Below are 55562 nucleotides of genomic sequence, written 5' to 3'. Positions count from 1 at the left end.
CCTTGTATCATTCGAAGCTTGCGGGAAATCTTATCATGTAATTCAAACGTGGCTGTTAGTTTAGCCATAGTTAATTACCTCCCTTCTTCGCTTCTTTTTCTAACAGCTCAAGCTTATAACTGATTAACCCATATAAGAGCGCCTTGAATTCTTTCGGAGCCTCATATAGTTCTCTTAATTCTGACGGGGCGTATTTGAGCTCATGCATCGCGTAATAAAGATATACAGCCTCTTTGTCCCCGTCCTTTACTAGTTTTTTGCCGCTTCTTCAAGGTCTTCGAGATCATCATCAAAACCGTTGATTTCAATTGCTTTGTTTAGCCAGTTCGCATACTCACCGCCGACTGAAAGAACACGTTTTGCAACTTCCACCGGATCTTCTGTTTTGTAAGCCTCACGTAGTTCCTTAGCTTTAAAGTTAGGGTAAACAGTCGTTTCAACCGCAATACGCGCATAAAAGCGTTGGCTGTCCAAGTCCTTCACACGACCGCGGCCTTTTACATTCTTGTAAGTCGTATTCTCTTTCTCAAGTTCGTCAATTCGTTCAGTCGTAATTGCTTTGAAAATGAATGGAACAACGTTGCCCTCTTTGTCTACAAATCGTTTAGAAATCGGCACTTTTACTTCTTCCGCTTCAATTGTTTGTCCTGGCATAAAGAATGAAAGATCGTATACTTTTTCGTTTTGTTTTTCGCTCATGTTTATTAGCTCCTCTGAAATTAAAATCAATTTTAGGCCAACAAAAAAAGACAACCACAGAAATGGTTGTCTAGTGTATAATTATTCCTGTACATTTGCACGGCTAACTCAAAGGTGGTCTGCTGGCTAAATCCCCTGGAAAGGGGGTGATGCCTATGTCGACTTTTCAAGCGCTTAGTTTAATGCTTGGAACGGGAATGTTTATTCTCGCCTTGTTGACGTATATAGACAAAAAGAAATAGACCACCCTTTGAGGCCTAGGAAACTTCTAGGGTAGGTCCATATCTAAATACACCTATAGCCAGCGCTCCAATGAGGAGCCAGCATTTGTACAAGCCGGAGTGTTGCAGCACTCCGGTATTTTTTTATTTTATGCATTCTAAAGAAAGAAATACATTGATACCAACATCTAATTGATGTTAGTACTGATACTAACTTTAGTATTGGTACTAACGTTAGTACCAATACTAAAGGTCTTTGTATTATTATTACCACTTAATCACAGCGTTATCAAGTGGTAATGTATTAGATTTTCTAGGATTCCACTAGTTTCCCTAGAATTTTTCAAGAAGGATTGAAATGCATTACATGAAATGTATTACAGTTTATTCTTAAAACGTATCCTTTAACTTTTCAGGAACATCAAAGTCTTCGAAAGTAAATGGTACCTCTTCCTCTAATGCTTCTGAGTCCACATCAAGCCCAGCGATTTTCGCAGAATCAAAGTTCACGTCGTACAAGGTGACTCGTTCAGTACCACGACCTGAAGAGGCGTCATCCAAAACAGCTTGTAAGGTGAAGTAAGGATCGCTTCCCTTTTTGACATAGTCCATCATAATAAGAACAAATTGAGAAGTCACTTTATAAAAAGTGGCTGTCCCTGTTCCATTTGCACCTGTTGTTTTATGCCCCGTCATTCGGCGGCCCATGATATTGACTTCGGATTTGTTTTTCTCCACGTTGGCTTCAAAGGTTTTGATATGGGCCATTTCTTCTCCATCAAGAAACAGCCTGCCCTCTTTACCTGAAATGGTGTTTTGCGCTTTTAATGCCATTCTTATTTCACCTCAACGTTAAAGTAGAATTTTTCAGCTGCATCGACGGGTTGAACAGCGAGATCAATCAGGAAGCCGTCACGATCGTTATTCAGAGCAATAGTAATGTCATTCTCTGAATCAAAATCAGTAATGCCCCCGTTATCTTGAAGAACACTCAAGTATTGAGTAATCAGCGTTTTTACAAACTGCAGTCCGTCATTTGTAGCAGGAACGTCACTACCGCTCGCTTTTCGAGACTTGATCAATGCTTTCAATTGAGAAGTCAGATCATTATTGATTGCATCAAGTACACGGACAATTTTGTTTTTCTGGAACATCTTATTTTTCTCTGCTGTTAGGCTTGTGAGTGAATTAATGTCTTTTTCAACCGATACTGATTTATCACGAGAATCATAAGTAAACAAGAATTCCCCCTTTGACAATCGTTCAACGATTTCGTCGTTGTCAATTCGGTTAAGGACATCTACAGCTCCCTCGTATTCTACAAATGTAAGTGATTGATTAAATGTAGCCCCCGCACTTGCGCCGGCAACCCAAGCCGTAGCTTTTTCAGGAGTGATTTCCGTTCCATCTTCAAGTAGGACACCACCAGTTACATTGATAATACCCTCATGGTCTCCCTTGTAATTTGAAAGAACACCTTGAACTTTTTGCCCTTGGTTGTCTCTCAGCCGTTTGATAAACGCAACAAACGTTGCTTTTAATTGCTCGTTATCCTCTACAGGTAAAGCGATTGTGTCAAAGTATTCCGTTTCAGCTGCTTCCAAGAAAGCTGTATAATCGGCATTTGTCGGTGTTTTGTCTGTCCCGCCTGACAAGCGGATTCCGGAAGTTGCAGGGAGAGCACCGCTAACATCTTCAGGGGCCGTACCGGTTAACGGAATAGTGACTGTTAAATCCCCTTTCCCTGTAAATGTGACATAGTTATTTGGTTTAAGCTCTTCAGCTTTAGAAACTGTTTGTTTATCAACTTCTGACTGATCAAGGTAGGTAGCGACATCAACTTTCGAAGAGTCAATAACGTTCTCCGTGATGCTGATAATGATGTCATTTCCTTTAGTACCGCCATAAAGAGCAGTAGCCTTTACACCTTCGCTAATGTCTGCTGAAGCACGAAGACCTTCCGTCAGACGATAAAGCAGGACTGTATTTGCCTTTTTCATTGCCTCACGTAAAAGCAACAGCGAAGGATCATCAATGTTCAATCCCACTTTTTTATTAAGGTCCTCGATTGAAGAAATAGAAATGAATCTCTTAACCTCTCCCCAGCTGGATGCTATCGGCAGCGCAACTGTTCCGCGTTCTCCGGCAGAAACACGGTTTTCCGCGGTCGTTTTGAAGTTAAAGTAAATACCGGCACGCTCTTTTTCCTTGCCAGGTGTGAAAGTTCCGCCGTTCATCTATTTGACCTCCTTTTGAAGAAACTGAGAAATCAACTTCTTCGCTTCCGATTTTGTAATACTCATTTTATGAACATGAAAAAGAGCACCGTCAAACACCTCGGGTTTTACCCCAAAGAGCTCTCGACTGTGCTCTCGCAAATCCTTAATATAAAAAGCATTTTCCGCTTTCTCTTTTTTAGTGGCCATCATTTCACCCCACTTTTAAATTTAAAACCATCCAATGAACGCTGTTCTTCCCGCTCATACCAATAGCGGCTCGTCCAGTTTAAGACAATGGTCGCGTAATCGTCTGACACCCGTGTTTCTATTCGAGATAGCCGAATAAAATCCCCCGTATCCTCGCCAGATTCCTGCATGAGCGGAATTATGCCCCTATTGCTTCTAAGTGTATCCGCAATTCGTTCCGCTTCGTTATGAGCCTTCTGTGCATTTTCGTGAAAGAGTTTTACGTTTAAAACATAGGCTTTCTGAAACGTGGATACTGTATCCCCCCCATCGACCGTGGAAGCCGGTGGAAAGTAAAGGGACGGAACAGCAAAGTCCTGCGGTATTTCTTCTTCATACACTTGAACAGGATACAGTTTGTATAGATAGCTCATAATTGAACCTACCTCTTGATTCATGGCATCACCGCCTTAAAATTCTTCATCAATCCATTGCTGCAGCTTCCGCTCTAGGCTTCTCTCAAACATCAACTGAAAAATAGCCATGGCGTTATCCCAAAACCCAGAACCGTCTATCCATTGGAACTTCAGCAGCATACCGGAATTTCTTTCGGCAGGGTCATATTCGAAACGGTCACCTTTCCACCGCCCTGGAACCCACCGTCTATCCTGATTTTTAGACGGATCGATCGTAAAGTGCCCGTCATTGACGTATGAGGCGTATTCCAGATTTGTTCCAACATCCAACTTTAAGCTGCCTTTTGTCATCGAAAAGATATTATCCTGATCACCTATCTGAAAGGAATTAAGCAAGCGGCGTGTGTCTACCGTCTTCGTCCTGATAATTTCATCTTGGATAATGTCTAGGAACTCAAAACCCATAGCTTCAAGCCACTCCTCGTACTTCCCTTTCAATCCTCCACGAGAAGCACGGTTTAATGATTGAATGAACTGATCAAGACCTTTTATCTTCACAGATATTCAACCTCCCGTACTGCCGTCACTTCCCAATGATGATTCCTGATTTTGCGGGGCTTCTGTAATTTATAAGCAGTCCCATCCCAAACCGCCCTGTCATTTACTCGAATATCAGCAGTAGCAGGGAAATGCACAAGGAATGATTGATAAATAGCTACATTCGGTTCCTGTTGGATAATGGACTGACTCTTTTCTGTAAAATAACACGGCTGATTTTCTATGTCCGGCTCATCAGGGTACGAAAAAACCGGTTGAACATCTTCAACCGGCACCCCGAATTTTTGCTTTCTATTTTCTTTTTTCTCCTGCAGATGGTAAATGTCACATCTGTGAGTCAGTAAAGATCGATAACTCATATTGATCTCATCCGCACTTTCGCTTCAACCCCTTCTAAATCAGGGTCACCCGGTTTTACATAATCTTTTATTAATGCATACACATCAGGTTTTTGAAGAGAATTGCCATCCCCTAGAGTATAAGAATAATCACCAATTTTTTCAGTTGTATATCCTTTAATAATTGACTCGTCGCCATTTATAAGAGCATAAAACTGAGACAACTTTAATAGGGCCAGTCGAACCGTTTCAGGCAAAGGAATATACTCTGCATCTGAAAAATCATGTCCAACTTTAAGAATGATATCTGCAGTTGCCTCAAGTATATCTTGTTTTAACAACTCGTCAGGTCTGGTCTTTACAGACTCAAAAACCGAATAACTCTTTAATTCATCGGGAGTGATTAACAACATGAGGTCACTCCCCTTTGTTATCTATTTGCTTAAGGATGTAGGCAATTCTTTCATCTGCGTTTTTGAAGTCAGACGGATTGCCACCAAGATTAGAAATAATGGATTCATGCTCTGCTTTATTCATACCTTTCAATTCCGATTCAGTATAATTTATCGGATCAGCCTTTTGATTCTTAAGATCTTTACCCAGCACAAAATATGGATTTTCATTTAAATACTCATAGAGCTTTTTCGATACTGTTTGACTGACACCTGCTCGAAAGGTTATTCCCATAACATTGTACGTTTTGCCTTTAATAAGCTTTGCAGTATACACGCCAGACCACCTACTCCTTCACTTTCACGATCTTGGCTACGGCGTCCTCTTCTTCAAAAACACTATCCAATTTCGCTGTCAAAACAATGATAAACATACGGCGACGAATGTCCTTATCTACTTCAATTCGAATGTTACGAGAGAATCCGAGAATAATATTCTTCGGATGAGTTAGGATGATATCAGAAACATCGGCTGCAGTATCTCCCTCTCCAATCGTATAAGGCTGTAAATTTGCAATACCTTTGACCGGAACACCAAACGCAGAAGAAAGACCACCTTGAACAGCTGCATCCCCTAAGTTCGTTTGACGATCCGCTACACGATCTTTCCATTCAACCTCAATACCAGGCGATGTATAGAAACGGAACTCCTGCGGAATTCGCAAATATTTAGGAGGTACAGCTTTGTATCCTCGTTTAAATGTTTGGCGTGTCAGTTCCTCACCTGCAGCATCGACAATATGAGATGTAGCTTGTTTTCTGATGCCATCTAATTGTGCAAGATATGAGTCGGACGAAGATGTATCCCCATTTACAAGCAACTCTTCAATATCAACCGCAGCACGTTCAGCTATCATTTGCATGATTGTATTTTGAAGGCCATCTTTTTCGATGTTGTTTTCAAGTGTGTCATAAGTGATGTTAACTTCAGCAATAACTTCTTTTGTGCTTAAGTTAACTGTGCTAGTTGATGGAACTGATTTTTGATCTTTAGTTAACGCAACTCCTTCTTGGGCTGCCCTTAAAATACGCTGACCAAAACCGATCTTCTCGATTTTCTGTGTGTCATGGTCCATTTGAATAACACGCGCATCTCTTAAAATAGTTGGCGTATCTTGAACCATTCGAATAAAAGTTGAAGCTTGAGTAGGGTTCATAATCCCGCCGCTCTCTAAAGTAGAAAGCGTCATTTCTGCTTTATTAATAACCTCTTGATTTCTCATTCGTATCCTCCTTATCCATTAAAACAACCCTGACCAGATTGATTTTTGAACTTGTTCAGAACCCGATTCTTCGGTTTGCTTAGATGTTCCACGTTTTTTTTCGATTGCTTCAATTCGATCAACGAGCGGTTGAACAGCTTCTGATATTGCCTTTTTCAACTTCTCGCCCTCTTTTTCAACCTCTTCTTCTGTTTTTTCTTTACCTTTCTTTTTAGGATCTACTTCTTTTTCTATATCTGTCAGCCGCTTCTCAATTGGCTCTAATGCGGCTTGAATTGATTTTGTTACTTCCTCCGAAGTCATTTCTTTTTCCTCCTCTTCTGTCTCAACCTGACTCAGCAAGTTACCGAGAGCAGTATGAGCATTTTTAATTTCTTGTAGGTTTGAAGCGGAAAACTTTCTGCCCGCCTTTTCAACTGGCTCATGGTATGACGGCTGATGCTTTCCCATAAAAAAGTTTTTGAGCAAATTAAAAAGCCCTTTCTCATCTGTTTTCACTTGAGAAACGGGCTTTTCTTCTTGCTTTTCAATTGTCTCGGCGGTACCAGCCATTGAATAACCGGTAATTTCGCCTTTTTTGATTTGCTCCCATACTTCTTCGGAAGCCTTTGTAACGAGGATCCATGAGCCTTTTTTGATGGTTTCTCCATTCATTTCAAAGTCTGCAGGTGCGACATAGGATTCAACCACCTCACCAACACCACCATGAAAATCATGCTGCTTGTCGATTTGACGAGCATCTTTCAGGAATCCATGAGCGGCCTTTTCGATTTCTGTAGCTGTCATGAAATCCCCGTGGGCGTCCACTGTGTCAGGTTCATAAACAATACCGTAAACGAGTTTTTCCTCGCCTGCTTCTTTTGCAAGAACCTTGACCTCCTTTTGAAAGTCAGGCTGTTTATCTGATTTCATAAAAAAGAACTGCTTTTGATTAGCAGCCTTATCCACGTAAGAAACATGTGTGATTTTTGCGTTCACCAATTCTCTTGGCATGTTGTTCACCTCCTTTCAAATATTAAAACGCCACTAAAAATTTAATGGCGTTACAAGTGCTAAATAGGACGTCCCTTTATCAGCCCTCAGCTCACCTAGAGCTCCTAAGCAGGTGTAGAGTTAAATGAAACACACATTTACACTTTTTCCACTTCTTTAAATTTCATTGTTTTTATAAACTGTATCGTGGCTAAAGTATTTAGGAGTCTCAAGACGTCCGCTTTTCCCCAGTGTTGAGGATTATCCCGACCATGAAGTATCCAGTTTCTATTAATCATAGGTTGTCTTTCTTTATCAAAAAAATGAGTTTTGAAAAGCTTGTCCTCAAAAAAATAAAAAATAGAATACGATGCAATTGCTAAGTATTTATCACTCTCATCAATCTTGTCTTTAAATTCACTCATCAATTTCATCCCGACTTTTAAACTCTCCGTTAACTCGCTAATTTCACCTTCAATAATTGTGATGAGTGCAGGGACTGATATCCTAAATCCACCTTTCTTATATAATTCAAACGAATGATCAATAAGTTCCTTCCATCTATCACCTAGACCCTCCAATAAGACTTCTTTTAGCCCATCAAGTTGCTTATAGTTATCTTTTTCATAATATGACACAAAGGTATTATCTAATTCCTCTTGATTGTATTCTAGGAAATCATCATCAAGATAAAAATGTATTGGAATTTCTTCGGTTAAAGTCCATCCATGACGAGAGTTGTGATATGTAATTTTTTCAATTCTTGAATAATCAATTATAATCTTTGGCAATCGCAAGTTGATTTTAGGAAATGTCGGAAACCTCATTGCTCTAACAGAAGATGCAGCAGATGCAGCCTTCATAACTCGTTGAATTCTGGCGGCGGGGTTAGTATGAACCATCTTTGTTAAAGCTTTTTGTTGCGCCATTAGCGACTCAAATCTTTGTCTTGGTAAATTTAATGTTCGGTGGAGAGAATGAATCTGTGAAGACATACTGGTAGCCTTAAGAAGTTCTCTATTTCTCTTCTCCATTTCTTCAAAAACCTTTGCGATCTGACTATAATAATTCAACTGCTTCACCTCCCGTTTTGTAGTAACGAGGTAATTATACTACTTTATTCCATATTTGCTAAGACTTCTCTTCGAATCTCTTCTTTTTCATCTGCTGACAACCCCAAAATCTCGTTATCTATCACAGGCGATAGAACACAATGGCAATTTACCCGCTCCCCTGCCGATAGTTTAGGATCTCGCGGAAACATGCAGGTCTCGCCACTACCTGGTATCTGAAATTCTTCATCTACTCCAATGACTGTGCCGTCTAGGTCGATATGATTCTCGCGTGGGTTGTTTTTCTTTCCTCCGCTGTGCCGCCATTTCTTTTTCTTTACTGCCGGCGATTGCGCATATGATTCATGCTGAGCAGCAGAGGAAGCGGCAAGCACTTCAGTTATGGCTGTTTTGCGAGCCCGTTCCCTATCAAATTGAGGCATGTCTTTGAGAGTCAATTCAATGTCTTGAATGGATGACCCGTTTTCAATAGCAGCCGTCAACACGTTTTCCACAGCTTCATGAGTGTTTAACTTCATGATCTCAGCCAGCTTTTCAGACCAACCTTTGATCCAATCCGCTACCCTGGTTGATAAAGCTTTGAACGGCACTTCCGGATCCAATGAATCCATGATCACTTCGGCTAGTTCTTCAATGGTCTGCTGCAGGAATCCCTCGGTCAGTTCCTGAAATTCCTCCTCGAAATCATCCTCCGCAAAAAGGTTCTGAGTAAAAAACACCAAAAGGGCTTCTAACGTTTCTTTTGAGTCTTTGCTTATAAAACTATTCAGACCATCTACAAACTTTTTACGCTGGCACCTGAGTAATCTAGCGATGCCTTTTTCATATTCCTCCACATACTTGGGTATATTAGATTTGCCAGGAAAGTCAGGTACCATCTCCCCCAATTGCTTATACTGATTTTCCTCGGCTTTTTGAATAAATGCGTTCAGACTGTCCAATAGCTTATCCGTTTTGTTCATCTCTTCAAATCCTCCAGAACATCCCGCATATCTTTTAATAACCCGATCATATCAGGAGTACCATTCTTAGATTTAAACAGCGCAGCCAAAGGATCGGAAGCGGACGACTCGTTAGTTTTATCAAGCGGCCTGTTGTATTCTTCTTCTGGCCATTCTTCAAGTGTCTTACCGAGTACCCTTCCAGCCAAATCACGTAGGTCATTCGGAGAAACTGCACCTGCTGTTATAAACGGTGTTAGAACCTTAGCAATTTCTAAAGGATCTCTAAAGTCTGGCCCTTTCAACATAAGACGAACCTTATGAATTTCAAGGTCATTTAGAAATAAAGCATTTAGTTTACCTGTGATTAATTTTCTTTCTGGCTGAAAGACTTGTTCCTCAGTAATCTTCCTTGCTGTATCTGCAGTCGCTCTGTTGTAATCTTGAGCTTCACCTGTATAAAGTGGAGGCAAACGAAAAGCCGATCTAATTTTGTCTCGGCTCTTTTGGTCATATTCAAGAAACAAGGCATCTTCTTGAAGGATCTCAGCAAGTGATTTAATATCGACTTTCACGGGAGCAATCTCTTCATCACCATGAATGTTTTTCCCCTTCGCTATGCCTTCCGCTTCAAGTAAAAGAAACTTATGTGCGTTCTCCACTCCTTCAAGCCCATTCATGTAATCCTGCAATTGTGTGTATGAATCCTCTGACAACATTCCGTTTTCAATTGTAATGGCAGCGGGAATATGTCTTCCTTGTTTGAAATACATGAAGTTCAGCTCTTCTGCTTTACGAGCTCCATACAGATTAACAATATGGCCAATCCATCGTGGTTTTCCATAAGTACCGCTTCCTATTTTGAAATGCACCACTTCATTAGCTCGTTTCTCGAATGGAGTCTGCTCATCATATTGACCTGTCTCCAGATTTAAAGTACGAGGGTCACCATACTCCTTAAAGTAAACCATACGGCCGTCAATCATCTGAACATACTTACGAAATCGTTTTTCTCTTTTGATTGATTTCATTTGTCCTTGTTCGAAGTATGTAAAATCAACTTCGATTGGTTCAGACAGTTTGCAAACTCGTACATTTTGAACATCCATGTATTCAATGCCGGCTGGCTTATTTTCACCGTTTCGGATAACCTCAATAAATCCATTACCGGTCTTTTCTCGGTCTTCAATAACAAAGCCGAGTAAAGTCTCAGCTGACTCATCAAAGTGAAGATATTTAACGAACTCTTCAAGCTTTGTCCATTCACTTTCAGCTTCTGTTTTTTCATTGTTTGTCACATCTGGAGAATTTACATCAAACGAATACTCAAAATCAAATCCAAAGCCCACAATATTTGTCCTGTAGGCATCAACACATTGCTGTAAGATTGTTGAATACTCAGCAATCATTTTTAATTCCTTTAGGTTATACGGAGGAGGCAAAATATTGCTGTCATAGCTGTCAGCAAATTCATCTTCATAAATTTGTTTCGTTGATTCAGTAGGTGGAGAAGCTTTGATTACTTGCGCTTTAACAGATTGTTTTGACATGCTTTACCTCCTTCCTGGTCTTAATCTTTGCGGTCTCTCTTTAGATTCTTCTTTCAAATCAGTTACCTCATAATCATCGAGAGCGTACCAGATAGCTGATAGTGTATGCGGGTCTATAGTAAACTCGTCTTCTATGATGTTCCCCAGCTTATCAGTAGCATAAGTGAGCGGCTTAAGCTCATAAATCGTGTTCTCGCAACGATCAGAGCAAATGATCTTCCTGAATCGTTTGACCTTCTTTGTGTATTGGAGGCGTGAACCCTGATACTTACGGGCACCCACCATATTGAAACCGTGTTGCTGAAAATATCGGATTGTCTTAGGCTCCGCAGAATCCGCTTTGATTAATTCCTTAGTCTCTGCAAATTCCTTGAGTTCTTCGGCCGTCTTATCGTCCGTTAGTCCATTTTTGTAATACTCCCAGTAGATATAGAGATATTTCTTTTCATGATCCACAGCAACCCTAACAACAGCGTTATACGACTCCACAAAACCAAAGTCCATGCCAACTCGTCTAAGCGGGCGGTTAATATCTGTGATAGCCTTCAAAACCTCTTCATGAGGCCATTCTTCAAACTGCGGTAGTACCCGAATTCCATTCACGCCAAAATGACCTTTCCGAGCAATTCGGTAAAGGTCAGGGTCATATTCCTTCAATTCTTCAAGTTGCTGGACATAGCTTTCTGGCAGAAAAAGATTATCATCTGCCGTTGAGTGATGATAATAGGTGTCGTTGCTAACAATTATCCGCTTTTCATAAAGTTCCTTATCATCCAGTACAAATCGCTTCTCTCGATCGTCTTTAAAGAAATGTTTAAAAGTCCAATTGTCCTCTCCAACTGGATTTGTTGATAATATCATGTGAAGCGGCAAAGTCGGGTGACGAAGACGTCCTAGAAGCTCCTTGAATCCCTCATACTTCACTTCAGAACATTCCTCAATCCAAATGAGCGAAATATTATTGATTGATTTCAGTTTGGCTGGCTTATCCATCCCTTTAAAGATGATTCTGCTGCCATTTGAAAAACGAATCTGCATTGGAGATGATACGCACCTAACAATTTGACCTAATTTCAGATCACTTACAAGTTCATCAAAAAGAGAAAATGTTGAATCCCTATGTGTGTCGTACACCTCTCTGATAACAAGTGCAGTCCGTTTTTCTTTAAGCAATTTCAGAATAATCTTGAGTGCCACATGATAACTTTTGGATGATCCATAACCACCTACTAAGAACTGAAACTTTTGATTCCAGTCAAAGAGAAATTCTTTAAAATGAGGATTTACTTGTTTAATCACTGTCATCACCTTTGTTCACAATGGTGATTTCAAAAGGTTTATCTTCTTCTGTAAGTTCTTCGATTTCTAATTTTTTCTTGTTGATATTTAAACGCATATGCTCCAATTTAAGGCGTCGTTCGTCTTCTACATGAGCTAACTCATCAAACTGTTTTATAAGGTTCCTGAGCTCCGCCATTGCCCGTGATTGAGCATTTAAGAACGTTGCATGACGATCCCAAGAAAATTGGAATTCGTATTCTTCCTCTTCGACTTCGTTTGTCTCAGATAAAACCGATTTTTTCTTTTTCAGTTCCTTAATCATTTCTTCCTTATCAGAAACAAACATGAGTTTTTGGGCCCTTATTATTGCAGCATATTGGATTTGTATTTGGTCCCATATCATATCGACAGGTGAGCATTCCTGAATCTCTTCCATGATGGAGAGAGTTTCTTCTGGCAAGAATTTCGAGAAGAATCCATGAGTCATAGCGTTTTGATTTCTCTGTGGTGCGCCGCCCTTATTCCCTAAAGCATTTTTGTTACCGAGTGGTGCACCTACTTTTTTTGTGTGCACACTTTTCCTGGGAGGTGCACCCTTTTTTCTTTGCCAACCATGCCGCTGTTTCCACGATTTGATTGTGTTAACAGACACCCCGTATCTCTCAGCAAGGTCCTTGTATTTCATACCTTTGAGGTAGTCTTTATGCGCTTGAATGTGCTTTTCAGCCATCTACATCCACCGCCGCCTCCTTTGAATTGAGTTGTTTTGGAAAAGATATTCTATCTAAAAACTGACACCAAGTTATTAATCCAGCAAAAAATTTTCTATCCTATGATTTGAAACAGTCTATTGAAAACATAAAAAACGCCTTCCCGATTAGAAAGACGTAATCAACAAAATGTTTAATAGGATAGTGTTTATCTTTTGTCAGCCGGATGATTAGAATTTTTAAAAGTTCCACTTTTCGCTATCTTATCCAACTTCTCTAATTGTTCAAGTACCTCTCCTAACCCTTCTACTTGTTCACTAATTTTATTCACATCATACTCACCGGTAAAAATGTTATCTAATTGTTGATCTAATGTTTGCATATTATATTTTTCTATCTCTTGTTGGTACTGTTGTTCTAACAGATCCTTCTCATGATTTAATCTTAATTCCTGTTCTCTCAGCTTGCCATCGTACTCAAGTTTGATTTTCTCTTTTTCATTTTCAAATAATTTTTCTTGATTTTCTAATTGTTGCCTAGCCCTTGCTTTCTCACTTCTACTCGTCAACCAATAACTTAGTACAGCAATTATACTACCTCCAATCAATTCTGGTATGTAATTAATAATTGCTTCTTTCATAATATTCCCCCTTTTGAAATCATTATAATACAACAATAAAACAATTTTTACATATTTTTATATACTCACTTAAATTCATGCCCCATTGTCTTAATCATATCTGCAGGGAATAAAAAATGTACCCTAAAGAGGGCACTAAAGTTCTTCTTTTATCATTTTGTCTAAAAAACTTCCTTGGAAATAGTTTAAGTTTGCTGAATAGTATTTAAAGCTTGAAACAACAATTAAAACAATGACAAGCTGTATACCTAACATAACTTCAATTCTAAGTGGAAATGATGATAGACCATATTTCCATAATCCGGCAATTATTGTAAATAAAGCAGCTAAAAAATGACTTACAAAAACAGTTCCTAATGCATGGATTGTAGATAATAGATATCTATACCGCTCAACAATATAATTTCTTTTTTCTTCATCGATTCCCAGTAAATTTTTATGCCATATAAACTCAAAATAAAAATAATCTTCCTTATTATTTTCATTCCAATTATTTGGATAGGGAAAGTTACAAACCCTCTCAATCGCATTATCAAAAATCCGATTTTTATTAAATATCCAATTTGCTACGAAATATAAATGATGAATTATGTAACCGATTACTACCCCAAATACTCCTAGAGAAATAAAAACCCCCACTAATTTTCCGATATCTGAAAATTTTATATGAGCTGTTAGATAATCTAATTCAGTTAAAACAAAAAATGCACCTATCCAAAATAATAACATCCATCCAGGTATGCCCCACCTTATTAAATATTTAGTTTCAAAACTCATGTTTTCATCTCATCTCCAAACTATTATCGGTGAAAAACAGATCACATTGGAAACTTTATGGGAATTAATCGTATAAAAAGCTCTCTTATAGGACGGCTAATTATTTTCTGCTCTTTATATAATCTTCTTTACTGATACCTAAAAGCTCCGCAGAATGCTCATCTGCTGACTGTTGTAAATGATGCATTTGATATTTAACGAATTCTTCTTCAGTAAACACCTTTTTATCGATGAGAATATCAATTAGAGCTTCTATTGTGCATTGACGGTTTACCGATCCGCCTGCCAATTGTTCTAACAAATGTTGTTGATTGACATTAATTGTTCTTGTCATGCTTTCACCTCCTACCTTAATATCGGCAAGAAATTTTTGACAAAGAACCTTTTGCAGAATTTGTCGAACGAAACTGTTGAATAAAACCCACTATTGGTCGGGGATATTAATTTTCACGGAATACTGCTGCTGTTTTATCACCCGATTTACTATGTAAGACCTCCCGATCGAGTTAACCCCCTGCTTATCGTTCGGAGGTTTTATTCGTTGTATAGAATTGGTGGTGACGCAGGAATAATTCACCGCGCCGACCTGCCTCCCATTTTACACCACAGATTTTTTCAGATTCAACAAACGCTCAAAGTGGCAATCTTGGCATAATTGGCTGATCAACTCGTCTTTCATTTTGCGTACAGTTTCCCGTGAAATACCAAGATGAAGACCAATAGCACGGTAACTCATCCCCTCCATCATGCAATCATAAATGACTTTATGCTGCTCTCCTTGTATCTTTTCGGCACCTAGCTCCACTGCATATACCCGTTCCTCATAATACTTAAGACGTTTGAAAAGACGTTCCTCTCTCATATCCATTTGCCTTAGCTCAGCCTGACTCTTCCCAGGACTTCCTTTTGGCATAGCAGCTTCTAATCCATATTGAGCAACACACCAATTTTTCATTGGAATTACTGAACCATAGAGTACCCTCTGCAAACGACGAACCTCTTTCACCATCCAGTGATAGCTATTGATTAGATTTTCAATATCTTTTCGATTCATGATTGTGTCCTCCTTTTTCAAATAAAAAACAGACACCAAACCAACAGCGTAAGTGCTGTAGTTCAGTGTCCGCAGGCTCTCCGTCTTGGACTTAGTTATCTTTAACTTTTAGTAAAATTGGCTCGTTATACAAATCTTCTAGTTTTTTCATCTTAGTTTTTTTGCACATTTTAGGATCGCTATCATCCCCCAATAAAATGATTTCCTTGTTTATTGGATATAAGATAAACCATTTCTTATTATTTTCATCTCTTATATACACAGTTTTTTTAGTAGTCCAATTAATCAATCTTAATACAGGAATAGATATGAAAGGAATTGCCGAACAAAGGACAAAAAACATAATTATTACTGCAATTAACATTCCCAAATCTTTAAACTGAGGGAATGCTATCAGCAAATAAAATTGAATATAAAAAGTGAATAAAGAAGTTAAATATATAGTCACAATTATAATTTTAAATAGTTTTTTTGATTTCAATTTAAAAAACCAACGATTTGGATTTTGAATTTCATTAACAATTACAAGAAATAGGAATATTCCTCCCAATATTATTTGTGAACAGATAGACACCACTTCGTTATAATCCCATTTTAGTTTGTCTCTTAGAGTCTCTGATATTGAATAAAAAATACACATCCAAGCTAAAGCATACAGTAAATACTTACAAAACTTCACAAAAAACAATCTTTCTTTGGAGAATAGCTTCTGTTCAAATATGTTCGAAGATAATAAAGTAATTGGTTGGAATACTTTAAAAATGTTTATTACTAAGAACACTATTGAAATAACAACAGTGGGTATCCCAAAAGAACTCAATAATTTGTTAAGACTTTCTCCCAAATTCATCAATAGTCACCTTCTTCTTCTTAATCTTCCTTAATTTTAGCAACCTGTAAATTCTTCTTCAATGCATCCAATAAAACGCATTGGGTAACAGAGTTGATTATTAAATCAACTCTTATTTCACAAATAGTTAACATTTATTTACAAGGAAAAACTTAACTAATGGTGAACTATTCTAATGCAATACAAAAAAATTAAAGGAGTGTTTCAGAATGAAATTAAGAAAATCTGTAGCATCCCTGCTTGCGGTCTCTGCTTTATCCTTCTCTATTGGTGGTATAGCATCTGCTCAAGAACCAGTTCAATCTAATCACCCCCTGCATTTGAATTCATTATCAGAAGATGCCCCTTTTAAAACGATGGCTAGAAGCGTAACTATTAACGTAGGCAAATCTTATCCAATTGATGATAATGCTTCTTGGGCTGTCGTTGTTAAAGGGTCTCAGTATGTCGAAGTATCTGGTCGTGAAATTATAGGTTTGAAAGACTCAGGTAGTAATAAAGCAGAAGTTTGGATGTATAAATCAAACGGTGCTTTATTAGGAGCCCTTTATGTTACAGTTAGAAAATAGGATCTAAGAGCCTCTTTATAGAGGCTTTTATTTATATTCAATTATAAAAACATACAGAGTTCTAATAATCCCAACTTCTAACCGGTTAACTGTTCACTTACAACCAGTTTCATGCTTATTTATGTTAATAGTAATGTTTCCTTAATTTATCCCCTCACCTTAAACCCTATCTCATGATCAACCCGCGCAAAGTTGCCCTTTACAGTTTGAATAACAGTTTTACCGTGCTCCGGAGCATCTAAGACATGGGCTGTACCTTGATTCCCATCTAAAACAATGATCTGAACCTTCCCTGGATCAATTTTCTGCTGAATAGTGAAGTCTTTTTTGATGTTTATTTCTCTTGGATTGTACACTCAAAGCGCCCCCTATGTTATGATAGAAGTACCAGTTCATATCAAGAACACTGAGGCTAAGCGCTTCGGTGTTTTTTAATTTAGACAGAAACCTCTTTTATCATGACTTCCACTCTCGGCTCTTCGCTATAAAACTTGCTAACTTTCAGGTCCACTACTTGGCTATCATCTTTGTAAATAAGATGATTCAGGGCATCTTTTACACCCTTTACATAGTTATCAATATCAGGCTTTGTAGTAGGCCTCAAAAGACCATTTTCAGCTTTCTCTTTCTTCTTTAATGAGTTTGAAACTGACTTAGGCATTGGTCTATACACTTTGACATCCATTGCAACAGGACCAGTAATAATTGTTTCTGGGCGATGCCGAGATGCAACCAATGCCACATACTGTTTGAAATACTTTGATTTTGCTGGATCTCGCATATGTACCTTCCCATTTCGTATTGATCCACGCGGCCGTCCTTGTGCGACTGGCTCACCATAAACAGTGAACTTAATGCAATCCAACTTTTCTTTACCTCCCGTCAAGCTGTTCCCATAGCTGAATTTCTTTTTCTATTCTCGGTGCAGAGAGTAAAATTAACAGCAGAGACACGACTGCTTTAAGCACTCAGCATCCGCTCCATTTGCTTTATTTTTTCCTCAAGTAAACGGATTGTTGGTGTAAGATCTTTACCTTTAGTTGGATTTGAAGGTCCAAATATATAAAGTCCACCAGTTGCTTTTACATTCATTTTCTCCTTCATTCCCAATCACCTAACCTATGGTTTAATTGCATTCGATCGCCTTTAATAATCACTATGTAATCACGACACATCTGGTGAATCCGTGAACCAAGAGCCTCGTCTATATCCAAAATATCATCGACTGTTAACTCCGAAGAAATCAGCAAAGGCTTATGATTCAAGTATCGATAATTAATGACCGACTGGATTTGTTCAACCTGCCAATCGGTTGCTCTTGGTTGACCGTTTATTGGTTTAAATAAGTCATCAAGAAATAGAACTTCGACCTTTCTCATGGCATCAAGTTTTGCTTCTAAGTTGTCAAAGTTAGCTTTTAAATCACCCATGCCCTCTACGTAAGGGAAATACATGCAGTGTACTGATTTTTTCTTGATCAGATTATTCATAATCGCCGTGAGTAAATGAGTTTTACCGCTGCCTGGCTGTCCAAGTAATGCGATACTGTTTTGCCTCTCTCCTTTGATCTTTTGAAAATCTTTATAATATTCTACTGCACACTCATAAGCGTCCTTGATCATGTCTGGCTTACCGCCAGTGATGAAGTTACCAAAGAGAAGCTTTTCAAACTCTTCTGTAATGCCACTAGCTGCCATGAGTCTGGCAATTTTCTTTCGTCTTACACATTCACACTGTTTTGAATAAGTATCTTTCCATTCGCTAGCTTTATCCGGCGTGCAAACCTTCCCCAAAAGAAAATCATCTTCCGATACCATATCTTCTGGAACCATAAGATCTAACTGTTCATCTAAATGCCAAGGAGTGTCCTTATGGACTCGATAAACGACAATTCCACGATCTTTACAATAAGGACAATCAAAATCAGCCTTTTCTTCGGATGCGGCCTGTTTTGTTCCCAAAAAGCGGGCTGACTTTTCCCGAAGTTCCTGCATGATCGTTTGAAATGCGGTGTCTATACTGACTGCTTTGTTTATAGCCATATTGTTTCTCCTTTCTCTTTTGAGTGAATGGATTTGATAAGATGGCTTGAACGTATGACAAACTAGCTGCTTTCCCTTTTAATTGAAACGCTGTCTTGATAGCCCCCATCACTTTTTCTTCACCATAATCGTCGACCATGTATCCAATTCGCTGTGCCTCCATCGGGCCGACTGACCGAGCAACTTTGTTTTCATATAGCTCAAAGGCATTTTTCATTTTGTCATCAACCTCCTTATGTTCGATCTCAGCTGGTTCGAGAGCTTTTTTCTTCATGTAATTTCCTAGCTGTATGTAGTCTGCATAATGAAGTATAGTGACGATGAATCCTCTTTTTTGCGGAAGACGGTGCAATTTGATATATCCCTGTTTCTCCATTCGGTCTAGTGAGTATTTGATCTGTGCAGCTGACCAGTTAAAATCTTTTGCAAGTTCCACAACTTTGATAATGGTCTGCCCAAGTTCTAGCTCTTGATTTGGCCTGTATTCAGCTCTTTTGAACAAGTGGTCATAAATTTTTTCATCCCTAAACTCTTTGAATGGTAGTCGGGGTATGACCACATACCCCATTGCTTTTATGTCCAAGTCACTCACCTACTTCCTTTCACAGAGTGCAGTTTTGTTACGATGCCGACCTCAATCGAACGGAAGTTCATCTTCTTTTATATCTACAGGCTTGCCGTCAAAAGGATCGGCTTCTTGCGCGATTGGTTTTTCTGTTTCTTCTTTGTTTGAAGGCTCGGAATCGATAATTTCTGAACTATCCGCTTCATTGGTAATGTCAATCCGTTCCCTTGTTTCATCTTCCTCAATAACTGCTTTTTGCAGTTCCACAGAAAGAATCCCCCACTTACTCAAAACTGCTTTCAATACAGTTTTAAGAGCCATTGCATCCCAATCATTTTTCCATCCAAAATCAGACTTACTAAACTTTTTTTTGTGCTTTTCTACTTGTGCCTTTGTCCAGTACACTGTTTTTCGGAAGCCATTTATCAACTCAAAATAAGCTGCATAACCAATTACCGCGTCTGATTCTCGTTTTTCAAAATCAATCTCGATCTCCTCAGTCAGCGGATTCCACTTCTGCAATTCGCCTTCATGAATCGGTATGCAATTGATGGACTTATATTGGCCTGTTCGCAAAGCAAGTTGTATATATCCTTTGTATCCTAGCTGGAATTGAGCCTTTCCTCCATAAGGTACAATCCAGGCATACCCTAAGTTTTTATCTATAGGTAGGTCGAGTGTAGCTGCCACCATTGCAGATGAAATAACGCTCATAGGATCTGTTTTCTGTAACATCTGCTCGCTGTTGTAAAGGCTTAAGATAGAGGCAGTAAACTGTGTAGCCCTCTTCCCTAACACTTCTTCAAATCGCTTAATAACAGATGGTGAGGAAAGTAGCCCTTTCATGGTTGCTCCTTGAGGTTGCATAGGTGCGCTTTTTTGTTTCTTTTGGATGTTGTTCTTAATTGATTGATTAGTAGCCATAATCAGCTAACCTCCTTGATTCCAAAACGTCTGAAATGAGTTTCCTTTTTGACCTTTTCGTAAATATCCGGAAACTGCTCTTTCAGCTTTTTCGTGTCAACTCGATTTGAGATAACAGGCTTCCAGCAAGCTTGGTAGTTTCCGATAAACCCATACTCTGCATCCTTCATTTCATGTTTGATCTGGTTTTCTAATTCTTTTGCCTGGGTTTGAAGCTCTGAGATCTGTTCTTTAAGAAGCAAGTATTGTTGAATACGTTCTCGATTAGGCCCAGTTAAATCAATAGCTTTGTTATTTTCCGATTCGGCATATCGTTTTTTGAGGTATTCCTCTGCAGCACTTGAACCATCTAAAGCAGGAGCTTGTCCGCCTAAGACCTTGTCATTCCAGAACTCAATCTCTGCTTCAAAGATCATGTCAATTAACTCGTCGTCTCTCTCGATCTCTTTCCAGACAAATTTGTTTCCGCCGATCAGCACAGCAAAGTAAGCTTTCTGGTATTCAGGTCCAAGCACACCCAGATAATGCTGGACCTGAACGATATAGCTCTCGGGGATTTCTTCGTCTTCCCATTCTTTTAAGTTGTAGGCTGATGTTGTTTTACATTCAAGGATCGCTTTTTCACCAACAATCATTCGATCCACATTAGCCAAAATGAAATCATGTTCTGGATGTTTGAGTATTGCTTTTTTACGTCTAACCTTCTTGCCACTACGTATCTCAAATTCTTTTGCAACAATGTCTTCAAGCAATGATCCAAAGTAAGCAGCTTCACTTTGCGATTCACTAACAGGGACCTGTCCTGTTTTGTCTAACCATAATTCAAAAGGTGTCTTCCACTTGTTTAACCCCAAGATAATGGATGCATCTGAGCCGCCAATTCCTTTTCTCCTTTCAATAAGCCATTCATCACGGCTCATTTCCGAAGTCTTAGCAAGAACCTCAGCCCGTTTGCTTGTCATACCACCTAACCCCCATTGTTTTTATTGAGGCTATCTGATAAAATATTTGCACATGAGTTTTTTTAGATAGCCTTTAAAGAAGTCCACTTTGCCGAGTGGGCTTTTTTATTGCTCATTTTTAAATTCAAAACCAAGTTGCTCCCTTAGATATCTTTCCAAGTTCTCTCTCAGAATGATTTCTCCGCCATCAATTACATAATTATCAACTGGTGTTACTTCATCACCGTAAAAATCTATTTGCACATCCGTTTCAGTTAGCTTATCGTGCCAGTTGTTTATGACCATTGGGTTTTCGACCATTCATATTCTCCTCTCTGAATTTGTCTGCACGTCTATCCCATAACATATGGAATTCACTATTGTTACGAATCATCGCACACCATTTACGAACTTCCAGAGCAGTTGCCGGTTTATGAACAAAATGAACCATTATCCTATACACCTGCTCACTACAGTTAAGTTGATACCTTGCTGTTGCATTTTTAATGCCGTTTCATAAAGACGTCCTTTGTTTGCAAGTCGGCTAATATCCTCAGTAAGAACCTTGATGCTTCCAGCAAGACTAATCGCTTCTTCATAATCACCATCACGTAATGCCTCTGACAGCATGATTGATAGCTCTTCTGCTGATTCGATTTTTCTTTTTGCGATAAGAACATCTGATTTCAAGAAATGATTAGTATTCATATTGAAACCGCCTGCCTTTCTTCTTGTTTTGCCATAGCAACTTGATCAACTAGAGCTTTCCGTGTCCACCTATCTGCAAGCTCCTGCATTTTCAATCCGTGAGTACGAACAAGTGAATAAATCAATGTTTTGTTAGCCGCAATCAAATCAAAAATCTGCTTAATATCAGCCATTGGCAGCTCCTCTGTTTTACCTGGTCGGTTATCCGTGAGCCAACGGGCTAAATGTTTGGTTGCTTGCAGTGCTTCCTCCAATTGGTGAACCATATTAATCACCGCATTACTTGCACATTCATTGAGTGCCGGATCAATAGGAGCAGCGGCTGTAGGATGAAGTTTGAATAAATAATGGACAAGATCAATATGTTCATAGGCATCGCACTTCTCAAACCATTTAATACATAACTCCGGAGTAAGCTTGGCAAGTCCATTTTCAACATCTGAAACATACCTTTGATCCTTACCTCCGATTAGCTTTCCGATTTGGTATTGGGAAAGACCTGCAGCCTTTCGAGCACTACGCATAATCTGCGGTAAATTCCGCATGTTATATGGGTTGTTCTCCATATGTTTGCCTCCTGATATATTGAGTTTTCAGTTTTAAAATTGAAGTTAAAAGACCATGCTGTTTATAAATGACTTAGGCTGATTCCTTTTTCTTTTGTTGTGCAAGCTTCTCTTGATGCTCATTCATTCGCTGAACAAGTATGCCACTGAGGTATTTGTAAGCTTTGGCCTCTGCCAGTTCAAACAGCGGTCCTTTTTTCAAGATGACTTTCATAATTAAGCCCCCTTATCTGTCCTTGTCTTATATTTAGGACACATTTTGTGTCTACTTTGAGTAAAAAAAATTTCATCTACAGTTGTTCCATAATAGTCTGCAATCTTTTTGGCCAGACTTAAGGAAGGAGTTCTATCCCCTCTTTCAATAGCCCCTAGCATCTGTGGAGTTATGTTTAAGTCATTAGCAACTACTGTTCTTGACGTGTTTCCACGTAAGGAAAACAAAACTTCTCTTTCCACTCATAACACCCCCTTAGAAACGTTTTGTTTCCTTTTACGATTTATAATATACAGGACACAATACGTGTCCGTCAAGTGTTTTTAGAAACTTTTTGTTTCTAAATGTAGAAACGCTTAGTTTCCAAGTTATAATTAATAACAAGGAGTGAGTGTATATGTTAGGTAAAAGGATAGCAGCTTTAAGAAAAGAAAAAGGTCTAAGCCAATATGAACTCGCAGATAGATTAGGCTTTTCAAGAGGAAAACTTGCTAATTATGAACAAGGCACTCGCGAACCTGATTACGAAACATTAATTAAAATAGCCGACTTTTTTGATGTATCTACAGACTACCTTTTAAGAGGAAAAGATAAATCATCCAATATAATCACTGACGATGCAAAAAAAGTGTTAAACGATCCCGAAACATTCCTTGCAGCTAAAGACGGTGAAGTAACTGATGAAATTCTACAGGCTGCTTTGGAGATTATAACGGAGCAATTAAAGGAAAGACGGAAATCAGATAAATAAACGCAGTTAGTTTATTATTATATTTATTTCTGTTTATTATGTTTAATTCTGTTTACTAATAAGATTTAGATTCTCATTTATATCTCAATCATACCCTCATTTATAAAGTGACTTTTGAATCCCATACAAACCCTTACGTGGCAAGGGTTTTTGTTGTTTTTCTCATTTATATTTTCATTTATGTTTCTTTTACATTTTCATATATAAAAATGAAGTGGCCTGATTACATAAGGAGCGTTTATTGTGAAGAGAAACATTGAGTTTTTTTTAAGTTTGACAGGGAGCCTATTGGGTGTTGTAGCGTCTATTTTTGCTTTAGTTATCGCCTATCTTGATTTATTTTTTCATTTAATTAGATACTTTGAAATGACAAGCGACCTTCTTGTTGAGGCATGGGTATCTTTGGTCCTTTCATGTATTGGGTTTACAGCTTCAATTGTTGTCTTATTTAAGCCAAAGTTGAGCAGTGTTCTACTATTTGTCTCAGGGGGAGGACTTATATGTATTGATTGTTTCTATTTAATACCAGCTATACTTATGATCATCCCCGGGATCATGGTATTTGTAAGGAAAGAAAAATCTGCTCTTAAATCAGTTTGAATCTGAAAACAAAAGAACCGCGACTGGCGGTTCTTTTTTATAATGCAATTCATACTTTAAATAAACTTTTTGTAGATAACCCCCTAGAAACAAACCATCATTTGCAAGTATCCATGCAACAGGATACCCCCTCATCTAGACGCATTTTCCTATGAAAATAGTCTTGGTTTACCTATAATATTTAACGAATCCAATTTTTAGATTGTCGTCTTTAAGGAGGTTTTTCATCTTGAGGTATACAAACAGTCATTTAGAGGATTGGATTGAAAACTTATACAGGAAGATTGATATTACAGAACCTGAACAAATTAATTTTGAACGGATTGCCGAAGCTTTAGACATCAGACTGTCGTTTAAACCTGTTCCAAGCTTCGCACTTAAACACAGCGGAATTTATAACATATGCTTGGACAGCCGAAAAAGCCGAATTGAACAATGGTATGATTTCGCTCATGAATTTTGCCATATATATAGACATGAAGGTGATAAAAAAACAATGCCTGCAACTTGGACTGATTATTTAGAGTGGCAGTCCAATTATTTTACATACCACTTTTGTATTCCAACTTTCATGTTGCGTAATATTAATCTTTCGTACATACAATCACATGCAATTGAAAATGTGGCTTGGTTATTTAAGGTATCCCCTTCATTTGCTAAGAAACGTTTGAGCATTTATTACAGGAAACTGACTCATCATTTATTTAATCAAACAGTTACGGGAAATCTGTGTACCCCCCTTTTGTAATTAATAATGAAATCCTCATGCATTTGCGCGCATTGAAAAAAACAAAAAAAGACGTCTCCCTTCACGATCCGATCGGGCAGGATAAGGAAGGGAATGAAATAAGCCTGATTGACGTTTTGAAATCAGAAAACGAAGACGTGATAGATACGATCCAGCTCAATATGGAGCTTGAAAAAGTGAAACAATACATTGACATTTTAGATGACCGTGAGAAGGAAGTGATTGTCGGGCGGTTTGGGCTTGATTTGAAGAAAGAAAAAACGCAGCGTGAGATTGCCAAAGAGCTCGGGATCTCGCGCAGCTATGTATCGCGAATTGAAAAGAGGGCGCTGATGAAGATGTTTCATGAGTTTTATCGGGCTGAGAAGGAAAAGCGGAAGAAGGCGAAGGGGAAATAATGCAGAAGAGGCCGGAGCTCATATTCCGGCTTTCTCTATTTGAAAGAGTTATGAAAATCATTTTTTTCATCGCTGATAAGCTCTCCGAGAAAGACGGTCAGGATCATAACAAATAACTTGACTTATAAGTCCTTTGCTTGCATCCTCCCTCAGGCGATTCAACGCCGGACGTTCTAAAAGTTCTCCAGAAAATCCTTCATCGGCATACTGCAGCACATCCTTAGTCCCTGCTTTCTTTATACAGGCCTCGATCTGGCTGTCGATGCTCGATCCCTTGATCGCTTGTTCCTCGGTCGATACCCTTACATATATTGCTATCACCCTGGATCTCCTTCCTATAAAGTTTTATTAAATAATGATAGCAATCGTTAATGCATTTGTCAGCTTGCGGTCCCTCGATGATTATTACCTTCATAAAATGCATCACCCCTTGGGTAATGCTGCGTAATACCTGTTTGTCCTAATGAGATGATTTTCAATGAGTATGAAAACAAATAAAAAAACCGATGGTTTGAACCATCGATCTGTTTTCTATATCACTGGGCCCTCAATATAGTAAATCTAGCTCATTGGTTATGAAAGCTTATTTTCATTACACACTCTATATTCATTTGTTATCATTTCTATACGTTTATATCAATTATGGTAAAAAATGGTGACAAAAAAACCAATAAACGTCCATCCTAACTTTTTCATCTTATTTATTAAGAATTTTAACCTCTTCCTTGTAAAATAAAGAGCGATTTTCATCTCCAGACAGTTAATGCTATTTCATCGGGACATGTCTGTTAAAGTAGCCAATAAATACATTCAGATATCCACTTACAACCACGATTCAATTTGATCCACTACAGATTTCTGAGCTGACATTAAACAGATAGACTTATAAAAATCTGTACCAGTTCCCTTTCACAATTAGGACATTTCGGCGGCGTATCGGCATAATGCGAACTAATTTATTAATGTTCAACAACAGAATTTCGTCTATTGGCAATAAAGAATCCACAAATCATTGCAAGAATGGCCATCGCCCACCAGAACGTTGAGATCGCCTGATCATGATCGATGATAATCAAACGAATGACAGCTGTGATGCCAATATAAATGAAGTAGCGAAGCGGAAAATGAAAGTCTGATTTGAAGTATTTGATAATCAAAGCAATGAACTCAAAGTACATGAAGAAGATAAGCAGTTCTCCAAGCATCTCATAATAGCTGTCCACTTTGTTGAACAGTGACTTGTATACGAATAGCACAATGTACCAAGTCTCGCTGATCAGAAGTGCGCTTAAGGCTAACGCCAGAAAGAACAGACAGACGTTGAGAAGCGCTTGTAACAGGTAAGGCACCTTTTTGAATTTGTTAGAAAATCTCATCATGTTGTCTCCTATTTCAATATATTCGTGGTTTTTTATCTCAGCCTACATCTTGGTGTTCCAAAATCGTAGCACAATGTAGTACTTAGAATTCTTTTGTATACTGTGAAACTGTCCCTGCATGCGGGACATCATTCGCGCAATGCTTCTTTCACCGAGTCCGTTGCTTTCCGGTGTTATATCTGCAAGTTTAATCGTATTGCTAACATGGATCTCAAATATCTCTTGATCCGATACAAACGTGATGCTGATTTTTTCTTCCGGATCTGCGTATTTCAATAAGTTTGACATCACATTATCAAATACACGACCAAGCTCCTCCAAATTCACGTTAATATAGGTTTCCGGCAGCTCGCCTGAAATATGGACCCGAAAATGCTCCTGATGAAGGATAGCAATCTGATCTGATATTAGATCGTAGATCACTTCTTTCACTGCAACGGTCTCCAGATCGGCCTCATATTCCTTGTCCAGCAGGAAATACGCAAACAGATTGTCAGACAAGCTTTTTAATTGCAGTGCTTTACCATAAGCATTGGCTACATACCGATCTTTGCTGGCACCCGCTTCGCCTCCCTCTTTTTTGGCAAACTCCAGATTCATGATCAGCGACGTCAGCGGTGTGCGCATATCGTGCGACATTTCGGTAACCAGGCTGCGGCTCTCAGCTTGCAATTCCTCGATAGCTTTAAGTTTATCCAGGAAAGCTTTCCGCAGATCCTCAATGCTCTTTGCAATCATCGCTAATTCATCATGCCCTTTTATCGTCATCTCGTAGTCCAGTTCGCCCCCTTCAAGAATATGAATCTCTTGATGAATCGTTTTAAGGTAGCGAAGACTTTGGCGAATTCCGAAGAGAACAATGATTAAAAAGATGAGGGTTGCCCCGAGCAAATCCAATGCAAAGGCCAGATCATAATATCGGGAAGAGTAGAAACCGTCGATAATGACTCGTCCTTCACCATCGCTAAACTTGACAGGATGTGAATGATTTTGAGCGTACTGAGTCAGCTTTTCCTTTCCATAATCCGATTCGGAATAAATAGAATCATATTGCAGCTCCTGATCCTTGAATATGGTGAGGTTAATGTAATTTTCTTTTTTGACCCACTCGCCAAACGCTTTTCTATCTGATGTAGACAACTCATTTTCTGAAACGTACTTGCTGAATTTTTGAATGTATCTTGCTGACTCCTCGTGATAATACTCTTCCGAACTCAGATATCCCTCGATCAGATCATCTGTGATCTTTTGCAACGTCAGAAAGATCACACCACTCACAATCGCAGCAACCATTATCAGCAAAGCCAGTTTTTTGGTTAGCGTAAATTTAAGATGCGCCAAATCGATATCCTCTTCCCCATTCAGTTTTTATATAAACCGGACGTGCCGGATCATCCTCAATTTTGGAGCGCAGCTTCCGTATATGCACCATCACCGTATTGTTGGAACAGTAAAAGTAAGGCTGTCCCCACACACTCTCATATATATTTTGGGCAGAAAATATTTTGTTGCGTTTGCTCATCAGAAGTTTCAGGATACGATACTCCAGATCTGACAACTTGATTTGCTTCTCCTCTTTCCACACCTCATTAAATTCTTCGCTCACTCTTAGTTTGCCCCCGATAAGAAATGTTTCTTCCTGTTCCTTCTTTTCCTGATAGATAGTATATCTGCGTAATTGAGCAATCACTCTAGCGTGAAGTTCCTCTTCCGAGAATGGTTTAGTCATATAATCATCGCCGCCGGCGAGTAATCCCTCAGTTTTATCGAGTGTACTCGATCTGGCCGTCAGAAACAGAATCGGGACGTTAGAGGATTTCCTGATGTGCTGACATGTTTCAATTCCCGAAATGCCTGGCATCATAATATCCAAAATAACCAAATCAAGCGAGTCATTCACAAGTTGCAATGCTCGCTTTCCATCCTTGGCTCTTAGCACCTCGTAACCTGCACGTGTAAGGGATTCCTCCAAAAGATCACCAATATCCTCATCATCCTCTACGACTAATATTCGATAGGCCATGTCTCTCTCACCTCATGATTCTTGTTGTTATTTCTCGTGTGTCCTTACTATATATCGTTCATAGTAATAAGTACGTTATAAGATACTACGTAAATCTTAACAATTTATGAAAGCTGATGCTCGCCACAAATTTGTCACATTTTCTAAAAAAAATGATGACTCTTCATAAATTGTTAAGATTCGGTCTTTATATTTATCCATTGTAAGGCTCAAGTTTTTCAGATCCGCACTACACATTGCCGTGATAAATGGGAAAGGAGTATTGATATGATTGTACAAAAAGAAGGACGCGGGCAACCGGTGAGTCTGCGGGAACGGGTTCATTTTCTGGACATCGTACGAGGATTTGCCTTGCTTGGCATTATTATTGTCAATTATTTTCTGATCGTAGATTCAGTAAAGGGATTCGAAATGGCCTCCGATGACGTACTGCATAAGCTGGTTTCCTGGTTTGCCGAAGGGAAATTCGTTACGTTATTCTCCTTCCTGTTCGGAGTCGGGTTTATGATCTTTATGGATCGAGCCGCGCAGAAGGTAGAGAGTCCCAACAAGCTGTTTGCCCGCAGGTTATCTATCCTGTTGGGATTTGGCATTTTGCACATCACATTTGTTTGGGTCGGTGACATATTGGCCTTTTACGCCGTAAGTGGCTTCCTGTTACTCACCTTCTATAAACGCACGGCCAAAACGGTGCTTAGATGGATTATCGCACTTATCGTGTTTCAATTCCTGACTCCTGTTTTCACAATGTTGTACAATGTCATCAATACTGCAGGGTCAAAAAACCTAAATTTTTCAGAGTTTACTTTGTTTAGCCACAGCAGCCTTACCTACATGGAATCCATCAGCACTCGGTGGACAGATATGGTCACGATGGCTGCCGGCTCTTTCTCTATGATCTATTCCATGTTTCTCATGTTTCTGCTGGGCGTGTACTTTGTTAAGATGGAATTTTTCAAAGACATGGAAGCGAAAAAGCCTATATGGAAGCGTATCTGGATCATTAGCACAATCACTTTTCTAATAACACAAAGCAGTATATTACTAGACATGTTTAATCTTTCTGAGAATATGCTGTGGAAGGACATTTCCTCTGTCTTGGGTCAAAATGGCGGCATAACCGGAAGTATGTTTTATATGAGCACTTTTGCAATGCTGTTTCTATACGTTCCTCAGCTGCGAGGCCCTATGATGATATTCACCAAAGTCGGACGGATGTCATTGACCTGTTATCTGCTTCACTCTATCATTGGAACAGTTCTGTTCCTCAGGTACGGATTCGGGCTTGCGGATCATATTCAATCCGCCGGCACGTTCATGTTCAGTCTGGCCGTGTACTTCGTTCTTATGAGCTTTAGTACATTGTGGTTGAAACGGTTTAGGTACGGTCCGATGGAATTAGTATGGCGCAAGCTGACGTACGGCAAAGTAAACGGGAGTCCCAAAGCAACTCCGCTGCATTCGGAAAAATCTATTCAGAAATAACCCCCTTGCACAGATTGCATGACTTCAAATTAGTGTTGTTGAATGAAGCGGGCATTAAACGGACAGATTTGATATATGGACTAGTTATTTTTATATCATTTAGGCTTCTTTGGGCTAATAAATCCACCAGAGTTTACTCAATGTGCATTGCTCATGATCGAATCTAAATTGAATCTTTTACGCATGTTCATAGTCAAAGGCGCCTCATTCGACTATTTTTGTAACTTTTCGCAGGAAAAATTCGAGAATGATGACAAATCCCGCATACGACACTTAATACGGTAGTGAACAATAGTAAATTAGGGTTACATGCAGCTTGTTTTCCAATGAAACAAAGAAAAAGAATCATACAAAAAGACAGGAGAAAGCTTTTGAAGTATTTTAACGCCAAATTTACCGCGGAAGAAAGAGCGATGGAATCACTTTTTTGTGAAAAGGCCTCGCAGAGCAGCTCGAATGTTTTACTGAACGACTGAACTCTATATTTTAGCAACTGAGGGAGTGAACAATCATGAAAACTAAAAATGAACCAAAAGTTATTCTGGAACCAGCAAAGGAATCTGATCTGCCAGAATTCCAAAAAAAATTACAAGAAGCCTTTGCGATCGCCGTGATTGAAACGTTCGGTGATTGCGAAGATGGGCCGATTCCATCGGACAATGATGTTCAGGAGTCTTTCAATGCTCCCGGAGCAGTGGTATATCATATTCTTCAGGATGGTAAGAATGTCGGTGGTGCAGTAGTACGTATCAACAGCCAAACAAATCATAATTCGCTAGATTTATTCTATGTATCTCCAGAATATCACAGCCAAGGGATTGGTCTTTCTGCTTGGAAAGCCATTGAAGCACAGTATCCGGATACTGTGCTTTGGGAAACCGTGACACCTTATTTCGAAAAGCGAAATATCAACTTCTATGTGAATAAGTGTGGATTTCATATCGTAGAGTTCTACAATGAACATCACTCTGATCCGCATATGCATCGCAATGGACGCGAAGATGACAAGCCCCTGCCGGATGATGAGGACTTTTTCAGATTTGTAAAGATTATGAAAAAAAAGGACTAAACAATTGAACACGGCGAGATGCCGCAGAGAGTTGCTGGTAACTTTTTTATATTTCATTATCAGAGGAAGGTAATAATGATGTTTAAAAGGTGTTTTGATCCCTGTCTCATAAACAGGGGTCAAAACACCTTTGAATCATCGGTTTCTTTTCTGACATATACCACGCCCACTAGTCCCTCAACATAGTAAAAACATATCATGAGTTACAAAAGCTTTTATTCAAAGCATATGTTTACTTTATTTATACTTATTTTCATCATTTTTCAGAATTCTGGACACTAATCGGGTACCTATTAGAGACCAAGGAACTCTACATTTCATTAAGAAATACGTACTCATTGCCCTGCTTTAATTAATTTTAAGCCCTCGCACTATGCCCCCCTGAATTAAGTATTCGATGTAACTTTGAAATTAAGTTTATGAAAATCTGTCACAAACCCTTATTTTCATAACACATCATTTGTTTCAGCTTCCCTCGCGAATACCGGATTAATGCTCGGCTTTAAGATAGTCAACCAATCTCTCCGCACTGTTCTTAACATCTTCTTTTGAAAGATGAAGTGTCCCATATTGTGTAAACGCAGGAAGAAAACGCATTCCTATATAGTTAGCAGTGACTTGAAACGGTCTGATAAGCTCGCTGATCGTGATATTATATTCTCCGCCTGCTTGATAATCAGATTCCTGTGCGCCTAAGGAGATAGCTAAGAGTAGTTCTTTTCCATGCAATTTAGTTCCTCCAGTTCCATAAGCCCAGCCATGTGTTAACACATCATCTTCCCATTGTTTGAGTAACGCGGGACTGCTGTACCAATACATTGGGAACTGAAAAACGATACGCTCATGATCTAACAGGAGCTGCTGCTCTTTTTCTACATCAATGATAAAATTAGGGTATTCACCGTACAGGTCATGAACCGTAATGTCTTTCTCTTGCTTTAAACGATTCATCCAGGTTTTGTTGACAACAGACGTTTCCAAGTTAGGATGTATAACGATAACTAATGTTTTCATTAGACTGATTATCCTTTCTTTGCCAAATAGTTATTATTGCTTTTACGATAATGAATTGATTCTAATTTTAAAATAGCAACTTTATTTACACCTATTTTATCCTTTTTCATGAATTCAGGGCAACTAATTGGGCACCAAAATCAACGATGACTTAAGACATTGTTTTGTAGAAATCCGATATAACAGAATAATCCCTCATTTAGAAAATTTCCACCTTTTTCCTCAATCCTTACCAATTTAAACTCATTAAGGAGATACTTTATCACCAACTTTAAATAATAATGGAATAAGTGCTAATAAAATAATTCCTACAACCAACGTAGATATTATTAACTCCTTCCATACAATCAAATTCTTTAAAAACATTTGATAAATAACTAATGAGTTTACTGGAATGTTAAGCAATAAGCCCGTAAGAAGTCCAGGTGCATACTTTTTCATTACAACAGTTGCGATAAGATGTGGAAAAATAGCGTTGATAACCATAGAACCTAGAAAGCCAATGAAAATCCATTTTGCAATATCTGATTCTGGCATATATAAAAAACCAAATGCAGATAAATAAGCCAACATAGTTATAACAATGACAGCAAAATGAAATTCATTTGAAGTTACTGGCTTTTGAAACTTTGAAGATTGTTGTGACCACTCAGGTAACCAAATAGCTTCCTCAATATTATGCAGTGTAATAGCAAAACAAAAAAATGCTACGAAATAAACCACCTATCATTTCCTCCTCGGTGCCACAACCAATATGGTTTGGCAACATTATATTACATTTGAGGCTGATTGGATATGGTGTTAAAAGAGAGAAGAATCTGCCTTAGTAGTTGCTTCTTAATTATATGTGCAATAACGTGTTGTTACGTGGCATGTCATATTCAAATATAATAACTCTAAAGAAACAAAGATACCTATATAGTTTGGCATCCTCTTTTTTAGTTCGAGTCCCTCTATTTATTTTGGGCACAAAATAGACATAATTTATATTGACTCATTATACCCATCACATACCATACCCCTTAAACCAATCAGGATTAAAATGTTTTAAAAAAGGTGATCAAAGATGAAGTTATGGTCTCTTTTATTTTATGAATGCTGTCTTAATGCAAAACAACACTGGACACCACTAAGTCAAATGCATTTCATGGTACTATAGTCAAGACTTGTCCAAGTCACCATTATCAAAATGAATTTCATCAAACACTTGAAACATTTATTGAACGCGGCCAAGTGTCATAACATTAATAAGAAACCAACGAGTGATGAATCTTTTAATCTTTCATTTTACCCGCTGGCTCATATCAAAGGAGCTCTAACCAAATTTTAATAGCTGTCGCACTTATTAATAGCGCTAAAATCCATTGCAGGAATTTTGTATTTGCTTTTTGCCCAACTGATGCGCCAATAGGAGAAGCTATTAAACTAGTAATCATAAGAACCAGAGCTGGTACAAAAAGAACCTGGCCCGTGATTACTTTTCCAACTGTTGCGCCAATGGATGAAAGAAATGTAATCGCAAGAGATGAAGCGACTGTGACTCTAACAGGAATATTTAAAATCGATAACATAATGGGGACTAGGATAAAGGCGCCGCCAGCTCCTAAAATACCTGATACGCCACCAATGATAAACGCTAAGGAAGAAGCCAACCATTTATTAAATATCACTTCCTTATCTTCGCTATGTTCTTGTCCTTTTTGTCCTTTTTTAGGTATAAACATTAAAATAACTGCTATAATAGCCAGAATTCCGTATATAAAGTTAATTCCTTTTTCAGATATATAATGAGAAAAGTAACTCCCCAATACACTCCCTAAAAGGATGCTGCTTCCCATGTAAATCATTAATGCTTTATTTAGAAGACCACTCTTACGATAAGCCCAAACACCGCCGAGTGTCGCAAAAAAAACTTGAATAGCCCCTATCCCTGAAACTTCATGGGCAGTTAATGACATCACTCCCACTAAAGAAGGAATGTACAATAGCATTGGATAATTAATAACTGCTCCGCCAATACCAATCATTCCGGAAATAAAGGCACCAATAAACCCTATAATGAAAAGAGTTGTGATAAAGGCAATATCCACTTTGGTTTCCTCCTTTCAAAGGAAAAGGGTATCTTTTTATTCGATACCCTTTCACATTATTAGCCTTTTTTAATCCAGAATTTCAATACATCACCTTCATCAGTTTGCTCTAAAAGGTCATGTCCGCCTGATTTAGACCAGGCTGCAAGATCATTTTTAGCTCCCTTATCTGTTGCATGCACTTCTAATATTTGACCTGATTCCAGTTCATTCATCGCTTTCTTTGTTCTGACAATTGGCATTGGGCATGCCAAGCCTTTTGCGTCTAATACTTTATCTGATTTCATGTTCTTCTCTCCTCTTTTCAGCAGAAACTTGTGTTACCGTATTGCACAGCGGTTTGGGCCAATCTCCATTTCACGCTGTTTTTCTTCATCTGGGCTGATTTTCCCCATGTTTGTTTCTCGAATCTCTTGGTATGCATTTGGTTGCGGAGGCAAATGATCTGTTACTAGGTGTCTAAATTCTGTTTCATCCGCAATGTTCAAACCATGGTTCTCGCTAAATAATGTACTTAGTTTTTTACCAACACTTCCATTCTCATTTAGCTCGTCAATGATCATAAAGTGTGCCGGTAATACAATTAAATCCTTTGATAACGCTTTGTAACGGCTATAAAGCGTTTTTCTTAAATCTCCTACCCAATCTTCTGCCATACCGGCTAAGTCTGGTCTGCCGATTGAATCAATAAACAAGATATCACCTGAAAGAAGATACTGGTCATCGACGATGAAAGAAGTGGAGCCAATCGTGTGCCCCGGAGAATAAATCGGTTGAATTTTAATCGTTGTATTTCCAATGATCATGTCATTTCCTTCTTCCAACGGCTGATAATCGAATTCCACTTCTTCAGCATCTTTAGGCGGTAACCAGTAGGTTGCTTTTGTTTTTTCAGCAATGACTCTGCCGCCTGAAATATGGTCCGCGTGAAGATGTGTATCAAATACGTGAGTAATCGTTGCACCCTTCCCCTTCGCAAAATCTATAAAGAAATTCACCATACGTGTCGCATCAATAATTGCTGCTTCACCATTGGAAATGACCATGTATGACAAGCAGCCTTTACCGATTCGAACAAACTGATACATCTCACCGCCATCTTTTAAATCCCCGACTTTTACCGGCTCTAAATGTTCGCTCCATGCTTTCATTCCACCCTTAAGGTAGGATACAGAATGACCTGCTTCAGAAAGCATTTCGGATACCATGACGGATGAACCTTCTTTTGCGCAAACGACCAGCACTTCTTTATCAGAAGGAATTTTCTCCAAGATATCTTCTACGCCATCTAAAAGATCGAAATACGGTACATTTAAATGGTCAAAGTCATGTCCTTCAATCTTCCAATCGTTAAAATCATTTTCATTACGCACATCCAAAATAAATAAAGGTTCTTTGTTAAAGATTTTTTTTGTCGCTTCTTTTGGGGTCATTGCCTTTACGGTCATGTTTCAATACCTCCTATATCAAATCTTTTAGCGGGACTAAAACGTTAAGGATACATCAGCATCTTTAGCAAAACCAAAAAAGGTAACAGCCCCGCCTACTTCGATTCCTTCCATAAAATCATCTTTTGTTAAACCCATAACGTCCATCGTTATTTGACAACCAAATCATGCAACTCCCATTTCAATCAGTTAAGAATAGAAGGCACATTTGCGTTCCTACAACCTTCTGCGACATGCTCTTTTCCTTGTCGCAATATTACAGACTTTATAAGCATCAAACAGACCGCTATTTGCCGCAATAATCGCTACTCTTGTACTCATCTGTTCATCATGCTTTTTATTTATTCGGTTTTACCTGTCCAATCCCGCATACCTGGGACAACATTAATAACCTTTTTAAAACCTTGTTTTTTCATGGTGCGGGCCGCCATTTCACTCCTTCTTCCCGAATGGCAGATAATATAAATTTCATCATTTTCGTTTAATTCGTTAGCGCGCTTTTCCACTTCACCAAGAGGGATATGCACAACCCCTGGGATATGAGCTTTTTCATATTCCTCTATCTCTCGAACATCTAAAATGTTAAGAGACTCGTCACTATCTACTTTCTGTTTGAAAGCTTCTAATGAAATCTCAGGAATTGAAGATGCATTTTCTGATGAATGCTCTCCTCCTTTTCGAAGAAAATGACGAAGCATTTCTCCCTCTGCTTCAGTACCGAGATATTCATGGCCTGTACTTTTTGCCCATGCTTCCAGATCTGCTGTAGAACCTTTATCTGTCGCATGAATTTCCAATACTTCACCAGCTTTTAAATCCTTCATTCTCTTCTTCGTTTTTACGATAGGCATTGGACACGCCAAACCTTTAGCGTCTAGTACAATAGTTGCTTTCATCATTTTTTTCCTCCTTTTCTCATATAGGGGTGGGGGTATATAAATATACAAAAAGTTTCTCCCTAGAAGTTAATACCATGTATTCATACCCCCTTTTATATTTGTGATCTTTTTAAATCCTTGTTTCTTCAATATTTTACTTGCCTTTAAACTTCTCATTCCGCTTAGCAATGAGTAACATTAGATAAATAAGTTGACACTGCCTTCCTCAGCATCTGCCAAATAAGCTGCTACACCAGCATAGTCAATATCATCTAATAGTTCTTTTTCCTGTAAACCAAGAAGATCCATTGTCATCGTACAAGCTACGAGCTTTACCCCCTGTTCTTGAGCCATCTCAATCAACTGAGGTAAAGTAAGTACATTATGCTTTTTCATCACATTTTTAATCATTTTAGGGCCCATACCTGCAAAGTTCATTTTAGATAAACCCATCTTATCAGCACCACGAGGCATCATCTTTCCAAACATTTTTTCAAGGAATCCTTTTTTCACTGGAATCAGCTCTTCTTTACGTAAAGCGTTTAATCCCCAAAAAGTATGGAAGATCGTCACTTCATGATCGTAGGCAGCTGCACCATTTGCAATAATATAGGCTGCCATTGCTTTATCATAATCCCCGCTAAATAAAACAATTGTTGTGCGTTTTGTTTGTTCTGTCATGTTTATTCTCCTAACTAATTACCCCCACGGGTATATATTAAAGTCAAAAAATTTTTTCGAAAGATCTGCTATTATTCAACTTTTTAAATACCGGTAGGGGTATAATATGACGCATATAAAAATTCGTCAACCTTAGGTTGATGAATTTTTATCGGCTCTTTACCAATAAGTCAACTGCTTCTTTTACTAAATTTTGTGTGTCTTCGCCTTTTTCTAAACTTTCACGAACACAATGTTCAAGGTTTGTGCTCACAATTAAACCCATCGCTCGATCGATCGCATTACGGGAAGCTGCTAATTGGGTCACAACCTCTCTACAATCTTTTCCTTGTTCCATCATAGTCAATACACCTTTAATTTGTCCTTCAATCCGTCGTAAGCGGTTTTTAATCTTTTGATCATACTCCATATATCAATGAAATCCTTTCTTTCATTTATTTTTACATTTACATGTTGCCAGTTCATAACTGTTTACATGGATACCTTTGCGCTTTAGAAAACGCACTCCTAAATTTAATTCCACCCGATCACGAGCTATTATGTGTATTTTATCACGTGGAATCTCTAAATAAAAACGTTTTAGATACGCATATGGGATGTTTAAAATAATATTATCCGAAAAATTGGGTACATCGTTATAATGGCGAATATCTAATATTGTCATGTCTATAGTCTTTAATTTATCTTTATGGATACAAGAGATTCCGGTTATAGGATAATAACGTCTATACGTTGCAATGATAATCACAAAAATAAGAAGGAATCCAATAACTAAATAATTGATACTACTTACACCACCTTATTAACTCTTTGTTATTCACAAAACTATAATATACCCCCGTGGGTATATAGTCAAGTGTGAAAGTTACTTACTTTGAGCTGATAGATTCATTTCAATATCCGCGGATTGAAAAAATACTTACATTTCGATAATGCCAATTCTGCTAAAAGTAACTCTAATAAAGAAATAAGCCGATTTTATTTTAAATCGACTTTATTTTATCAATTACTTTTTAAATTAGCACAAGACTGCTTGGATATTACATTGGGTTTCATTTGCATAAAAACAATTCTTAGGTACTGGTTCCCCATGTTTCATGCTGGATGTGACTCCAATTACTCAGAAATCTGCGAATAACTATGCTAATCTTCCGCAGCCACTGCATCTGCTTTGGTTTTATGAACTGTACCAAATGGATGGTTCGGAGGAGCATAAATGGAGTAAAGTTTTAATGGCGTATTACCTGTATTAATCACGTTATGCCAAGTGCCGGCAGGTACAACAATGGCAGAATCATCATAAACATTTCTTTGAAAGTTCAAGTGATCTTTGCTCTTTCCCATTTTGACGATCCCACGCCCCTGCTCAATTCGTAAGAACTGATCGACGTTAGGATGGATTTCCAAACCAATGTCTTCTCCAATACCAAGACTCATCAAAGTAACTTGAAAATGCTTTCCTGTCCATAAAGCAGTACGGAACGTATTGTTTTGTTTTGTGGCTCTATTGATATTTACAACAAATGGTTTTGGTCCATAATCCTTCAAAAGAAGGTTTCTATCTTCATATGAAGAGCGCAAATCGGCACCTCTGTGTACGTTCTCCATCTCATTTGGAATAGTCCAATAAACAGATCTTCCATCATTATACATCGGTACAGTCACATAATAATAACATTGAGGCGAAAAAGGGTTATAGTACATTTTTTGATCCCCACAATTATAAATTTTTGTGATAGTATCCTATGCATTTATTAAGGGAGTGTGCTAAATCAAGAAAACTCATATTAAACACAAAAATGAATCTTCGATCACCGTTTGATTCACGGATGAATAATTTATCACCGACCTTGTAATCGTTTTCTGGATATTGAATTTCACTAGCCTTTGTTAACAAGACATCGAATGACACTTTTATATGATGGATTATCAAAAGTCGACGATCCTAAATGGCTTTTGAACATTTACATAGCACAACAACAGAGTATACGGAATTATGTTGTTTGTCCCCCCTATCCCAGCTCTTTTAGATTTATCCCTTTGGATGCGCCTTGATGGCCAGCTTTTCAGCAGCATAGTATTTAGCGCCTCCTGAAGCGTTATAGCATATTTCAACGCCGATAGACTTGCGGTTCCCAGTGCCGTTTGTACCGTCACCTGTATGTGGGCTCGTTTTTAGTAAACCAGTTTATATTCTTTTTGGGCACACAATAGAAGCAATTTTTCCATATGAAAATCTCGTAATCTTACACCTCCTTAACTTGAAGGAGGATTTTGGCATATGTATTTTCATACCCGTCAACTACCATCTCATCCAGCATATATTCCTCATATGCATTTTCCCCTATTTGCATTCCATTTCTTTCAATGAACTCAATGATTCTCCGGTATGCCTCTTCAGTATTTCCGCCTATTTCATATCCAACTGCATACAGGCCTTTTGGCCGTACATGATAATTTATGTTCTCTGCCCCATCTTTTACTTTTATATAAAAGTAACTGTAATTGTAGAAGTCTTTTTCTAAGATTTGTTCCCGTGCAAAGATTCCGCCTATCGGATATCCTTCATCTAATTCATATTGCTGAACTTCATGAATGAGTTCTGAAATGGCTGCCACATATTTTCGTTCCGGTAAGTTTAATGTTTTTCGGCTTAACATGAATGTTTCTTCATTTAAATATTCAAAAGAAATTGAGGAAAAATCAGTCTCAAGTGCTTGTTCTGTAAGCGTCACTTTTGTTTGTAAGATCGTTTGCAACTGCTTAAGCTCATTTATTTTTTTATCAATCTCAATAGACTTTTCTTTTAGAACATGCAGGATCTTGTCTGGTGTTTTTCCTTTTATTAGACATTTTATTTCTTTTAATGGAACCCCAAGCTCTTTAAATAGACTGATGACTTGAAAAATCTCAAATTGATGATAGGAATAATATCTATACCCATTTTCTTTTTTTATTTCCGGCGAGAAAAGACCAATCTCATCATAATGAAATAAGGTTTGTTTTTTTACACGGCAGAGCTTCGAAAACTCCCCTGTTGTGAAATACTTCTTAACATCTTCGCTCATAAAAACCTCCTTGACTATACGGTAACCATATACCTTATGATTTGATTGTACTTGAAAAAAGCTTCAAGCGAAAAGGATAGGTAAAAAGGGTTCAATTGAGTAAAAGGGGAATTCAGATGAAAAAATCAATAAATGAGCAAAAAACGATATTCATTATACTATTAAGCAACATCTTCGTAGCATTTCTTGGTATCGGTTTAATCATTCCAGTTATGCCTTCTTTTATGAAAATCATGCATTTATCCGGCAGCACAATGGGTTATCTTGTTGCGGCTTTTGCCATTTCTCAGTTAATTACTTCACCTTTTGCAGGTAGGTGGGTTGACCGTTTTGGGAGAAAAAAAATGATTATTCTCGGGTTGCTTATATTCAGTTTATCTGAGTTGATTTTCGGATTAGGGACCCATGTTTCAATATTTTATTTCTCGAGGATATTGGGTGGTATAAGTGCGGCTTTTATCATGCCCGCGGTAACAGCATATGTAGCTGATATTACAACCCTAAAGGAAAGGTCAAAGGCTATGGGGTATGTTTCTGCTGCAATTAGCACCGGCTTTATTATTGGGCCTGGGGCGGGAGGATTTATTGCCGGCTTTGGCATCCGCATGCCGTTTTTCTTCGCCTCCGCCATCGCGTTAATAGCAGCTGTCACTTCCGTTTTTATACTAAAAGAGTCATTGTCGACAGAAGAACGCCATCAACTCTCATCTCATACAAAGGAATCAAATTTTATTAAAGACTTGAAGAGATCCATTCATCCTGTCTATTTCATTGCATTTATTATCGTCTTTGTAATGGCTTTTGGTTTATCAGCTTATGAAACGGTATTCAGCTTGTTTTCTGATCATAAATTTGGCTTCACACCAAAAGATATTGCAGCCATTATTACGATTAGCTCCATTGTTGCGGTAGTTATTCAAGTTTTACTATTCGGGAAATTGGTCAACAAACTTGGAGAGAAAAGAATGATTCAGCTGTGCTTAATAACCGGTGCGATCTTGGCTTTCGTGTCTACTGTTATGTCAGGATTTTTAACTGTTTTGCTTGTAACTTGTTTTATTTTTCTAGCGTTCGATTTGCTACGTCCGGCCTTAACCGCTCATTTATCCAATATGGCCGGTAACCAGCAGGGTTTCGTAGCAGGCATGAACTCCACATACACCAGCCTGGGAAATATATTTGGACCTGCTTTAGGCGGTATACTATTTGATCTTAACATTCATTATCCTTTCCTTTTTGCAGGTTTCGTTATGATTGTCGGCCTTGGTCTTACAATGGTTTGGAAAGAAAAAAAGAATGATGCTGCAGCTTTGAATTAATTCATTTTCTATAAAGTCAAGTCATTTGGATGCAGGGAATGCCTCTGGTTAGGCACAATAAGAAAAGGTACTTAATTTGATAGGCTACATGTTGCTTGATGTGAAAATAGTTTATGCTGAGTTTTAGCAATATCAGGATTTCATCTGCCATCACCTTAAGCCGCAGCCTAACCGGGATAAGAAAAAAGGAGAATGTAGTATGAGTATAAACATAAAAGCAGTAACTGATGATAATCGTGCTGCAATTCTTGATCTGCATGTCAGCCAGAATCAATTATCATATATTGAATCTACAAAAGTATGTTTAGAGGATGCAAAAGAATGTCACTATTATAAACCTGTCGGGCTTTACTATGATGGAGATCTAGTCGGTTTTGCAATGTATGGATTGTTTCCCGAGTATGATGAAGATAATAAAAACGGACGAGTCTGGCTTGACCGATTTTTTATTGACGAACGCTATCAGGGAAAAGGATTAGGGAAGAAAATGCTTAAAGCCCTCATTCAGCACCTTGCTGAGCTATATAAATGCAAGAGAATTTATTTAAGTATATTTGAAAATAATATTCATGCTATACGCCTTTATCAAAGGTTTGGTTTTCGATTTAATGGTGAACTCGACTTTAATGGTGAGAAGGTAATGGTAAAAGAGCTATAGATATCCAAGCCTCCTTGTTTGCTGAGAAACGTTTGAACTTCGATAATGATTACCTGCTTAAACTGCAAGATCATTGTTTAAAAAAGCCTGGATGAAAATTTCATCTCAGGCTTTAAGCATCTTATTAGTCAAAATCTCATGTGCTTTATCCAGATGTTATTCTTTTTTCCGGACAATTTCTAAATAATTAATATGCCGGCCAACTGTTTTGTGCACTTTAAAAATATACCCATCGGCTTCTATAACGGATCCAACTGCAGCGTCTATTTGTTGAGTCATAAACCAGCCGCCTATCGTATCCACTTCGTCACTTGCTAACGTCGTTCCCAATAAATCATTTACATCCTCAATGAGCACTTTCGAATCTAAGATAAAGTGATTATCATTTACTTTTCTAATATCAGGCACTTCATCTTCATCAAATTCATCTCTGATTTCCCCAACAATTTCTTCAAGAATATCTTCAACAGTGACTAAACCTGAAGTGCCGCCATATTCATCCACAAGAATAGCGATATGTGTTCGCTCTTTTTGCATTTTTACCAATAAATCATGAATTGGAACGGATTCAATAACATGGATAACAGGAGTGATATGATTTTCTAACTTGAAATCCTCTTTTATCTTCTGGTCTGTGTCAATATAAGCTGACAAGAATTCTTTAGCATTGATAAAACCAATGATTGAATCTTTATCTCCATTTAGGACTGGGTACCTTGTATAACTCTCTGTCTTAATGGTCTTAACAATAGTTTCATAAGAATCCTCACTAGAAATCGCTACGATCTCTCTTCTCGGAATCATAATTTCTTTGGCAATTCTTTCATCAAATTCAAAAATATTATTTACATATTTCAACTCATTTTTATTGATTTCACCGCTCTTATAGCTTTCAGACAGTAAGATGCGCAGTTCTTCTTCAGAATGAGCAAGTTCATGTTCTGATGCAGGTTTCAAACCGAAGAGTCCTACTATAAACCGGGCTGAACCATTTAAAAACCATATAAAAGGGAACAGGATGCGGTAAAACCAAATAATTGGCTTTGCAGTCAAAAGAGTGATGGTTTCCGCTTTTTGGATAGCGAGTGTTTTAGGAGCAAGTTCTCCAACTACAACGTGCAAAAAAGTCGCAATCACAAAAGCAATCACTAAGATCAATACATGTGAGACTGTTTCACTTACATGAAAATGAGCAAATAAGGGGTGCAAAATCACTTCAAAAGTCGATTCTCCAACCCAGCCAATTCCCAACGCTGTAACCGTGATCCCTAATTGACAAGCTGACAAATATTCGTCCAAATGAGTAATGACCTTTTTGGCTGATACGGCACCTTTTTTTCCCTCTAATATGAGTTGGTCAATTTTTGATGACCTGATCTTTACTATCGCAAATTCAGTCGCAACAAAAAATGCTGTTAAGACAATTAAAATAGTAAAGATTATAAGGTTAATGGTTGTCAATGATTTGCCTTACTTAGTAAGGCGTACACCTCCGATATAAATATTTATTTTTCTAACCCGTTTTTTCTGAATAAACAAAAAACAGTATATATAACATTATAAGTTCAAAAGAACCTAAAATCAACTCTGAATGATGTAAATAATCATCTTTTTCCGTATGAAGAGTGGTTCCCATAGTATTTAACTAGCGATTGGTGACGTTTTAAGGCTTAAAAAAGAAAGCAAAATAAAAACACACCTGAATTTTCTGGTGTGTTCAATAATACCCAACCGTCTTAATTTATTTGATGTCTTTATTAAGGTTTTCTCTTAAAATTTGAATCAATTCCGCCTGTTGCTTTATATTTTTGCGGCCATTTCTATTAATTGCAGCAAGTTCACAGACAATTCCAGCTGAAATGAAAAACAATAAACCTTCAAACATTTTAAATCCCCCACCGTCTAAGTGATAGTCAAATGTGTTTTTTCTTTTTGCAATACCTGCTTATAATCTTCCTTACGCTGATATATGTTATTTAAAATGAGTCCAATAATGACAAACAGTGTTCCTACTATATCAAAAGCAGTTATGTTATATCCTTTGATCACCATGATTAACAATGTAGTGATGGGGACAAAGTTAATAAATAAAATCCCGTTAATGGATGATAGGATTTTAATGCCATAGTTCCAACTAAGGAGGGCTATGATACCTGGTAAAGTAATCATAAATAAAAAATCATACTTAATTGCTGCAACTACTTTAATACTCGGTACCGACACGTAACCTTGCGCGGTAAGTATAGCTGTCATGATTCCTGTTATAGCTGTGCCGAATAAACATGTCAATGTTGAATAACGAAGTGTGGACCACTCTTGGAATAACTGTCCCCCCATTGTGTAGACAACCCATCCTAAAACACCAATGAATATAAAGAGTAGCGAGAATAGATGATCCCCTAATGAAAAAAAGAAACTTATATTACCTTTGGTTATGACCATCGAAGCCCCCAAAAAGGCAATCAATATACTGATCATTGTGTATTTTTTAGGTTTCACATGTTTATATCCCCATAGAATAACAATTGAAAGCATCGGCATGAGTGCCTCGGCAATGGACGCTGTCATAATTCCAGACTTCCCCATCAACCTTTGACCTAAAAAAATAAGAACATTGTATACAGTAAACGCCATCACCCCAAATAAAATGATCCATTTTGCTTTACCCTCTAAATGAAATGATTTTTTTCCTTCTCTCACTAATAATAAAATCACTAACATAATTGTTACCACACCGTAGCGAATAAATGAAAAATAAAACGGATCAATAAATTCTAATGCATGATCTGCAACTGGAAACATCGCGCCCCAAGACATACTTGCCACTAAACATGTAAGGGCACCAATGAATAATTGACTTTTTTTCATTGAATTCCCCTCCTTTTCTTTAAAATTACAATGAGAATTATAAAAAGAAGTAAGCATCAAGTAAAATGAACAAAAGTGATGAAAAACATCATTGATAATGATACTTTAATGAAGGGGGGATCTTCATGGAACTGCGAGACTTACAAATTTTCAAATGCGTAGCCCATCACAAGAGTATTACCGGTGCTGCAAAAGAGTTAAATTATGTACAATCTAATGTAACTGCGCGGATTAAGCAATTAGAGAATGAGCTCAAAACACCTCTTTTCAATCGCCATAAAAAAGGGGTTTCACTAAGCCCAGAGGGCCGAAAAATGATTGAATACGTTAACAAAATTTTGAAAGATGTTGAAGAACTGGAGCAGGTCTTTCTAGATACTGAAATACCATCTGGAATATTAAAAATCGGTACAGTGGAAACAGTGAGGATACTGCCGACCATCATAGCTTCCTATTATAAAAAGTATCCTAATGTGGATTTATCATTGCAGGCTGGTCTAACAGAGGAACTTATTAAAAAGGTCATGAATCACGAATTAGACGGAGCTTTTATTTCAGGCCCTTTGAAACATTCTATTCTGGAACAGTATGATGTTTACACTGAAAAACTTACTCTTGTAACCAGTAACAAAACGTTTAATATAGAGGATGTTTCAACGACTCCGATTCTTGTTTTTAATCAGGGGTGCGGGTATCGGTCTAGGCTTGAACAATGGCTCAAAGATGAAGGTGTGCTCCCAAACAGAATGATGGAATTTAACATCCTGGAGACAATCTTAAATAGTGTTGCACTTGGACTCGGTATAACAGTGGTACCGGAATCTGCTGTTATGCATCTAGCTGCACAAGGTAAGGTTTATTGTCACCCATTACCTGAGAAAGATAGCTGTATCTCAACAATCTTTATACGCCATAAAGATGCGTACCTGACAAATTCAATGCATAGCCTCCTTAAGACCATTGATGAACATAAAAATATGAGTATGTCTTAAAGTGATTTTTCTCTTTCTATATTCTAACTTCTTAAATAAAAGAGAAGGCTCATCTCCACTTCGCTACCCTTATTCACAATAAAATAGAGCAGTAAACATGTGAGTTACTGCTCTGCTTCGTTTATCCACCGTTCATTTGTTTTACAATGTATTCAGCATCATTTCCTACGCCTTGAAGCAACGCTGAACCTCGCTTATGCTGCCAAGGCAACCCTATAAAGTACAATCCTTCTACAGGTGAAACACCTCTATGATGTATGATTCGACCTTCTTGATCCAAAACACCTTTTATATTTATCCAACATAAGGGATTCCTGAAACCAGTAGCCCAAATAATATTGTTTACTTCTAATGTAGATGAATCTTTAAAAATGATTTCATTTTGCTTTGCGGCAATGACTCTTTTTTTTAAGATGATCTCCTTCTGTTTTATTGCATGTTTTAATTCATGCCCAAATACTGGATCACCTTTCTTTTGAATGAATTTGCCTACTATTGATGTATGACTTGCATGTAAAACTCCTAATTTATCAAACCACCAAAAGATGCTTCTTTTTCCGATCATTAAAGGGAAATAAACTAGTTTATTACTACAGGCTAAATATGTAACTCTTTCTTTGGATAATTCAACAGCTATCTGAGCACCACTATTCCCACCACCAACTACTAGTACATTTCCATATGCCAATTGTTTTGAATTCTTATATTGTGATGAGTGTAGTTGATTAATATGATCAGCTAAATCCTTTGATATTGATGGAATACTAGGGGTATGAAAAGGCCCTGTAGCAATGACAAGATTCTTCGTTTGATATTCTTCCCGATTTGTTTTTATTAAGAAATAATTCTTTATTTTTAGGACACTTATTACTTCTGTCCGTAATTGGATTGGAATTTCAAATTTTTTAACATACTTCTTTAGATAAGCAACAATTTCATTTTTTGTAGGAAATCCATGTTTTTCTCCTTCAAGATGCATTCCAGGCAAAGAGCTATACATTCGAGAAGTAAATAAAACTAATGAGTCATACCGATCTTTCCAGCTCTCCCCCACCTCATGACTTTTATCCAAAATGATAAACTTTTGATCGGACTGCTTAAGATAATATCCTATCGAGATCCCTGCTTGACCAGCCCCGATTACGATAGTGTCGTACACATTATCACCCCGCCAATTTCAAATTGTCAGTAGACAGAATCTGCAAAATGCTAGTTGATCTCCTCACTATAAAGTTAGATAAAAAATTTAATGGTGATGGTGGTCACGCGGCTTCTCCATTTTGGGCTGACAAAGGATCGCATTGTCGTGATTATGCGCTTCGGTTTCCATTTGAATGGTTACGTGCGTAATGCCTTTATGCTCAAGTTCATGTTCAATTTTGCGTAAAATATTTTCACTTTCTGAAATGGTCAGTTGATCGTCCACAACTGCATGGCAAGAAAGAGCATTCAATCCGCTTGTGATAGACCATATGTGTAAATCATGAATGTTTTGAATTCCCTCTGTCCCTTCAATTGTACGAATGATATCAGAGACATCGATATTTTCTGGAGTTCCTTCCATTAAGATGTGAATGGAATCTTTAGTCACATTGTAACCGCTTCTTAGAACAAGAATAGCCACAATGATACTAGCCAATGGATCTGCCCAGCCCCATCCAAAGAAGATGATAAGTATGGCAGCTAAAATGGCACCTACAGAGCCGAGCATATCGCTTATTACATGTAAATAAGCTCCTCTTATATTCAGATTATTCTTTGTATCTCCGCCACTCATCATAATCCAAGCGACCAATAGATTCACAACTAACCCGATGATACTAATTGTAAGCATGCCGGTTGTTGCTACTTCTGGTGGATTAGAGAAGCGTTCGATTGCTTCATAAATGATATAAAGAGAAATAAGAATTAAGGCAGCACCGTTTATCACAGCTGCAAGAATCTCAAATCGTTTATAGCCGAATGTCTTATTGTGATTTGCCTTTTTTTCAGCTAATGTAAAAGCAATCAGGGCAACCATTAATGAAATTGAATCACTCAGCATATGGCCTGCATCAGATAAAAGCGCCAGACTATTTGTTAAAAATCCACCTATAGCTTCTATAATCATATAACCTGTAATCATGATAAAAGAGATCAATAAAACCTTTTTATTTGCTCCTTCATTATGATTGTGACTATGATTGTGACCCATAAAAACTCCTCCTTAACTAAAGTTTTTAATACATATGTATTTATTATTTCAAATCTGTTATGAAGCATTCTAACATGATGTAAATAATATTTATATATGAGCATGTGTTCATATATAAATATATCTGCTCTTTACTGAAATGTCAAAATATTTTTATAGAAATCCACAATACCTCCTTAATTATTCTCTTATAAACATAAAAAAGCGGAGCAAACCCATGGTTTGCTCCGCTAACCTAGTTTCTCTATCCTTTTCTTCAATCAAGCATTTGAGGGTAGTATTCAACTACAATTTACCTGTTAAAAATTGGGCCTCCCCAAGTCCAAAACTCCAGTCAGCATTATCATTTTCAACAATAGATACAATTAAATCAGTTGATGCGATACCACACTCAGATTCCAGTCTTTCGGCTAACAGCCTGTAAAATTTTTGTTTCTTCTCTTCCGGTCGGGATTTACTTGTAACTGAAAGTGAACTTAAGCCGGCAAATTTAGAAAATTTCGTGCAGAATGAAGGAACTCTTGATCAATTACCGGATGTTCTTCCTACCTTACGAAGAGGCGAAGCAAGAGGAAGGATGATTGTAAATTTGGTTGAACACATTTAATAAGCAATGCAACCGGCGAACAAGCACTTTGTCCTTCCTGCAGATCTGAGTGATATTGCTGTTGATTGATCAACTTGTTTTTGTTCGGAATATACTCAGTATATAGCCGCATATTCCCCCTGTAATAGCTGGAATGAGCCACCCCAGCCCTATGTTATACATAGGAAGAATCTGAGAGAAAATATGATTCACAACTTCAATTTTTATTCCCGCCTCCTTCAAACCGTCAAATAAGCTGATGATGAATGCGAATAATAAACTGCCTTGATACACTTCTGTCTTCCCTTTAAATACAGAATGCAAAAACGTTAAAAATATTAAGGAAATCGCGATAGGATACATCGTCAGTAAGACAGGCATTGACACCTTAATGAGCTGGGTTAATCCTATATTTGCGACAAGTGTACTAAACACTGATAAAACGACAGCAATTTTTTTATAAGAAATGTTCGGAAATAATTCATGAAAAAATGAAGAACACGCTGTGATCAGTCCGACACTTGTCGTCAGACACGCCACTGTAATCATTAAGCCCAATAAGATTGAACCATAAGATCCAAAATAATAGGATGAAACCTTAGCCAAGACCTCTGCTCCATTTTCTAAAATCCCCAGTTCTTCAACGCTGGAAGCCCCCATATAGGAAAGGGCTGTATACATAACTGCTAAGAGTACAGCTGCAATCGCGGCTGCTTTTGCACAAATACCCATCAGCTGTTTTTTGGTAGAAGCTCCTTGTTCTTTCAATGCATTCACGATGATAATTCCAAAAACAAATGCTACAAGGGCATCCAGAGTAAGGTATCCTTCCTGAAATCCTTTAAAAAACGCTTGTGATGTGTACCCTTTTGATGGTGCTTGAATGGTTCCAATTGGGCGAATAAGAGCTACCACTACAAGCAATCCGATAAATGTCAGCTTAATTGGCGTCAAAAATTTTCCAACTATATCAATGATTTTTGAAGGATTAAGTGATAACAAGCATGCCAATCCGAAAAATAATATTGTAAATATGATCAATGAGACAGGGCCTACATCATTTGATAAAAAAGGTTTTACCCCAATTTCAAACGATACGTTTCCTGATCTCGGGATAGCGAAAAAAGGCCCGATTGCCAAATAGAGAATCGTCGTAAATACAATGCCAAACACCGGGTGAACACGGCTGGCTAACGACTGTAAGTTTTGTTTACCCGAAAAAACAAATGCTGTTATAGCCAGTAATGGCAATCCAACTCCGGTCACTAAGAAACCTGCATTAGCGATCCATACATTTTTTCCAGCCATTTGACCAAGCATAGGCGGAAAAATGAGATTTCCTGCTCCAAAAAACAATGCAAATAGCATTAATCCTATAATGATGATATAGGAAGCAGACACTTTTTTTGACATTATATAGCCTCCGATTAAAGTAGACACTTCTTGAATAGCCAGGAAACATTACAGATGCTATTTGCACTGGCGCAGTGTTGATTCCAAAATAAGTTTGTGTCAGTTTTATATATTTTTATCAAGTTCAATAAAAGCATGATCATTTTGATAGTTTCCGATATCGGTTAAAAAACCAATTGCACCAAAACCATATAAACAACGGTTCCCCCCGCTATGGAAAGAAGCATATTTTTCTTCCACAAGTGAAGCAGTACAACTGCAGCTGCCCCAACCAATTCAGGAATGCCATGACTTCCAGAAAGCAGACTCACATCTTTTAAACAATAAATGACCAAAAGCCCGATTACCGCTGATGGCAGCACTTTACCAAGATACTGTACATATTTCGGTGTCGGTTTGCCAGACGGGAAAATCATGAATGGAAGGAACCGTGTCAGCATTGTTCCAAGCACGACCATTGCAATGGTGATCATTTGCTGCGTCATCGTCATCGTCATACGGAAACCTCAGCTTTCTCCAATGGTTTTCTCAGAACAGTCAGTACCCCTAAAATGGCGAGCATAGCAGGAATAATAAATTGGTTTCCGCCAAAAATGATAAGACAGGCTACTGAAAGTCCAAGTCCTGTGAGAGCACTGTAATGCTTTTTTTCTTTCATCCATTGTTCTATGAATATCACAATAAACAGAGCAGTCATCACAAAATCAAGCCCTTCGGTATTAAATTTCACGTACGACCCAAAAATACCTCCTATCGCTGCCCCCGCGACCCAATATAAATGATTAAGCAGTGTCACAAAAAACATAAACCAGCCCTTGTCAACATTCGTCGGAACATTAGCGGTATAATTGATAGAAAATGATTCATCGCACATTCCGAAAATCAGATAGAGCTTTTTCTTTCCAGTCCCTCTGTACTTATCCAACATGGAAATTCCATAAAACAAATGCCGGGCATTGACCATTAACGTCAAAAAAAGAGCATTCATAGGGTTGAACGCACCAAGTAAAAAATTCGCTGCAACAAACTCCATTGAGCCCGCAAATATCATAAAACTCATGATGATTGGATAGATTGCGCTAAATCCCAAAGAATGCATAAAGATTCCATAAGCTATCCCCAAAAATAAAAACCCCGCAAAAATCGGAATTGTATATGGGAATGCAGAACGAAATGCAGCCCATATTTGACCTCTCTTATTCATATGAGTGTTTATAGCAGGAGAGCTTAAATGTAACGATTCTTTATTTTTATTCAAATCAACAACCTCCTACATTTCATCAATTGGCACACTGACAGTTCTTTTTTCTGTACTCATGACTATGCTTGTGTCAACTCCACTAATAGCAGGGTTCTGCATTAATGAATCAATGATAAAATTCCGATAACTCTCCATGTCCTTCGCCACAATCTTAAGCATATAGTCATGGCTTCCTGTAAGTGTGTAGCATTCTTGAACCTGTGGGAATTTGTTTATATCCTCTAAAAATGAATGAATTGTCTCCCTATTTAAGGGTGATAAGTTGATGAGAGCTAGTGCTGTGACTTCGATTCCAAGTTTTTTCTCATCAACAATAGTCGTAAACTTTTTAATTATACCTGCTTCTACTAGGTTCTTTGTTCTTGCAAGGCAAGCTGATGGTGAAAGCCCAATTTTCTTAGATAAATTTAAATTTGATATTGAAGCATCTTCCTGCAATTCTCTTAAAATGGCCTTATCAGTTTCGTCAAGCATAATACTCATTTGATAACCCCCAATACATCTTAACAGAATTATATTTCATCCAATTTAAATAATAACGAATTTTTATTCGTTAATCAAATATTGTTTAAATTTAAATCCTTTTAAAATGTTATTAACAGAATAAAATTATCCTCATGATTAACTCATAATGAAATTAACTTACATCAGAAAGAAGTCATGGGACTTGTGTGACTTGATACCAACATCATAAGAAACTTATCAGAAGCCAAAAAGTTATTGCGGTCTCACCGAAATTTTAATTTGTGGTGCCCTATTGCCTTTTTCTGCGAACGAAAACTGTTAAAATTCACAAAAAAGAAAGTCTACTCTATTATTATTTTAAACTCGTCCTCTAATTCCTCTTGAGCCTTTAGTAAAACTTCTAATACATCATCAGCGTATGAACCTAAAAACTTTTTACTAAACTCAAAATTTACCAGACTAAAGTGAGCGGCAAATCCACCCACCCTGTCAGGCAATCCCATAAAGCGTCTAAATTTCTCCCATAGTAGTTTGGGAAGTCTAATTTATCTTTTAAAACATCATGTAAAACTTCTATATTTTCAAAGTCTCTTCCATCTATCAATATTTTTCTCATTAGAAACAATGCCCTCCATTATTTTATCTTAACAAACGTTTACTATGTAACAGCTGTTTGTCCAAATGAGGCTGAAAACAAATAAAAAACACCGATAGGGGGAAACTATTGGTGTTTGCAAGACATTTTCATGCCCGGTAGGCATAAATAATGCTAAACTTTGTTTTTGAAAAGCTATCATATCAAATTTTTATGTTACAGCTTTACTATCGTTTAATCTAATTGAGGAGTAAAACGAGTATGTTTGAAAATCACATATCCCCAAAAAATTAAAAACTAAGCGGCAATTCTTCGAGTGCTCTCATCAGAAAATTCCCTTTCCATTTCATTTGTTCCTTTTCGCCTTTTAACTGTATATTTGAACAGCGGCGTAATAAGGTGGAAATCGCAATCTTGGCTTCTAAGCGGGCTAACTGTGCACCAAGGCAAAAATGATTGCCATGGCCAAAAGCAATATGGCGGTTGTTCTTTCTTTCAATATCAAATATGTCGGCATTTGGAAATATCTTCTCATCACGGTTTGCTGATGCTAAAGAAATGATGATCACATCTTTCCGTTTAATCTCCTGTCCATGCAGTATAAACGGTTCAGCCGTCCAGCGAATTGTCGTTAGCTCAACAGGGCTGTGAAACCGCAATGCTTCTTCTATGGCTGAATTCATCAAGTCTGGCTGCTGGCGGAGCTTTTCAAATTGATCACCGTGACACATCAGAGCATATGTCATATTGGTGATTAAGTTTACGGTTGTTTCATGACCTGCAACGATAAGCAGCATAATCATCGAGTACAATTCTTCTGTACTTAATTGTGTGCCTTCACTTTCCGCTTGAATTAATGCACTGATTAAATCTCCTGCAGGTTCTCTCCTTTTTTTGCGAACTAAGGATTCCAGATATTCAACAAACTCCCCTAACAAGTGGTCATTCTCCTGAAGTCTTTCAGGGGCATCTGAAAAATCAATAATTGCTTGCGACCACACTCTGAATTTTTGACGATCTTCCAAGGGAATGCCGAGCATTTCACTTATCACGATAATCGGCAAAGGAAACGCATAATCGTCTACTAGGTTCATGAATTTGTTGGGCTGCACTTTATCCAATAAAGAATCTGCGATATGCTGGATTTTGTCTTCCAACTGCAAAATCATCCGATGCGTAAATGCTTTTTGAACAAGAGTTCGCAAGCGGTTGTGATCAGGGGGATCTGAATTAAGCATATGTTTTGTTAAAGACTCTTCATTCTTCAATAGAGCAGGACGTTTTTCTTTTGCGGTAAATACATTTTCATAGTTTTTCTTTAATTTTTCATTCTTTAATAAATGTATTGCATCTTCATATCTCGATATGAGCCAGCCTTTCCCCAGAGCTCCTAAAGATAATGGGTAGAGAGGCTGTGATTTTCGCAATTCTTTATAAAATTCATACGCTTCATCTTTAAATGCTCTCGAAGACAATTGACTTTCCGTCAAAATGGTTACACTATTTTTTTCTTTTGAAGACATTCATTCGACCTCCATCTTTATGAAAGGTTAAGATAATCTTTAAATATAAAATCAATACGATTTGTAAAATGATCTATTGAGATCAGCATTCGTGATAAGGGCCAAGATGCCGCCCCGCATTTTGAAATAAAAGGTATGAGTCAGTCATTAATCATTTTGCTGCCCAAACTCTTTCCCTGATAAAATGGCGAAACTCCTAATACTTCTAAATACCATGCCGGCTCTTATAAGGATTTGGAAGATTTTTCAGTCTCATTAGTCACCGCCAACATGTTCAATACTGAAAATCCCCCCATTTTGATTAATGTTATCCCCCCTGCTGCTATATAATCGATCAAGTTAATGTCGGGTTTATCACGATGTTTTAATAGAGCGGCAACAACCATTTCACCATTCTGAATGTCAACAAAAAAGAAATGCTTTTTAAAATATGCTCTTGTCAGTACTTTATGCATTTCAAAAATAAATGAATGATCTTTTTTTTCGCGTTTTACGAGTAAATCCATAAAAGAATATTAATTGAAAAATTCATGGAGTAGCTTTGCCACTTTGCTTCATTCATCTGCCCTTGCTTGTCGATAAAGAAACATTGATACATCTCCTCTGAGCAGTAAAGCAGGAAATCGAATTAAAGCGCCCTTCCTATTGGAAAGGCGCCTGCCGTTTTACTGTGCCAAAATGTTTTTCATCAGTGAGTTTTTATAAAATCATTTATTAATTGATCAGTTGTCAATATTGTGGCAAATTCATCATGCAATGTAGCTAGAGATATATTATGAATAGTCGCCGCATCATAATATGTATCATTTTGGTCTCTCATTCCGAAGGCTGCTGTTGCATCTGAAATCAGGTATGTATCAAACCCTAAATTACCACTCATTCTTGTGGTGGTTGATACACAGTGAGGCGTGGTTAAACCAGTTATGACTACAGTGTTTATTTCATTTAATTTTAAGAATTCTTCTAAATTCGTACCAATAAAGCTGCTATTTACTGTCTTGGTTATAATGACTTCTTCATCCATAGGCTTAACTATTTCCTTTATCGCAAACCCTTCATTCTTTGGATGGAATAAAGAATGAGGTTTATCAGAAGTGTGTTGTATGTATATGACTGTCCATCCTTTTTCTCTCCATAATTTTAGTATTTTACTAATGTTTTCTTCCGCCTTTACGTTATTCCGTTCTCCCCATTTTTTATCATCGAAGGCTTTTTGTACATCCACAATGATTAAAGCTTTTTTCTTTTCTTCCACAATATACCCTCCTATGTAGAATTTCTATTTATTACTACATTCTAAATACAAATTTTACTTTTGTACAATTGTTTAATGATGAATTTCAACTGACCGCCTTCTTTATTGGAAA

Annotated in this window: 74 protein-coding genes and 9 pseudogenes (1 of these 83 only partly in view); 13 read left to right on the top strand and 70 right to left on the bottom strand. The window is 37.8% G+C overall.

Features of this window, described 5'->3' with window-relative positions; genetic code table 11:
* The 3 genes in view from FB592_RS13295 to FB592_RS13285 are tightly spaced (at most 41 nt apart) and all read right to left on the bottom strand, a layout consistent with a single transcriptional unit that may run on beyond the window.
* Positions 1-68 carry the start of a phage tail tape measure protein gene (locus tag FB592_RS13295; RefSeq protein WP_141949594.1) on the bottom strand. Its footprint begins 4690 nt before the window's first position, so only the first 68 of its 4758 coding nucleotides appear in the window; the start codon lies at positions 66-68; its stop codon lies beyond the left edge, outside the window.
* A gap of 2 nt (positions 69-70) precedes the next feature.
* Positions 71-208: a hypothetical protein gene (locus FB592_RS13290; RefSeq protein WP_129508173.1), complete on the bottom strand. Its 138-nt coding sequence runs from the start codon at positions 206-208 to the stop codon at positions 71-73.
* A gap of 41 nt (positions 209-249) precedes the next feature.
* Complete coding sequence (locus FB592_RS13285; RefSeq protein WP_032725183.1) at positions 250-699, bottom strand: phage tail assembly chaperone; 450 nt, start codon at positions 697-699, stop codon at positions 250-252.
* 149 nt (positions 700-848) lie between these two features.
* On the opposite strand from FB592_RS13285, the gene FB592_RS21290 reads away from it, so the two are divergent.
* Positions 849-941 carry a putative holin-like toxin gene (locus FB592_RS21290; protein ID WP_221626017.1) on the top strand — a complete coding sequence of 31 codons (93 nt, stop codon included), beginning with the start codon at positions 849-851 and terminating at the stop codon, positions 939-941.
* Between the two features lie 369 nt (positions 942-1310).
* On the opposite strand, the gene FB592_RS13275 is transcribed toward FB592_RS21290, so the two are convergent.
* From FB592_RS13275 to FB592_RS13180, 20 genes are all read right to left on the bottom strand, one after another.
* Positions 1311-1754: a phage tail tube protein gene (locus tag FB592_RS13275; protein ID WP_019715091.1), complete on the bottom strand. Its 444-nt coding sequence runs from the start codon at positions 1752-1754 to the stop codon at positions 1311-1313.
* 2 nt (positions 1755-1756) lie between these two features.
* Positions 1757-3157, bottom strand: coding sequence for a phage tail sheath family protein (locus FB592_RS13270; RefSeq protein ID WP_141949592.1), 1401 nt, complete (start codon positions 3155-3157; stop codon positions 1757-1759).
* Positions 3158-3349: a YqzN/YkzM domain-containing protein gene (locus FB592_RS13265; RefSeq protein ID WP_010886574.1), complete on the bottom strand. Its 192-nt coding sequence runs from the start codon at positions 3347-3349 to the stop codon at positions 3158-3160.
* Positions 3346-3783, bottom strand: a complete 438-nt coding sequence (locus tag FB592_RS13260) for a phage tail terminator family protein (protein ID WP_141949591.1) — start codon at positions 3781-3783, stop codon at positions 3346-3348. Before FB592_RS13260 ends, FB592_RS13265 begins: the two co-directional genes overlap by 4 nt.
* Before the next feature lie 12 nt (positions 3784-3795).
* Positions 3796-4299 (bottom strand): HK97 gp10 family phage protein, encoded by a 504-nt coding sequence (locus tag FB592_RS13255; protein ID WP_141949590.1) that lies wholly within the window; start codon positions 4297-4299, stop codon positions 3796-3798.
* A complete protein-coding gene (locus tag FB592_RS13250) occupies positions 4296-4658 on the bottom strand; it encodes a YqbH/XkdH family protein (RefSeq protein ID WP_017697474.1) in 363 nt (120 codons plus the stop codon). Before FB592_RS13250 ends, FB592_RS13255 begins: the two co-directional genes overlap by 4 nt.
* Positions 4655-5050 carry a protein YqbG gene (yqbG, locus tag FB592_RS13245; RefSeq protein ID WP_119996334.1) on the bottom strand — a complete coding sequence of 132 codons (396 nt, stop codon included), beginning with the start codon at positions 5048-5050 and terminating at the stop codon, positions 4655-4657. The genes FB592_RS13250 and yqbG overlap by 4 nt, the downstream gene beginning before the upstream one ends.
* Positions 5051-5054: 4 nt before the next feature.
* Positions 5055-5366 (bottom strand): YqbF domain-containing protein, encoded by a 312-nt coding sequence (locus FB592_RS13240; RefSeq protein ID WP_119996332.1) that lies wholly within the window; start codon positions 5364-5366, stop codon positions 5055-5057.
* 10 nt (positions 5367-5376) lie between these two features.
* Positions 5377-6312: a phage major capsid protein gene (locus FB592_RS13235; protein WP_061573747.1), complete on the bottom strand. Its 936-nt coding sequence runs from the start codon at positions 6310-6312 to the stop codon at positions 5377-5379.
* 18 nt (positions 6313-6330) lie between these two features.
* Positions 6331-7305: an XkdF-like putative serine protease domain-containing protein gene (locus FB592_RS13230; protein ID WP_141949589.1), complete on the bottom strand. Its 975-nt coding sequence runs from the start codon at positions 7303-7305 to the stop codon at positions 6331-6333.
* 137 nt (positions 7306-7442) lie between these two features.
* Positions 7443-8357 carry a hypothetical protein gene (locus FB592_RS13225; protein WP_095713361.1) on the bottom strand — a complete coding sequence of 305 codons (915 nt, stop codon included), beginning with the start codon at positions 8355-8357 and terminating at the stop codon, positions 7443-7445.
* Positions 8358-8401: 44 nt separating this feature from the next.
* Positions 8402-9319: a phage minor head protein gene (locus FB592_RS13220; RefSeq protein WP_141949588.1), complete on the bottom strand. Its 918-nt coding sequence runs from the start codon at positions 9317-9319 to the stop codon at positions 8402-8404.
* Positions 9316-10848 carry a phage portal protein gene (locus FB592_RS13215; RefSeq protein WP_046663727.1) on the bottom strand — a complete coding sequence of 511 codons (1533 nt, stop codon included), beginning with the start codon at positions 10846-10848 and terminating at the stop codon, positions 9316-9318. Before FB592_RS13215 ends, FB592_RS13220 begins: the two co-directional genes overlap by 4 nt.
* Before the next feature lie 3 nt (positions 10849-10851).
* Positions 10852-12147 (bottom strand): PBSX family phage terminase large subunit, encoded by a 1296-nt coding sequence (locus tag FB592_RS13210; RefSeq protein WP_141949587.1) that lies wholly within the window; start codon positions 12145-12147, stop codon positions 10852-10854.
* Entirely contained in the window at positions 12140-12859 is a 720-nt protein-coding gene (gene terS, locus FB592_RS13205; protein WP_141949586.1) for a phage terminase small subunit, read from the bottom strand. The genes FB592_RS13210 and terS overlap by 8 nt, the downstream gene beginning before the upstream one ends.
* A 188-nt stretch (positions 12860-13047) precedes the next feature.
* Positions 13048-13479 carry a hypothetical protein gene (locus FB592_RS13200; RefSeq protein WP_141949585.1) on the bottom strand — a complete coding sequence of 144 codons (432 nt, stop codon included), beginning with the start codon at positions 13477-13479 and terminating at the stop codon, positions 13048-13050.
* Between the two features lie 135 nt (positions 13480-13614).
* Positions 13615-14256, bottom strand: a complete 642-nt coding sequence (locus tag FB592_RS13195; RefSeq protein WP_141949584.1) for a BA5345 family protein — start codon at positions 14254-14256, stop codon at positions 13615-13617.
* Between the two features lie 100 nt (positions 14257-14356).
* Positions 14357-14590, bottom strand: a complete 234-nt coding sequence (locus FB592_RS13190) for a hypothetical protein (protein WP_141949583.1) — start codon at positions 14588-14590, stop codon at positions 14357-14359.
* A 264-nt stretch (positions 14591-14854) separates the two neighbouring features.
* Positions 14855-15310 carry a sigma factor-like helix-turn-helix DNA-binding protein gene (locus FB592_RS13185; protein ID WP_141949582.1) on the bottom strand — a complete coding sequence of 152 codons (456 nt, stop codon included), beginning with the start codon at positions 15308-15310 and terminating at the stop codon, positions 14855-14857.
* A 91-nt stretch (positions 15311-15401) separates the two neighbouring features.
* Positions 15402-16160: a hypothetical protein gene (locus FB592_RS13180; protein ID WP_105990354.1), complete on the bottom strand. Its 759-nt coding sequence runs from the start codon at positions 16158-16160 to the stop codon at positions 15402-15404.
* Positions 16161-16369: 209 nt separating this feature from the next.
* Between FB592_RS13180 and FB592_RS13175 the strand changes: the two genes are divergently transcribed.
* Positions 16370-16729 (top strand): BLB8/JUQZ-1 family protein, encoded by a 360-nt coding sequence (locus FB592_RS13175; RefSeq protein WP_105990353.1) that lies wholly within the window; start codon positions 16370-16372, stop codon positions 16727-16729.
* A 146-nt stretch (positions 16730-16875) separates the two neighbouring features.
* Here FB592_RS13175 and FB592_RS13170 read toward each other — a convergent pair whose 3' ends face one another.
* From FB592_RS13170 to FB592_RS13110, 13 genes are all read right to left on the bottom strand, one after another.
* The gene (locus FB592_RS13170) at positions 16876-17085 is read right to left on the bottom strand and encodes an XtrA/YqaO family protein (RefSeq protein WP_141949581.1); all 210 of its coding nucleotides are present in this window, start codon (positions 17083-17085) and stop codon (positions 16876-16878) included.
* 80 nt (positions 17086-17165) lie between these two features.
* Positions 17166-17594, bottom strand: coding sequence for a RusA family crossover junction endodeoxyribonuclease (locus FB592_RS13165; RefSeq protein ID WP_141949580.1), 429 nt, complete (start codon positions 17592-17594; stop codon positions 17166-17168).
* Between the two features lie 95 nt (positions 17595-17689).
* Positions 17690-17839 carry a hypothetical protein gene (locus FB592_RS13160; protein WP_141949579.1) on the bottom strand — a complete coding sequence of 50 codons (150 nt, stop codon included), beginning with the start codon at positions 17837-17839 and terminating at the stop codon, positions 17690-17692.
* Positions 17830-18771, bottom strand: coding sequence for an ATP-binding protein (locus FB592_RS13155; RefSeq protein WP_141949578.1), 942 nt, complete (start codon positions 18769-18771; stop codon positions 17830-17832). Before FB592_RS13155 ends, FB592_RS13160 begins: the two co-directional genes overlap by 10 nt.
* Positions 18653-19330: a DnaD domain protein gene (locus FB592_RS13150; protein WP_141949703.1), complete on the bottom strand. Its 678-nt coding sequence runs from the start codon at positions 19328-19330 to the stop codon at positions 18653-18655. Before FB592_RS13150 ends, FB592_RS13155 begins: the two co-directional genes overlap by 119 nt.
* 75 nt (positions 19331-19405) lie before the next feature.
* Positions 19406-20260 carry a recombinase RecT gene (locus tag FB592_RS13145; RefSeq protein ID WP_141949577.1) on the bottom strand — a complete coding sequence of 285 codons (855 nt, stop codon included), beginning with the start codon at positions 20258-20260 and terminating at the stop codon, positions 19406-19408.
* A 2-nt stretch (positions 20261-20262) separates the two neighbouring features.
* Complete coding sequence (locus FB592_RS13140; RefSeq protein WP_141949576.1) at positions 20263-21222, bottom strand: YqaJ viral recombinase family nuclease; 960 nt, start codon at positions 21220-21222, stop codon at positions 20263-20265.
* Between the two features lie 105 nt (positions 21223-21327).
* A complete protein-coding gene (locus tag FB592_RS13135; protein ID WP_106293597.1) occupies positions 21328-21522 on the bottom strand; it encodes a YqaI family protein in 195 nt (64 codons plus the stop codon).
* Positions 21482-21655 (bottom strand): hypothetical protein, encoded by a 174-nt coding sequence (locus tag FB592_RS13130; RefSeq protein ID WP_141949701.1) that lies wholly within the window; start codon positions 21653-21655, stop codon positions 21482-21484. Before FB592_RS13130 ends, FB592_RS13135 begins: the two co-directional genes overlap by 41 nt.
* Positions 21652-21909: a YqaH family protein gene (locus tag FB592_RS13125; protein ID WP_017697590.1), complete on the bottom strand. Its 258-nt coding sequence runs from the start codon at positions 21907-21909 to the stop codon at positions 21652-21654. Before FB592_RS13125 ends, FB592_RS13130 begins: the two co-directional genes overlap by 4 nt.
* Positions 21906-22475, bottom strand: a complete 570-nt coding sequence (locus FB592_RS13120; RefSeq protein WP_046663759.1) for a helix-turn-helix domain-containing protein — start codon at positions 22473-22475, stop codon at positions 21906-21908. The genes FB592_RS13125 and FB592_RS13120 overlap by 4 nt, the downstream gene beginning before the upstream one ends.
* A 73-nt stretch (positions 22476-22548) precedes the next feature.
* Positions 22549-22689, bottom strand: a complete 141-nt coding sequence (locus FB592_RS13115) for a hypothetical protein (RefSeq protein WP_032725213.1) — start codon at positions 22687-22689, stop codon at positions 22549-22551.
* Between the two features lie 2 nt (positions 22690-22691).
* On the bottom strand, positions 22692-22931 hold the full coding sequence (locus tag FB592_RS13110) for a helix-turn-helix transcriptional regulator (RefSeq protein ID WP_032725214.1): 240 nt from the start codon (positions 22929-22931) through the stop codon (positions 22692-22694).
* 155 nt (positions 22932-23086) lie between these two features.
* Between FB592_RS13110 and FB592_RS13105 the strand changes: the two genes are divergently transcribed.
* From FB592_RS13105 to FB592_RS13085, 5 genes and pseudogenes are all read left to right on the top strand, one after another.
* The gene (locus FB592_RS13105) at positions 23087-23440 is read left to right on the top strand and encodes a helix-turn-helix domain-containing protein (RefSeq protein WP_021480133.1); all 354 of its coding nucleotides are present in this window, start codon (positions 23087-23089) and stop codon (positions 23438-23440) included.
* 243 nt (positions 23441-23683) lie between these two features.
* Entirely contained in the window at positions 23684-24040 is a 357-nt protein-coding gene (locus FB592_RS13100) for a hypothetical protein (protein WP_032725216.1), read from the top strand.
* Positions 24041-24269: 229 nt separating this feature from the next.
* Positions 24270-24788, top strand: coding sequence for an ImmA/IrrE family metallo-endopeptidase (locus FB592_RS13095; protein ID WP_032725217.1), 519 nt, complete (start codon positions 24270-24272; stop codon positions 24786-24788).
* Positions 24788-25186 (top strand): annotated as a pseudogene (locus FB592_RS13090) (sigma-70 family RNA polymerase sigma factor); the annotation flags it as partial. The gene FB592_RS13095 and the pseudogene FB592_RS13090, both read left to right, overlap by 1 nt.
* Positions 25186-25302 (top strand): hypothetical protein, encoded by a 117-nt coding sequence (locus tag FB592_RS13085; RefSeq protein ID WP_141949575.1) that lies wholly within the window; start codon positions 25186-25188, stop codon positions 25300-25302. The pseudogene FB592_RS13090 and the gene FB592_RS13085, both read left to right, overlap by 1 nt.
* On the opposite strand, the pseudogene FB592_RS13080 reads toward FB592_RS13085, so the two are convergent.
* The 5 genes and pseudogenes from FB592_RS13080 to yrkP all read right to left on the bottom strand — a co-directional run.
* Positions 25268-25465 (bottom strand): annotated as a pseudogene (locus FB592_RS13080) (recombinase family protein); the annotation flags it as partial. The gene FB592_RS13085 and the pseudogene FB592_RS13080 sit on opposite strands and share 35 nt — an antisense overlap.
* Positions 25423-25601 (bottom strand): annotated as a pseudogene (locus tag FB592_RS21145) (hypothetical protein). The pseudogenes FB592_RS13080 and FB592_RS21145, both read right to left, overlap by 43 nt.
* Positions 25602-26145: 544 nt before the next feature.
* Complete coding sequence (gene psiE / locus FB592_RS13070; protein WP_003246154.1) at positions 26146-26562, bottom strand: phosphate-starvation-inducible protein PsiE; 417 nt, start codon at positions 26560-26562, stop codon at positions 26146-26148.
* Between the two features lie 45 nt (positions 26563-26607).
* Complete coding sequence (gene yrkQ, locus FB592_RS13065) at positions 26608-27906, bottom strand: two-component system sensor histidine kinase YrkQ (protein ID WP_019712554.1); 1299 nt, start codon at positions 27904-27906, stop codon at positions 26608-26610.
* The gene (gene yrkP / locus FB592_RS13060) at positions 27893-28588 is read right to left on the bottom strand and encodes a two-component response regulator YrkP (protein WP_021480140.1); all 696 of its coding nucleotides are present in this window, start codon (positions 28586-28588) and stop codon (positions 27893-27895) included. The genes yrkQ and yrkP overlap by 14 nt, the downstream gene beginning before the upstream one ends.
* Positions 28589-28855: 267 nt before the next feature.
* Between yrkP and FB592_RS13055 the strand changes: the two genes are divergently transcribed.
* The 3 genes from FB592_RS13055 (at position 28856) to FB592_RS13045 (ending at position 31142) form a co-directional block, all read left to right on the top strand.
* Positions 28856-30073, top strand: a complete 1218-nt coding sequence (locus tag FB592_RS13055; RefSeq protein ID WP_141949573.1) for a DUF418 domain-containing protein — start codon at positions 28856-28858, stop codon at positions 30071-30073.
* Positions 29992-30240: a hypothetical protein gene (locus tag FB592_RS13050; RefSeq protein ID WP_119123070.1), complete on the top strand. Its 249-nt coding sequence runs from the start codon at positions 29992-29994 to the stop codon at positions 30238-30240. The genes FB592_RS13055 and FB592_RS13050 overlap by 82 nt, the downstream gene beginning before the upstream one ends.
* A gap of 344 nt (positions 30241-30584) precedes the next feature.
* On the top strand, positions 30585-31142 hold the full coding sequence (locus tag FB592_RS13045) for a GNAT family N-acetyltransferase (protein WP_021480144.1): 558 nt from the start codon (positions 30585-30587) through the stop codon (positions 31140-31142).
* A 489-nt stretch (positions 31143-31631) separates the two neighbouring features.
* Here the strand turns inward: FB592_RS13045 and FB592_RS13040 are convergent, their stop codons facing one another.
* The 15 genes and pseudogenes from FB592_RS13040 to bltR all read right to left on the bottom strand — a co-directional run bounded on the left by FB592_RS13040 (position 31632) and on the right by bltR (position 40321).
* The gene (locus FB592_RS13040) at positions 31632-32156 is read right to left on the bottom strand and encodes an NAD(P)H-dependent oxidoreductase (RefSeq protein ID WP_003246192.1); all 525 of its coding nucleotides are present in this window, start codon (positions 32154-32156) and stop codon (positions 31632-31634) included.
* A gap of 246 nt (positions 32157-32402) precedes the next feature.
* On the bottom strand, positions 32403-32879 hold the full coding sequence (locus tag FB592_RS13035) for an HXXEE domain-containing protein (protein WP_004398792.1): 477 nt from the start codon (positions 32877-32879) through the stop codon (positions 32403-32405).
* A gap of 581 nt (positions 32880-33460) precedes the next feature.
* On the bottom strand, positions 33461-34246 hold the full coding sequence (locus tag FB592_RS13030; RefSeq protein ID WP_103803726.1) for a sulfite exporter TauE/SafE family protein: 786 nt from the start codon (positions 34244-34246) through the stop codon (positions 33461-33463).
* 59 nt (positions 34247-34305) lie between these two features.
* Positions 34306-34533: a sulfurtransferase TusA family protein gene (locus FB592_RS13025; protein ID WP_003156135.1), complete on the bottom strand. Its 228-nt coding sequence runs from the start codon at positions 34531-34533 to the stop codon at positions 34306-34308.
* A gap of 33 nt (positions 34534-34566) precedes the next feature.
* A pseudogene (locus tag FB592_RS13020) lies at positions 34567-35701 on the bottom strand (MBL fold metallo-hydrolase).
* 29 nt (positions 35702-35730) lie between these two features.
* Positions 35731-36015, bottom strand: a pseudogene (locus FB592_RS13015) (DsrE/DsrF/DrsH-like family protein).
* Between the two features lie 20 nt (positions 36016-36035).
* Positions 36036-36593 (bottom strand): sulfurtransferase TusA family protein, encoded by a 558-nt coding sequence (locus FB592_RS13010; RefSeq protein ID WP_072175997.1) that lies wholly within the window; start codon positions 36591-36593, stop codon positions 36036-36038.
* A 66-nt stretch (positions 36594-36659) separates the two neighbouring features.
* Positions 36660-36755: pseudogene (locus FB592_RS21140) on the bottom strand (rhodanese-like domain-containing protein); the annotation flags it as partial.
* Between the two features lie 15 nt (positions 36756-36770).
* Complete coding sequence (locus tag FB592_RS13000) at positions 36771-37253, bottom strand: DsrE/DsrF/DrsH-like family protein (protein WP_019712550.1); 483 nt, start codon at positions 37251-37253, stop codon at positions 36771-36773.
* 148 nt (positions 37254-37401) lie between these two features.
* A complete protein-coding gene (locus tag FB592_RS12995) occupies positions 37402-37662 on the bottom strand; it encodes a metal-sensitive transcriptional regulator (RefSeq protein ID WP_003237170.1) in 261 nt (86 codons plus the stop codon).
* A 21-nt stretch (positions 37663-37683) separates the two neighbouring features.
* Positions 37684-38001, bottom strand: coding sequence for a sulfurtransferase (locus FB592_RS21135; RefSeq protein WP_080375694.1), 318 nt, complete (start codon positions 37999-38001; stop codon positions 37684-37686).
* Positions 38002-38396: 395 nt separating this feature from the next.
* Positions 38397-38957: a cupin domain-containing protein gene (locus tag FB592_RS12980; protein WP_024572227.1), complete on the bottom strand. Its 561-nt coding sequence runs from the start codon at positions 38955-38957 to the stop codon at positions 38397-38399.
* Between the two features lie 225 nt (positions 38958-39182).
* Complete coding sequence (locus tag FB592_RS12970; RefSeq protein ID WP_032726231.1) at positions 39183-39329, bottom strand: hypothetical protein; 147 nt, start codon at positions 39327-39329, stop codon at positions 39183-39185.
* Positions 39307-39417: pseudogene (locus FB592_RS21130) on the bottom strand (N-acetylmuramoyl-L-alanine amidase); the annotation flags it as partial. The gene FB592_RS12970 and the pseudogene FB592_RS21130, both read right to left, overlap by 23 nt.
* 82 nt (positions 39418-39499) lie before the next feature.
* Positions 39500-40321 (bottom strand): multidrug efflux transcriptional regulator BltR, encoded by an 822-nt coding sequence (bltR, locus tag FB592_RS12960; protein ID WP_014480349.1) that lies wholly within the window; start codon positions 40319-40321, stop codon positions 39500-39502.
* A 116-nt stretch (positions 40322-40437) separates the two neighbouring features.
* On the opposite strand from bltR, the gene blt reads away from it, so the two are divergent.
* Positions 40438-41640 carry a multidrug efflux MFS transporter Blt gene (blt, locus tag FB592_RS12955; RefSeq protein ID WP_072174011.1) on the top strand — a complete coding sequence of 401 codons (1203 nt, stop codon included), beginning with the start codon at positions 40438-40440 and terminating at the stop codon, positions 41638-41640.
* A gap of 199 nt (positions 41641-41839) precedes the next feature.
* Positions 41840-42298 (top strand): spermine/spermidine acetyltransferase, encoded by a 459-nt coding sequence (bltD, locus tag FB592_RS12950; RefSeq protein WP_041850101.1) that lies wholly within the window; start codon positions 41840-41842, stop codon positions 42296-42298.
* Positions 42299-42454: 156 nt separating this feature from the next.
* On the opposite strand, the gene FB592_RS12945 is transcribed toward bltD, so the two are convergent.
* From FB592_RS12945 to FB592_RS12935, 3 genes are all read right to left on the bottom strand, one after another.
* Complete coding sequence (locus tag FB592_RS12945; protein WP_041850102.1) at positions 42455-43759, bottom strand: hemolysin family protein; 1305 nt, start codon at positions 43757-43759, stop codon at positions 42455-42457.
* A gap of 280 nt (positions 43760-44039) precedes the next feature.
* Entirely contained in the window at positions 44040-44183 is a 144-nt protein-coding gene (locus FB592_RS12940; RefSeq protein WP_017697705.1) for a YrzO family protein, read from the bottom strand.
* Between the two features lie 17 nt (positions 44184-44200).
* A complete protein-coding gene (locus FB592_RS12935) occupies positions 44201-45166 on the bottom strand; it encodes a DMT family transporter (RefSeq protein WP_038829688.1) in 966 nt (321 codons plus the stop codon).
* A gap of 125 nt (positions 45167-45291) precedes the next feature.
* Here FB592_RS12935 and czcR point away from each other — a divergent pair, with 125 nt between their 5' ends.
* A complete protein-coding gene (gene czcR / locus FB592_RS12930) occupies positions 45292-46158 on the top strand; it encodes a LysR family transcriptional regulator CzcR (protein WP_134991373.1) in 867 nt (288 codons plus the stop codon).
* Positions 46159-46279: 121 nt separating this feature from the next.
* Here the strand turns inward: czcR and FB592_RS12925 are convergent, their stop codons facing one another.
* From FB592_RS12925 to FB592_RS12875, 11 genes and pseudogenes are all read right to left on the bottom strand, one after another.
* Entirely contained in the window at positions 46280-47317 is a 1038-nt protein-coding gene (locus tag FB592_RS12925; protein WP_029318140.1) for a flavin-containing monooxygenase, read from the bottom strand.
* An 87-nt stretch (positions 47318-47404) separates the two neighbouring features.
* Positions 47405-48352 carry a CDF family zinc transporter CzcD gene (gene czcD, locus FB592_RS12920; protein WP_021480165.1) on the bottom strand — a complete coding sequence of 316 codons (948 nt, stop codon included), beginning with the start codon at positions 48350-48352 and terminating at the stop codon, positions 47405-47407.
* A gap of 285 nt (positions 48353-48637) precedes the next feature.
* Positions 48638-48832, bottom strand: a pseudogene (locus tag FB592_RS12915) (tautomerase family protein); the annotation flags it as partial.
* 196 nt (positions 48833-49028) lie between these two features.
* Complete coding sequence (gene brnQ / locus FB592_RS12910) at positions 49029-50351, bottom strand: branched-chain amino acid transport system II carrier protein (RefSeq protein WP_141949572.1); 1323 nt, start codon at positions 50349-50351, stop codon at positions 49029-49031.
* 164 nt (positions 50352-50515) lie between these two features.
* Positions 50516-50848, bottom strand: coding sequence for a branched-chain amino acid transporter AzlD (azlD, locus tag FB592_RS12905; RefSeq protein WP_003245988.1), 333 nt, complete (start codon positions 50846-50848; stop codon positions 50516-50518).
* Positions 50845-51609, bottom strand: a complete 765-nt coding sequence (gene azlC, locus FB592_RS12900; protein ID WP_141949571.1) for an azaleucine resistance protein AzlC — start codon at positions 51607-51609, stop codon at positions 50845-50847. The genes azlD and azlC overlap by 4 nt, the downstream gene beginning before the upstream one ends.
* A 12-nt stretch (positions 51610-51621) precedes the next feature.
* Positions 51622-52095 carry an azlBCD operon transcriptional regulator AzlB gene (azlB, locus tag FB592_RS12895; RefSeq protein ID WP_021480168.1) on the bottom strand — a complete coding sequence of 158 codons (474 nt, stop codon included), beginning with the start codon at positions 52093-52095 and terminating at the stop codon, positions 51622-51624.
* A 323-nt stretch (positions 52096-52418) separates the two neighbouring features.
* Positions 52419-52693, bottom strand: a pseudogene (locus FB592_RS12890) (barstar family protein).
* Positions 52694-52962: 269 nt separating this feature from the next.
* Entirely contained in the window at positions 52963-54195 is a 1233-nt protein-coding gene (locus FB592_RS12885; RefSeq protein ID WP_141949570.1) for a cytochrome P450 family protein, read from the bottom strand.
* Positions 54196-54419: 224 nt separating this feature from the next.
* Positions 54420-54701, bottom strand: a complete 282-nt coding sequence (locus tag FB592_RS20940) for a hypothetical protein (RefSeq protein ID WP_260438895.1) — start codon at positions 54699-54701, stop codon at positions 54420-54422.
* Between the two features lie 182 nt (positions 54702-54883).
* Positions 54884-55450, bottom strand: coding sequence for a cysteine hydrolase family protein (locus FB592_RS12875; protein WP_019712537.1), 567 nt, complete (start codon positions 55448-55450; stop codon positions 54884-54886).
* Positions 55451-55562: the final 112 nt, after the last annotated feature.

It is taken from the genome of Bacillus sp. SJZ110 (genome assembly GCF_006715455.1).
Classification (GTDB): Bacteria; Bacillota; Bacilli; order Bacillales; family Bacillaceae; genus Bacillus; species Bacillus subtilis.
The sequence above is the reverse complement of the archived record's forward strand: the minus strand, read 5'-3'. Positions and strand labels throughout refer to the sequence as shown.

Excerpts from the sequence above, each read along its gene's own strand:
- FB592_RS13155 (WP_141949578.1), bottom strand. The coding sequence starts at position 18,771 with ATGGCTATAAACAAAGCAGTCAGTATAGACACCGCATTTCAAACGATC.
- FB592_RS13135 (WP_106293597.1), bottom strand. The coding sequence starts at position 21,522 with ATGGTCGAAAACCCAATGGTCATAAACAACTGGCACGATAAGCTAACT.
- FB592_RS13260 (WP_141949591.1), bottom strand. The coding sequence starts at position 3,783 with ATGAATCAAGAGGTAGGTTCAATTATGAGCTATCTATACAAACTGTAT.
- FB592_RS20940 (WP_260438895.1), bottom strand. The coding sequence starts at position 54,701 with ATGGATTTACTCGTAAAACGCGAAAAAAAAGATCATTCATTTATTTTT.
- FB592_RS13285 (WP_032725183.1), bottom strand. The coding sequence starts at position 699 with ATGAGCGAAAAACAAAACGAAAAAGTATACGATCTTTCATTCTTTATG.
- FB592_RS21290 (WP_221626017.1), top strand. The coding sequence starts at position 849 with ATGCCTATGTCGACTTTTCAAGCGCTTAGTTTAATGCTTGGAACGGGA.
- FB592_RS13275 (WP_019715091.1), bottom strand. The coding sequence starts at position 1,754 with ATGGCATTAAAAGCGCAAAACACCATTTCAGGTAAAGAGGGCAGGCTG.
- FB592_RS13045 (WP_021480144.1), top strand. The coding sequence starts at position 30,585 with ATGAAAACTAAAAATGAACCAAAAGTTATTCTGGAACCAGCAAAGGAA.
- FB592_RS13200 (WP_141949585.1), bottom strand. The coding sequence starts at position 13,479 with ATGAAAGAAGCAATTATTAATTACATACCAGAATTGATTGGAGGTAGT.
- terS (WP_141949586.1), bottom strand. The coding sequence starts at position 12,859 with ATGGCTGAAAAGCACATTCAAGCGCATAAAGACTACCTCAAAGGTATG.
- FB592_RS13115 (WP_032725213.1), bottom strand. The coding sequence starts at position 22,689 with ATGAAAGTCATCTTGAAAAAAGGACCGCTGTTTGAACTGGCAGAGGCC.
- FB592_RS13140 (WP_141949576.1), bottom strand. The coding sequence starts at position 21,222 with ATGACAAGCAAACGGGCTGAGGTTCTTGCTAAGACTTCGGAAATGAGC.
- FB592_RS13010 (WP_072175997.1), bottom strand. The coding sequence starts at position 36,593 with ATGATGAAAGCAACTATTGTACTAGACGCTAAAGGTTTGGCGTGTCCA.
- FB592_RS13055 (WP_141949573.1), top strand. The coding sequence starts at position 28,856 with ATGATTGTACAAAAAGAAGGACGCGGGCAACCGGTGAGTCTGCGGGAA.
- FB592_RS13235 (WP_061573747.1), bottom strand. The coding sequence starts at position 6,312 with ATGAGAAATCAAGAGGTTATTAATAAAGCAGAAATGACGCTTTCTACT.
- FB592_RS12970 (WP_032726231.1), bottom strand. The coding sequence starts at position 39,329 with ATGCTGCTGAAAAGCTGGCCATCAAGGCGCATCCAAAGGGATAAATCT.
- yqbG (WP_119996334.1), bottom strand. The coding sequence starts at position 5,050 with ATGTTGTTAATCACTCCCGATGAATTAAAGAGTTATTCGGTTTTTGAG.
- blt (WP_072174011.1), top strand. The coding sequence starts at position 40,438 with ATGAAAAAATCAATAAATGAGCAAAAAACGATATTCATTATACTATTA.
- FB592_RS13050 (WP_119123070.1), top strand. The coding sequence starts at position 29,992 with ATGGCGCAAGCTGACGTACGGCAAAGTAAACGGGAGTCCCAAAGCAAC.
- FB592_RS13040 (WP_003246192.1), bottom strand. The coding sequence starts at position 32,156 with ATGAAAACATTAGTTATCGTTATACATCCTAACTTGGAAACGTCTGTT.
- FB592_RS13230 (WP_141949589.1), bottom strand. The coding sequence starts at position 7,305 with ATGCCAAGAGAATTGGTGAACGCAAAAATCACACATGTTTCTTACGTG.
- FB592_RS12935 (WP_038829688.1), bottom strand. The coding sequence starts at position 45,166 with ATGAAAAAAAGTCAATTATTCATTGGTGCCCTTACATGTTTAGTGGCA.
- FB592_RS13270 (WP_141949592.1), bottom strand. The coding sequence starts at position 3,157 with ATGAACGGCGGAACTTTCACACCTGGCAAGGAAAAAGAGCGTGCCGGT.
- FB592_RS13180 (WP_105990354.1), bottom strand. The coding sequence starts at position 16,160 with ATGAATTTGGGAGAAAGTCTTAACAAATTATTGAGTTCTTTTGGGATA.
- FB592_RS13265 (WP_010886574.1), bottom strand. The coding sequence starts at position 3,349 with ATGATGGCCACTAAAAAAGAGAAAGCGGAAAATGCTTTTTATATTAAG.
- azlB (WP_021480168.1), bottom strand. The coding sequence starts at position 52,095 with ATGAGTATTATGCTTGACGAAACTGATAAGGCCATTTTAAGAGAATTG.
- FB592_RS13190 (WP_141949583.1), bottom strand. The coding sequence starts at position 14,590 with ATGACAAGAACAATTAATGTCAATCAACAACATTTGTTAGAACAATTG.
- FB592_RS12885 (WP_141949570.1), bottom strand. The coding sequence starts at position 54,195 with ATGTCTTCAAAAGAAAAAAATAGTGTAACCATTTTGACGGAAAGTCAA.
- FB592_RS13195 (WP_141949584.1), bottom strand. The coding sequence starts at position 14,256 with ATGAGTTTTGAAACTAAATATTTAATAAGGTGGGGCATACCTGGATGG.
- bltR (WP_014480349.1), bottom strand. The coding sequence starts at position 40,321 with ATGAGCGAAGATGTTAAGAAGTATTTCACAACAGGGGAGTTTTCGAAG.
- psiE (WP_003246154.1), bottom strand. The coding sequence starts at position 26,562 with ATGAGATTTTCTAACAAATTCAAAAAGGTGCCTTACCTGTTACAAGCG.
- FB592_RS13120 (WP_046663759.1), bottom strand. The coding sequence starts at position 22,475 with ATGGAGAACAACCCATATAACATGCGGAATTTACCGCAGATTATGCGT.
- FB592_RS12980 (WP_024572227.1), bottom strand. The coding sequence starts at position 38,957 with ATGTACTATAACCCTTTTTCGCCTCAATGTTATTATTATGTGACTGTA.
- FB592_RS12995 (WP_003237170.1), bottom strand. The coding sequence starts at position 37,662 with ATGGAGTATGATCAAAAGATTAAAAACCGCTTACGACGGATTGAAGGA.
- FB592_RS13250 (WP_017697474.1), bottom strand. The coding sequence starts at position 4,658 with ATGAGTTATCGATCTTTACTGACTCACAGATGTGACATTTACCATCTG.
- yrkP (WP_021480140.1), bottom strand. The coding sequence starts at position 28,588 with ATGGCCTATCGAATATTAGTCGTAGAGGATGATGAGGATATTGGTGAT.
- FB592_RS13025 (WP_003156135.1), bottom strand. The coding sequence starts at position 34,533 with ATGAAATCAGATAAAGTATTAGACGCAAAAGGCTTGGCATGCCCAATG.
- brnQ (WP_141949572.1), bottom strand. The coding sequence starts at position 50,351 with ATGTCAAAAAAAGTGTCTGCTTCCTATATCATCATTATAGGATTAATG.
- FB592_RS13215 (WP_046663727.1), bottom strand. The coding sequence starts at position 10,848 with ATGTCAAAACAATCTGTTAAAGCGCAAGTAATCAAAGCTTCTCCACCT.
- FB592_RS13145 (WP_141949577.1), bottom strand. The coding sequence starts at position 20,260 with ATGGCTACTAATCAATCAATTAAGAACAACATCCAAAAGAAACAAAAA.
- FB592_RS12940 (WP_017697705.1), bottom strand. The coding sequence starts at position 44,183 with ATGTTTGAAGGTTTATTGTTTTTCATTTCAGCTGGAATTGTCTGTGAA.
- bltD (WP_041850101.1), top strand. The coding sequence starts at position 41,840 with ATGAGTATAAACATAAAAGCAGTAACTGATGATAATCGTGCTGCAATT.
- FB592_RS13185 (WP_141949582.1), bottom strand. The coding sequence starts at position 15,310 with ATGAATCGAAAAGATATTGAAAATCTAATCAATAGCTATCACTGGATG.
- FB592_RS13125 (WP_017697590.1), bottom strand. The coding sequence starts at position 21,909 with ATGAATACTAATCATTTCTTGAAATCAGATGTTCTTATCGCAAAAAGA.
- FB592_RS13000 (WP_019712550.1), bottom strand. The coding sequence starts at position 37,253 with ATGACAGAACAAACAAAACGCACAACAATTGTTTTATTTAGCGGGGAT.
- azlD (WP_003245988.1), bottom strand. The coding sequence starts at position 50,848 with ATGACGATGACGATGACGCAGCAAATGATCACCATTGCAATGGTCGTG.
- FB592_RS13220 (WP_141949588.1), bottom strand. The coding sequence starts at position 9,319 with ATGAACAAAACGGATAAGCTATTGGACAGTCTGAACGCATTTATTCAA.
- czcR (WP_134991373.1), top strand. The coding sequence starts at position 45,292 with ATGGAACTGCGAGACTTACAAATTTTCAAATGCGTAGCCCATCACAAG.
- FB592_RS13105 (WP_021480133.1), top strand. The coding sequence starts at position 23,087 with ATGTTAGGTAAAAGGATAGCAGCTTTAAGAAAAGAAAAAGGTCTAAGC.
- FB592_RS13085 (WP_141949575.1), top strand. The coding sequence starts at position 25,186 with ATGCAGAAGAGGCCGGAGCTCATATTCCGGCTTTCTCTATTTGAAAGA.
- czcD (WP_021480165.1), bottom strand. The coding sequence starts at position 48,352 with ATGGGTCACAATCATAGTCACAATCATAATGAAGGAGCAAATAAAAAG.
- FB592_RS13290 (WP_129508173.1), bottom strand. The coding sequence starts at position 208 with ATGCATGAGCTCAAATACGCCCCGTCAGAATTAAGAGAACTATATGAG.
- FB592_RS13175 (WP_105990353.1), top strand. The coding sequence starts at position 16,370 with ATGAAATTAAGAAAATCTGTAGCATCCCTGCTTGCGGTCTCTGCTTTA.